The following is a 51,392-nucleotide window of genomic DNA, read 5'->3' on the forward strand; positions in this document are numbered from 1 at the left end:
TCTTTCGGAAAACCCCGACTCCTGAGCTTCGGCTCAGGGGCCGGGGTTTTTCTGTTTTCCGTTACCTGATGTTCACGTCTTCCCGGGAACCTGGCGGCACCGACAGCCGGAGGTGTGGAGACGTGCAGCAGATGACGACTGCCGGACGACGGCACAGGATCGCCGCGGAGGCGACCGCCGCCTCGTTCCGCGACGCGCTGGTGGAACTGGGAATCGGCACCGGTGACGAGGTCATCGTGCCCTCGTTCGGACCGAGCGCGCCCGCCGACGGCGTCCGACTGGCCGGCGCCCTCCCGGTGTTCGCGGACATCGATCCGCGGACCTTCTGCCTCGACCCGGTAGCGGTCGCGGCGAGCATCACCTCGCGCACCGCCGCGATCATCCCGGTCGGCGTCTTCGGACACCCCGCGCCTCTCGCCCGCCTGGGCGAGCTGGCCGACCGCCGGTCCCTGGCCCTGGTCGAAGAGGGCGTTGAGAGCGAGGACATCGGGGCCGTGGCGCGGCGCCGCGCTCATGCGCGCTTCCTCGACTCGGCACTCAAGAGCGTCGTCGTCCCCTTCGCCGAGCCGGGCGTGCACCACCTCTACCACCAGTACACCGTGCGGATACCCGGCAACGGCCGGCCCGACCGGGACGCCTTCGCGCTGGCCCTGGCGAGGCGGGGCGTGCGGGCCACGGTCAGCGTCCCCGTGCCGGTCCACCGGATGCCGGCCCACCGGTCCGGCGCCGTCCTCCCGGAGACCGAGCGGGCGGCTGCCGACAGCCTCACGCTGCCGGTCCACTCGGCGCTCACCCAGCGGGAGTTGACCCACGTCGCCGACGCCTGCAACGCGCTCGGCGGACTGCTCTGAAAGACCTTCCGAACCTGCTCGGACAGGGTTTCGCCGCACACCCGTTCATGGGCTAATATCGTCCCGTCGACAGCGCCCCAATAGCTCAGTCGGTAGAGCGTCTCCATGGTAAGGAGAAGGTCTACGGTTCGATTCCGTATTGGGGCTCCGATGGAAGAGGCCCCCGCCGCGCCGGCGGGGGCCTCTTCGTTGCCCCGGCCGGTGCGTTGTCTCCACCGGTTCGGTGGTCTCCGCCGGACGGCCCAAAGAATTGTGGGCGCGGATGTCGAGAACCCGGGACCGGCTCCGTCCCAGGGGTGAGCGCGACCACAATGGGCCGCATCGCACGGAGGAGAGTCACCATGGCCAAGTACCTGCTGCTGAAGCACTACCGAGGCGCTCCGGCCGCCGTCAACGACGTCCCCATGGACCGGTGGACGCCGGAGGAGGTCTCCGCGCACATCCAGTACATGCGGGACTTCGCCGACCGGCTGGAGAAGAGCGGGGAGTTCGTCGACGGCCAGGCCCTGTCACCTGAGGGGACGTTCGTCCGCTACGACGGCGAGGGCCGGCCGCCGGTCACCGACGGCCCGTTCGCCGAGACCAAGGACCTCATCGCCGGCTGGATGGTCATCGACGTCGACACCTACGAGCGGGCCGTGGAGCTGGCCGGTGAGCTCTCGGCCGCCCCCGGCGCGGGCGGCAGGCCGATCCACGAATGGCTCGAACTGCGCCCGTTCCTCGTCGAGACGCCCCCGACCATCACGGAGTGACCGTTCCCATGGACGAGGCCCTGCTGCGGAGCCTCACGCCGAGCGTGCTCACCGTCCTCGTCCGCCGCGGAGCAGACTTCGCGGCCGCCGAGGACGCGGTGCAGGACGCGCTCGTCGAGGCGGTGCGCGTCTGGCCGGCCGACCCGCCGCGCGATCCCAAGGGCTGGCTGATCACCGTCGCGTGGCGCCGCTTCCTCGACGCCACGCGGGCCGACGCGGCACGCCGTCGCCGGGAGGACGTCGTCGAGGTCGAGCCGGCGCCCGGGCCCGCGCCGGAGCACGACGACACGCTCCAGCTCTACTTCCTGTGCGCCCACCCCTCGTTGACACCGTCGTCCGCGGTCGCCCTCACCCTGCGCGCGGTGGGCGGGCTGACCACCCGGCAGATCGCCCAGGCCTACCTGGTCCCGGAGGCGACCATGGCCCAGCGCATCAGCCGGGCCAAGCGGACCGTCTCGGGTGTGCGGTTCGAGCAGCCCGGCGACGTCGCGACCGTGCTGCGGGTCCTCTACCTGGTCTTCAACGAGGGGTACTCCGGGGACGTCGACCTCGCCGCGGAGGCCATCCGGCTCACCCGGCAGCTCGCGGCCACGTTCGACCACCCCGAGGTGGCCGGGCTGCTCGCCCTCATGCTGCTGCACCACGCCCGCCGTGCGGGCAGGACGGCGCCCGACGGCGGCCTGGTGCCGCTCGCCGAGCAGGACCGCGGCAGATGGGACACCGCGGCGATCGCCGAGGGCGTCGTGATCCTGCAGGCCGCGCTGGCCCGGGACCGGCTCGGCGAGTTCCAGGCCCAGGCCGCGATCGCGGCGCTCCACGCCGACGCGCCCACCGCGGCGGAGACCGACTGGGTGCAGATCGTCGAGTGGTACGACGAGCTCGTACGCCTGACCGACAGCCCGGTCGTCCGGCTCAACCGTGCCGTCGCGGTCGGCGAGGCCGACGGCCCGCGCGCTGGGCTTTCGGCCCTCGCCGAACTGCACGACACGCTGCCCCGCCACGCCGCCGTCGCCGCCTACCTCCACGAGCGCGACGGCAACCTTGCCACGGCGGCGCGGCTGTACGCGGAAGCCGCCCGGCAGGCATCCCATGTCGCCGAGCGCGACTACCTGACCCGGCAGGCCGCGCGCCTCAACACCCTCGGCGCACGCTGACGTCGGTGCCGCGCCCGTCTCGCCTCAGGAGGCGGGCGGGCTCAGGCGGGCAGCCTCACGCGGGCGGGCTCAGGCGGGCAGCCTCACGCGGGCAGGCTCGGCACCCGCATGGCCAGGATCGCCATGTCGTCGGACGGCGCGTCGGAGGCGAAGCGTTCCACTGCCCGCTGGATGCGCGCGGCGACCGCGCCCGCGGTCAGCCCGGTGCAGGTGGCGAGCACGTCCGCGAGCCCGTCGTCGCCGAGCATGCGGGTGCCCTCGCGGCGCTCGGTCACGCCGTCGGTGACGCACAGCAGCACGTCGCCGGGGTCGAGGGTGACGGACTGCTCGACGAGTTCGAGGTCCTCCATCACACCCAGCAGCGGCTGCGGTTCCGCGGCCGGCTCCACCGAGCCGTCCGGGCGCAGCCGCAGCGGCAGCGGATGGCCGGCGCACACCATGCGGAGCACCGCGCTGCCGTCGTGCTGCGGCCACAGCTCGCCGTAGAGCAGCGTCAGGAAGCGGCTGCGGGCGCCCTCGTCGAGGATGGCGGCGTTCAGGCGTTCCAGTACGGCAGGACCGCCGAAGCCCTCACGGGCCAGCAGCCGCAGCGCGTGCCGGGCGAGGCCGGTGACGGCCGCGGCCTCCGGCCCGGTGCCGCACACGTCGCCGATGGCGAAGCCCCAGCAGCCGTCGCGGATCGGGAACAGGTCGTAGAAGTCGCCGCCGACCTCGTTGCCCTCGCCGGCCGCCCGGTAGACGACCTCGACCTCGACGCCGGGGACCCGCGGCAGCTCGGGCGGCAGCAGGCTGCGCTGCAGCGCCTGGCTGATCGCGGTGCGTTCGCTGTAGAGGCGGGCGTTGTCCAGGGCGAGTGCGGCCCGGCGGGAGAGGTCCTCCGCGAGTTCGAGGATCTCCTGGCGGAACCGCTCGTCTGTGGGCTTGCCGAGGGTCAGCATGCCGATGACGCGGTTGCGGGCGACCAGCGGCAGGACGACGGTCTCGCCGCCGACGGCCGCCGCGGTCGCCAGCGCGAGGCCCGGCGCGCTCGCCGGGCGGCCGCCGCCCGTGGGCGCGGCGCCCAGCCCCAGGCTGCGCAGGGACGCGCGCAGCGCGCCGGAGTGCGCCGCGTCGGAGGGGGCGGTCCAGAACCGGGCGCCGGGCGTCGGGTCGGGGTCCGGCGCCCGCAGCTGGGAGAGCAGCGCCTTGATGCCGTCGATGCGGTCCTCGTCCTCGTGGAGGACGAAGGCCAGTTCGGGCTCGGACTGGTCGGCGATCGTGTAGACCGCGCACCAGCTCGCCAGGGTGGGGACCGTCATCTGCGCCATGAGGGCCAGCGTCTGGTCACGCTCCAGCGTGCCGGCCAGCAGGTCGGACGCCTCGACGAGGAAGGACAGCGAACCGCGGCGCAGCCGCTCCAGCTCGGTGAGCCGGGCGCTCTCCACGGCCAGCGCGATGCGGTCGGCGGCGAACTGGAGCCGCAGCGCCTCCTGGTTGGAGTAGCGGCCCGGGGCCTCGGCGGCCACGCCGATCGACCCGGTGAGGCGGCCCTCGACCTTCAGCGGCACGGTGACCACCGAGCGCATGCCGGTGCCGGACAGCAGCGGGACGGCGCCGGGGACCGCGGTGAGGTCCTCGTGGACCGCGGGCATGCGGGCGCTGCCGTAGCGGCCGGTGCCGGCCTCGACGGGGACGCGGGCGAAGCGCTGGCGGGCCGAGGGCAGACCGGTGGAGGCGCGGACCTCCAGCTCGGTCTCGTCGTCGGTGGCGAGCAGCAGGTAGGCGGCGTCGCCGTCGAGCATGTCGCGGGCGCGCTCCACAGTGCGCTGCAGCAGCCCGTCCAGGTCGTCGGGCGCGGGCGAGCCGATGAAGACCTCGAAGGCGTCGGAGCTCTTGTCGCGCTGGCTGAGGCTGTTGTCGATCTGGACGGCGCCGCGGGTGGGGCTCTGCAGGACCGCGCGCTCCTCGGCCCGCACCAGCAGACACACGGTCGAGGGCTCGCCCGAGCTGTCACGGACCCGCAGGTGGGAGCCGTAGACGGGCAGGACGCGGCCGGAGGAGTCCCGCAGGCCGTAGGTGCCCTCCCAGCGGGAGAGCTGGAGGGCCTCGGCGAGGCCGATGCCGGTGCCCGGCGTCTGCGGCCAGGCGGTGATGTCGGCGAGCGACTTGCCGACGACGTCGGAGGCCGCGTGGCCGAACAGATCGGCGGCGTCGTCGTTCCACCGGGTGATGCCGCCCTGGCGGTCGACCTGGACGACGGCGACCCTGACCCGTTCGTCGGCGACCGGGAGCGAGGAGGGCGGCAGCAGCGGGCCGGCGGACCGGGTGCCGGCGGGCCGCTCGGGAAGGTCGAGCTGGAACCAGACGTGCTTGCCCGCGGCTGTGTACTCCACGCCCCAGCGGCTGGCCAGGGCGGCGCACAGCATCAGTCCGCGGCCGCCCTCGTTGTCGGTCTCCCGGAACTGCCGGCCGCGGCTCTGCAGCGGGATCTCGCGATCGGGGTAGTGGTCGGCGACCTCGACCCGGACCGCGGTCTCGTAGCGCAGGCACTGCACGTCGGCGGCGGTGCCGGCGTGGACGACCGCGTTGGTGACGAGTTCACTGGTGAGGACGACGGCGTCGTCGACCACGTCGGCGAAACCCCAGCCCTGCAGGGTGTCGCGGACGAAGGCGCGGGCGCCCGCGACGGACCGCCCCACCGGTTCGAAGGTGGCCGCTGCCCGCGCCGTGATCACCGGTCTCCTCGCTGCTCCTGACAAGGCGGGCGCGCACCTCACGTCCGCAGGCCTGCCGCCGCGCTGCTCGACTGCCACCGGCGGCTCCTCAGAGGTGTATGCCCACCGCACACGGGCGGGCACCCGATACCAAGGGCCAGGTTACTGATCCGTGAGGACCGTCCGTGCGCCGGTTGCGGGTGTTTCCACCCTGAAGATGCCCGCCGGTCATATGCGATGCTGCCGAACTGTTATGGCCGGGCGGGGCCGGAGTGAAACACTGGGCATGCACTGCAGTCGGCAACATTGCACATCTGCGGGTCGGTCGACCCCCCAGGAGGGACACGGTGGAGTCTGGCGCATCGGCGCGGACCACGGTCGCGCGTACGAAGAACGGACGATCCCGTGGCAGCGGGACCGTCGAGGTCGACTCGGCATCGCTGACCAAGCTGCTGGCGGCGCTGGCCGCGATGCGGGACGGAAATTTCCGCAAGCGGCTGACGGTGACCGGCGAGGGGCCGATGGCGGAGATCGCCGCGGTCTTCAACGAGGTGGCGGACCGCAACCAGCATCTCACCGGTGAGCTGGCCCGGGTGCGCCGCGTCGTCGGCCGGGACGGCAAGCTGACCGAGCGGCTGGAGACCGGGGCCTGCGAGGGCGCCTGGGCGTCGGCCATCGAGGCGTCGAACGCCCTGGTGGACGACCTGGTGCGGCCGGTGTCCGAGGTGGGCCGGGTGCTGTCGGCGGTCGCCGAGGGCGACCTGGAACAGCGCATGGACCTGCGCGCGCAGAACGCCGACGGCTCGGCGCATCCGCTGCGCGGCGAGTTCCTGAAGGTCGGCCGGACGGTGAACGGCCTGGTGGACCAGCTGTCCGCGTTCACCGACGAGGTGACCCGGGTGGCCAGCGAGGTCGGCACCGAGGGCAAGCTCGGCGGCCAGGCGAAGGTGCGGGGGGTGTCGGGTTCGTGGAAGGACCTGACGGATTCCGTGAACACCATGGCCTACCGGCTGACCGCGCAGGTGCGGGACATCGCGCTGGTGACGACGGCGGTGGCCAAGGGCGACCTGTCCCGCAAGGTCACCGTGCACGTGGCCGGCGAGATGCTGGAGCTGAAGAACACCGTCAACACGATGGTCGACCAGCTGTCGTCCTTCTCCTCCGAGGTGACCCGTGTCGCCCGCGAGGTGGGGACCGAGGGCGAGCTGGGCGGCCAGGCGCAGGTGCCGGGCGTGGCCGGCGTGTGGAAGGACCTGACGGACTCCGTCAACCTGATGGCCGGGAACCTCACCGCCCAGGTGCGGGACATCGCGCAGGTGACCACCGCGGTCGCCAACGGCGACCTGACCCAGAAGATCACCATCGGCGCGCGCGGCGAGGTCGCGCAGCTCGCCGAGACCATCAACGCCATGACCGAGACGCTGCGGACCTTCGCCGACGAGGTGACCCGCGTCGCCGGTGAGGTCGGCGCCGAGGGCCAGCTGGGCGGTCAGGCGCAGGTGCCGGGCGCGGCGGGGACGTGGAAGGACCTGACGGACTCCGTCAACACCGCGTTCCGCAACCTCACCGCGCAGGTGCGCGACATCGCCCAGGTGACGACGGCGGTCGCCAACGGCGACCTGTCGCAGAAGGTCACGGTCGACGTCTCCGGCGAGATGCTGGAGCTGAAGAACACCGTCAACACGATGGTCGACCAGCTCTCGGCGTTCGGCGCCGAGGTGACGCGGGTGGCCCGCGAGGTCGGCGTCGAGGGCCAGCTCGGCGGCCAGGCGGCCGTGCCGGGCGCGGCGGGGACGTGGAAGGACCTGACGGACTCCGTCAACACCGCGTTCCGCAACCTCACCGGCCAGGTCCGCAACATCGCCCAGGTGACCACCGCGGTCGCCAACGGCGACCTGACGCAGAAGGTCACGGTCGACGTCTCCGGCGAGATGCTGGAGCTGAAGAACACCGTGAACCGCATGGTGGACCAGCTCGGCTCGTTCTCGGCCCAGGTGACCCGGATGGCCACGGACGTGGGGACCGAGGGCCGCCTCGGCGGTCAGGCCCGGGTGGACGGCGTCAGCGGCACCTGGAAGGACCTGACGGACTCCGTCAACTTCATGGCCGGCAACCTGACGTCCCAGGTGCGGCAGATCGCCCAGGTGACGACGGCGGTCGCCCGCGGTGACCTGTCGCAGAAGATCGACGTCGACGCGCGCGGCGAGATCCTGGAGCTGAAGAACACCATCAACACGATGGTCGACCAGCTCTCGTCGTTCGCCGAGCAGGTGACCCGGGTGGCCCGCGAGGTGGGCACCGACGGCCGCCTCGGCGGCCAGGCGCAGGTGCCCGGCGTGGCCGGCGTGTGGCGCGACCTGACCGACTCGGTGAACTTCATGGCCGGGAACCTCACGGCCCAGGTCCGCAACATCGCCCAGGTCGCCACCGCGGTCGCCCGCGGTGACCTGTCGCAGAAGATCGACGTGGACGCCAAGGGCGAGATCCTCGAGCTGAAGAACACCCTGAACACCATGGTCGACCAGCTCTCGTCGTTCGCCGAGGAGGTCACCCGGGTGGCCCGCGAGGTGGGCACCGAGGGCATCCTGGGCGGTCAGGCCGAGGTCAAGGGTGTCTCCGGCACCTGGAAGGACCTCACCCAGTCCGTCAACTTCATGGCGAACAACCTCACCAGCCAGGTCCGCAACATCGCCGACGTCACCGGTGCGGTCGCCAACGGCGACCTGTCCCGCAAGATCACCGTCGACGCCAAGGGCGAGATCCTCGCCCTGGTGACGACCGTGAACACGATGGTGGACACGCTGTCGGCGTTCGGTGACGAGGTGACCCGGGTGGCCCGCGAGGTGGGCACCGAGGGCCAGCTGGGCGGTCAGGCGCGGGTGCGCGACGTCTCGGGCATCTGGAAGGACCTGACCGAGTCCGTCAACGGCATGGCCTCCAACCTGACCAGCCAGGTGCGGTCCATCTCCTCCGTGGCGACCGCGGTCGCCAACGGCGACCTGACGAAGAAGATCGACGTCGACGCCCGGGGCGAGATCCTGGAGCTGAAGAACACCATCAACACGATGGTGGACACGCTGTCGGCGTTCGGTGACGAGGTCACCCGCGTGGCCCGCGAGGTGGGCACCGAGGGCATCCTCGGCGGCCAGGCGCGGGTGCCGGGCGTGGCGGGCACCTGGAAGGACCTGACCGAGTCCGTCAACGGCATGGCCTCCAACCTCACCGGCCAGGTGCGGCAGATCGCCCAGGTGACGACGGCGGTCGCGCGCGGCGACCTGTCGAAGAAGATCGACGTCGACGCGCGCGGCGAGATCCTGGAGCTCAAGACCACCATCAACACCATGGTCGGGCAGCTGTCAGCCTTCGGTGACGAGGTGACCCGGGTGGCCCGCGAGGTGGGCACCGAGGGCCGGCTGGGCGGTCAGGCGCGGGTGCCCGGTGTCTCGGGCATCTGGAAGGACCTCACCGAGTCGGTGAACCTGATGGCCAACAACCTGACCAGCCAGGTGCGCAACATCGCCCAGGTCGCCACCGCGGTGACCCGCGGCGACCTCAACCTGCGGATCGACGTGGACGCCGCGGGCGAGATCCTGGAACTGCAGGACTACATCAACACGATGATCGTCCGCCTGCGCGAGACCACGCTCGCCAACAAGGAACAGGACTGGCTGAAGGGCAACCTGGCCCGCATCTCCGGTCTGATGCAGGGCCGGCGCGACCTGCGGGACGTCGCCGCGCTCATCATGAGCGAGCTGACGCCGGTGGTCTCCGCGCAGCACGGCGCCTTCTTCCTCGCCGAGGACACCACCGAGGCGGGCGAGGACTTCGAGCTGCGGATGATCGGCAGTTACGGCTTCTCCCGGCAGACGCTGCAGATCGTCTTCATGCCGGGCGAGGGGCTGATCGGGCAGGCCGCGGTGGAGAAGCGCTCGATCCTCGTCGAGCAGGTCCCGCCGGGCTATCTGAAGATCACCTCGGGGCTCGGCGAGGCGCCGCCGTCCCATCTGATCGTGCTGCCGGTGCTGTTCGAGGGCCGGGTGCTGGGCGTCATCGAGCTGGCCGCCTTCCAGCCGTTCACCCAGATCCAGAAGGACTTCCTCAACCAGATCACCGACATCATCGCGATCAGCGTCAACACCATCTCGGTCAACACCAAGACGGAGTACCTGCTCAAGCAGTCCCAGGAGCTGACCGAGCAACTCCAGGAGCGTTCCGCGGAGTTGGAGAACCGGCAGCGGGCGCTGGAGCTGTCCAACGCCGAACTGGAGGAGAAGGCCGAGCTGCTGGCCCGGCAGAACCGCGACATCGAGGTGAAGAACACCGAGATCGAGGAGGCGCGGCAGGTCCTGGAGGAGCGCGCGGAACAGCTCGCGGTGTCCATGCGCTACAAGTCCGAGTTCCTGGCGAACATGTCGCACGAGCTGCGCACGCCGCTCAACTCCCTGCTGATCCTCGCGAAGCTGCTGGCCGACAACGCCGACCGCAATCTGTCGCCGAAGCAGGTCGAGTTCGCCGAGACCATCCACGGCGCGGGCTCCGACCTGCTGCAGCTGATCAACGACATCCTGGACCTGTCGAAGGTCGAGGCCGGCAAGATGGACGTCTCGCCGACCCGGATCGCGCTGGTCCAGCTGGTCGACTACGTGGAGGCCACCTTCCGGCCGCTGACCGCGGAGAAGGGCCTGGACTTCTCGGTGCGGGTCTCGCCCGAACTGCCGGTCACGCTGCACACCGACGAGCAGCGGCTGCTGCAGGTGCTGCGCAACCTGCTGTCCAATGCGGTGAAGTTCACCGACAGCGGTTCGGTGGAGCTGGTGATCCGCCCGGCCGGTGCCGAGGTGCCGCAGTCGATCCGCGAGCAGCTGCTGGAGGCCGGCAGCCTGCGCGACCCGGACCAGCCGCTCATCGCCTTCTCGGTGACCGACACCGGCATCGGCATCGCCGCCAGCAAGATGCGGGTGATCTTCGAGGCGTTCAAGCAGGCCGACGGCACGACCAGCCGCAAGTACGGCGGCACCGGCCTGGGCCTGTCGATCAGCCGTGAGATCGCCCGCCTGCTGGGCGGCGAGATCCACGCCGACAGCCAGACCGGCCGCGGCTCGACCTTCACCCTGTACCTGCCGATGACGCTCGGTGACGTTCCGCCCGCGGCTCCGCAGCTGCCGGCCGGCACGCAGGGCGAGGAGGGCGAGCAGCAGGGCGGCCGGACCCGCAGCCCCGGCAGCAGCCTCGCCCGGCTGCGCCGCCGGTCCGCCCAGCCCGCGCCGCAGCCGGCCGCGCTGAGCAACGGCCAGGGCGGCGGTCACGGCAGCGGCCAGGGCAGCGGCCACGGCAACGGGCAGAGCAACGGCCGGGCGCAGTCCAACGGTCAGGCGCCCGCCTCCGAGTCGTGGATCGACGACGCCCACTCGGACGCCTACACGGGCTTCTCCGGCGGTTTCAGCGGCGAGAAGGTGCTCATCGTCGACGACGACATCCGCAACGTCTTCGCGCTCACCAGCGTCCTGGAGCAGCACGGCCTGACCGTGCTGTACGCCGAGAACGGGCGCGAGGGCATCGAGGTCCTGGAGCAGTACGACGACATCGCCGTGGTGCTGATGGACATCATGATGCCGGAGATGGACGGCTACGCGACGACCTCGGCGATCCGCAAGATGCCGCAGTTCGCCGGGCTGCCGATCATCGCCCTCACCGCGAAGGCCATGAAGGGCGACCGGGAGAAGGCCATCGAGTCGGGGGCGTCGGATTATGTGACGAAGCCGGTCGACACCGACCATCTGCTGACACTCATGGAGCAGTGGATGCATGCCCGCTGATCCCGGCGTGGCGGCTTTGACGCCGGGGGCGCGCCTGCGGTACGAACTTTTGCCGACTCGTGTGTCTGGTGAGGTGTGAGGGCGCCGGATGCGGGGAACCTTCTGGACTCCGCCTGCGTTTCCGGTATGTGTTGAGTGACCTGGCGGTGACAGGGTGTGGCGAACGGCGGGGTGCGGCTACCATGACCGGCACAAGGACGGGCGGCATGACGGAGCTGTCCCCGGGGGCGGCGACCGGCACAGGACCGGGGCGAGGAGGGCGGGCCATGGTGCAGAAGGCCAAGATCCTCCTGGTCGATGACCGGCCGGAGAATCTGCTGGCGCTGGAGGCGATCCTCTCGGCGCTCGATCAGACCCTGGTGCGGGCATCGTCCGGGGAGGAGGCGCTGAAGGCGCTGCTCACCGACGACTTCGCGGTGATCCTGCTCGACGTGCAGATGCCGGGCATGGACGGGTTCGAGACCGCGGCCCACATCAAGCGGCGGGAGCGGACGCGGGACATCCCGATCATCTTCCTGACCGCGATCAACCACGGCCCGCACCACACCTTCCGCGGCTACGCGGCCGGCGCGGTGGACTACATCTCCAAGCCGTTCGACCCGTGGGTGCTGCGGGCCAAGGTGTCGGTCTTCGTCGACCTGTACATGAAGAACTGTCAGCTGCGTGAGCAGGCGGCGCTGCTGCGGCTCCAGTTGGACCAGGGCGCTAACGGCTCGGGCTCCAACGGCAGCAAGGAGTCCGCGGGGCTGCTCGCCGAGCTGTCCGCGCGGCTCGCCGCGGTCGAGGAGCAGGCCGAGGCGCTGAGCAAGCAGCTCGACGAGTCTGCGGACGCCGCGGCGGTGGCCACCGCCGCGCACCTGGAGCGCAAACTCAGCGGGCTGCGGCGGGCGCTGGACGCCCTGGAGCCGCCCCGCTCGGGCAGCGACGGCATCGTCAAGCAGCAGGGCCCGGAGTAAGTCGGGTACCGGCCGGGGGAGTTCCTCCGGGGGCGGCGCCATCAGCGTGCCGGTGACCAGGGTTGACGCGATGTCAATCATCTGATCGGCACGCCCCGACACGAACGGGCGTATGCACGGCCAGGCGTGTTCCCCGATCACAAGGGCGGTAGTGTCGGCACCATGGCCCCCCGTACGTCTGGCACCGCCAAGAAAGCCCCGGCGAAGCCTGCGGCGAAGAAGACCGCGGCGAAGAAGCCCGCGGCCAAGAGGCCTGCTCCCAGGCCGCCCGCGAAGAAGGCGGCGGCCAGACCCGCGCCCAAGCCGGTCCCGTCACCCACCAGCGGCCTGTACCGCATGGTGCGTGCCCTGTGGCTGGGACTGGCCCACGCCGTCGGGGCGGTCTTCCGGGGCATAGGGCGCGGCGCACGCGGCCTGGACCCCGCCCACCGCAAGGACGGACTGGCGCTGCTGCTGCTCGGCCTGACCCTGGTCGTGGCCGCCGGCACCTGGTCCAACCTGCACGGACCGGTCGGCGACCTCGTGCAGATGCTGGTGACCGGATCCTTCGGCCGCCTGGACCTGCTGGTGCCCTTCCTGCTCGGCGCGGTCGCGATCCGGCTGATGCGGCACCCGGAACAGCCCGAGGCCAACGGCCGGATCGTGATCGGCCTGTCCGCGCTGGTGATCGGCGCGCTCGGCCTGGTCCACCTGGCCTGCGGGGCGCCGAGCCGCGCCGAGGGCTCCCAGGCGCTCCGCGACGCCGGCGGCCTCATCGGCTGGGCGGCGGCCTCCCCGCTCACGTACACCGTCGGCGCGCCGCTGGCCGTGCCGCTGCTGCTGCTCTTCACCGTGTTCGGGCTGCTGGTCGTCACCGCCACCCCGGTCAACGCCATCCCGCAGCGGCTGCGCCAGGCCGGTACCCGCCTCGGGCTGTACGCGACCCCGCCGGACCCCGAGGCGGTGCCGCTGGAGGAGTTCTTCGACGAGGACGCCGCGGACGACCCGGGGACCGAGGAAGAGTCCCCGGTGCGCCGGGTCCCGCTGCGCTTCACCAAGTCCCCGGCGGAATCCGGCGCGGGGCCGTACGACGTCGACCGCGACGGCCCGATGGACGGCGACGCCGAGCCCAAGCCGCGCCGCCGCCCCAAGCGGCGGCCCGCGAACGCCGACGCCGGCGACGGCCCTGACGCGGTGGACGTGGCCGCCGCCGCGGCCGCGGCGCTCGACGGCGCGGTGCTGCACGGCGTGCAGCCCTCACCGCTGGTGGCCGACCTCACCAGCCGGATGAAGAAGCAGGTGCCCGCCGCCCGCGGCGAGGACACCGGCGGCGCCGAGGGCTCCGTCCCCGACCTCACCAAGGCCGCGCCCGAACCCTCCGGCCAGCCGCTGCCGCCGCGCGCCGAACAGCTCCAGCTGTCCGGCGACATCACCTACGCCCTGCCCTCCCTGGACCTGCTGGAGCGCGGCGGCCCCGGCCGCACCCGCAGCGCGGCCAACGACGCGGTGGTCGCCTCGCTCAGCCAGGTGTTCAAGGAGTTCAAGGTCGACGCCAGCGTCACCGGCTTCACCCGCGGGCCGACGGTCACCCGCTACGAGGTGGAGCTGGGCGCCGCGGTCAAGGTCGAGCGGATCACCGCCCTGGCCAAGAACATCGCCTACTCCGTCGCCAGCCCCGACGTGCGGATCATCAGCCCGATCCCCGGCAAGTCCGCGGTCGGCATCGAGATCCCCAACAGCGACCGCGAGATGGTCAACCTCGGTGACGTGCTGCGCTCGGCCGAGGCCGCGGGCGAGGAGCACCCGATGACCGTCGCGCTCGGCAAGGACGTCGAGGGCGGCTACGTTCTGGCCAACATCGCCAAGATGCCGCACGTGCTGGTGGCCGGCGCCACCGGCTCCGGCAAGTCGTCCTGCATCAACTGCCTCATCACCTCGGTGATGGCCCGGGCCACCCCGGACGAGGTGCGGATGGTGCTGATCGACCCCAAGCGCGTCGAGCTCACCGCCTACGAGGGCATCCCGCACCTGATCACGCCCATCATCACCAACCCCAAGCGGGCCGCGGAGGCCCTGCAGTGGGTGGTGCGCGAGATGGACCTGCGCTACGACGACCTCGCGGCCTACGGCTTCCGGCACATCGACGACTTCAACGCCGCGGTGCGCTCGGGGAAGGCCAAGACGCCCGAGGGCAGCGAACGCGAGCTGTCGCCGTACCCGTACCTGCTGGTCATCGTGGACGAGCTGGCCGACCTGATGATGGTCGCGCCGCGCGACGTGGAGGACTCCATCGTCCGCATCACCCAGCTCGCCCGGGCCGCCGGCATCCACCTGGTGCTCGCCACCCAGCGGCCCAGCGTCGACGTCGTCACCGGCCTGATCAAGGCCAATGTGCCCTCCCGGCTCGCCTTCGCCACCTCCTCGCTCGCCGACAGCCGCGTCATCCTCGACCAGCCCGGCGCCGAGAAGCTGATCGGCAAGGGCGACGGGCTGTTCCTGCCGATGGGCGCGAACAAGCCGATCCGCATGCAGGGCGCGTTCGTCACCGAGTCCGAGGTCGCCAAGGTCGTCGAGCACTGCAAGACCCAGCTGACCCCGACCTACCGCTCGGACGTCACCGTCGGCAGCGGGCCGAAGAAGGAGATCGACGAGGAGATCGGCGACGACCTGGACCTGCTGTGCCAGGCCGCGGAGCTGGTCGTCTCCACGCAGTTCGGCTCCACCTCCATGCTCCAGCGCAAGCTGCGGGTGGGCTTCGCCAAGGCCGGCCGGCTGATGGACCTGATGGAGTCGCGCGGCATCGTCGGTCCCAGCGAGGGCTCCAAGGCCCGCGACGTGCTGGTCAAGGCGGACGAGATCGACGGGGTCCTGGCCGTCATCCGCGGCGGCGAAGCGCCCGCCTGACCGCGCGGTCCTGAAGGCGCCCTCCGACCACCCGGCCGATGGCCGGACTGATAGTCGGAGGATCTGTCAGCAGGTGTGCCGGACGGGTACGCGGGGCAAGTTCTGGGGCAACCGTTTCTCCGGCTCATACGTCAAGTTGTTACAGGGGACGATCCCGTCTCCGCCGCGTGGCAGAGCCTCAGCCCGTGTGGCGGACAAAAACGGTCGCCCGCTTGCTCCCGCGTTTTCTCCCGCCCCTAGACTGAACTTCCAGCAGGTGGCTGCACGCTCGAAAGGCGCCCTCGTGTCCATCGGCAACTCGCCCTCCGACGACCGGCCTTCGGTCGGTCGCGCCCTCGCGCAGGCCCGCATCGAATCCGGGCTCTCCGTCGACGAGGTCAGCACCGTCACCAGGGTGCGCGTCCCGATCGTCCAGGCGATCGAGCAGGACGACTTCTCCCGGTGCGGCGGTGACGTGTATGCGCGCGGGCATATCCGATCGCTCGCCCGCGCCGTCGGACTCGATCCCGAGGACCTCGTCGAGCAGTACGCCGCCGAGCACGGCACGGCCACCCCGACCGTGACGGTGCCGCCGGTCTACCAGGCCGAGCGCCGCATCAGGTCCGAACCGCGCCGGCCCAACTGGACGGCCGCGATGATCGCGGCGATCGTCGCCGTGATCGGCTTCGTCGGCTACACCGCCTTCAGCGGCGGAGGCAACAGCAAGCCCACGGCCGGAGCCACGTCCACCCCGACCGCCACCAAGGCCACCCCGAGCCGGACGCCGCAGAGCAACGGCGTGCCCAAGCCCCCGCCGGCGACCAACAGCGCCATCGCCGCGGCCCCGCCCGGGAAGGTGACGGTCAAGGTCACCGCCGCCGGCGGCACCAGCTGGATCCAGGCCACCGACAGCAACGGCAAGCAGCTCTACCAGGACTCGCTGCGCAAGGGGCAGTCGATGACCTGGACCGACGACAAGAAGATCAAGCTCATCGTCGGCAACGCGGGCGCCGTGCAGCTCTTCGTGAACGGCAAGGACCTCGGCGCGGCCGGTACCGACGGCCAGGTCGTCCGCCTCACCTACACCCCCGGCGACCCGATCCAGGGGTGAAAGCCCGGGAATGAGCGCTCACGGGTGAACCTCGCTGCGAGACCCGCCGAGGTCCGCGAGCGTGGCCGCCCGGGAGTGATCTACGGCACTCGTGCCGACGCAGGGAGCTGAGCTTCGCCTGAGCCCGCCTGGAGCCCCCGCGCTCCGGGCGGGCTCAGGCGTGCCGGGGGGTCCGCGGCGCCGGGGGCGGTGACCAGGCACCCGGTAGTCTGGGCACCATGCCAGAACCCCGTACCGTCGCTCTCGTCACGCTCGGCTGCGCTCGCAATGAGGTGGACTCCGAGGAACTCGCCGGCCGGCTGGCGGCGGACGGCTGGCAGCTCGTCGACGACGCCTCCGACGCCGACGTGGCCGTGGTCAATACCTGCGGCTTCGTCGAAGCGGCCAAGAAGGACTCCGTCGACGCGCTGCTGGAGGCCAACGACCTCAAGAACCAGGGCCGTACACAGGCCGTGGTGGCCGTCGGCTGCATGGCCGAGCGGTACGGCAAGGAGCTCGCCGAGGCGCTGCCCGAAGCCGACGGCGTCCTCGGCTTCGACGACTACGCCGACATCTCCGACCGCCTGCGGACGATCCTCAGCGGCGGCGTCCACGCCCCGCACACCCCGCGCGACCGGCGCAAGCTGCTGCCGATCAGCCCGGCCGAGCGGCAGGGCGCCGCAGGGGTGGCGCTGCCCGGGCACGGGCAGGGAGTCGCGGGCTCGGCCGACCCCGCGGGGCTCATCCCCGACGCGGACGGCGGCGCCGGCGCGACGGAGTTCGTGGCGGCGCCGGTGGATCTGCCGGAGGGCGTCGCCCCCGCCTCGGGCCCGCGCGCGCCGCTGCGCCGCCGGCTGGAGTCGGGGCCGGTCGCCTCGGTGAAGCTCGCCTCCGGCTGCGACCGCCGTTGCAGCTTCTGCGCGATCCCGTCCTTCCGCGGCTCCTTCATCTCCCGCCGCCCCTCCGACGTCCTCGGCGAGACCCGCTGGCTCGCCGAGCAGGGCGTCCGCGAGGTCATGCTGGTCAGCGAGAACAACACCTCCTACGGCAAGGACCTCGGCGACCTGCGGCTGCTGGAGACGCTGCTGCCCGAGCTGGCCGCGGTCGACGGCATCGAGCGCGTGCGGGTCAGCTACCTGCAGCCCGCAGAGATGCGCCCCGGCCTGATCGACGCGCTGACCTCGACGCCCGGGGTCGTGCCCTACTTCGACCTGTCCTTCCAGCACTCCGCGCCCGCCGTGCTGCGCGCGATGCGCCGGTTCGGCGACACCGACCGCTTCCTGGAACTGCTCGACACCATCCGCGGCAAGGCCCCCGAGGCGGGCGTCCGGTCCAACTTCATCGTCGGCTTCCCCGGCGAGACGGAGGAGGACCTCGCCGAGCTGGAGCGCTTCCTGACCTCCGCGCGGCTCGACGCCATCGGTGTGTTCGGCTACTCCGACGAGGACGGCACCGAGGCCGCGACCTACGAGAACAAGCTCGACGAGGACGTGGTCGCCGCCCGCCTGGCCCGGGTCTCGCGGCTGGCCGAGGAGCTGACCGCCCAGCGGGCCGAGGAGCGCGTCGGCAGCACCGTGCGGGTCCTGGTCGAGGCCGTGGACGAGGAGACCGGCGAGGTCATCGGCCGCGCCGACCACCAGGCGCCGGAGACCGACGGCCAGGTCGTGCTGACGGACGCGGGCGGCTGGTGGGAGCCGGCGCCCGGCGTGTTCGTCACCGCCCGGGTCACCGGGACCGAGGGCGTGGACCTGATCGCCGAGCCGCTGGCCGTCGAAGAGGGCGGCAGGGACGCCGGTGACGGCGCCGCGGACGCCGCGGTGCTCGCGGCGGTAGTGCCGGCCGAGCGCGGCGAGGCAGCGGATCTGCCGGCGGGCGTCGGCGTCCCGGCGGGACCCGATGTGCCCGCGGGCACTGATGCGCCCGAGGGCGCCGAGGCGGTGGCCAGATGACGGAAGCCCCGGCCTCGCCCCCCTCGGCCCCCGGCCAGGTCGGCCGGCCCGAGGGGTCCGAGCCCGGACTGTGGAACGTCGCCAACCTGCTGACGATGATCAGGCTGCTGCTGGTCCCCGGCTTCGTGCTGCTGCTGGTCCACGGCGACGGTCACGACCCCGCCTGGCGGTCCTTCGCCTGGGCGGCGTTCGCCGTCGCCATGATCACCGACCTCTTCGACGGTGAGCTGGCCCGCCGGTACGGCCTGGTCACCGACTTCGGCAAGATCGCCGACCCGATCGCGGACAAGGCGATCATGGGCGCGGCCCTCATCGGCCTGTCCGGGCTGGGCGACCTGCCGTGGTGGGTCACCATCGTCATCCTGGTGCGCGAGGTCGGCATCACCCTGATGCGGTTCTGGGTGATCCGGCACGGGGTGATTCCGGCCAGCCGCGGCGGCAAGCTCAAGACGCTCACGCAGGGCGTGGCCGTCGGCATGTACATCCTGGCGCTCACCGGCCCGCTGGCTTCGATCCGGGCTTGGCTGATGGGGATCGCGGTCGTGCTGACCGTGGCCACCGGCCTGGACTACGTGCGGCAGGCCGTCGTGCTGCGGCGCGCCGGGCTGGCGGCCCAGGCGCGGATGCGGGTGGAGGCTCCGGCAGCCGAGGCAGCCAAGGAAGCCAAGGAAGCCAACGACGGCAAGGAAGCCCGGGATGCCCGGGAAGCCCGGGATGCCCGGGAGGCCCGGGAGCGGGCCCAGGGGCACGGGGTATGACCGACGGCGGGGAGACGGCGCCCGCGGCGCCGGAAGCCGGCAGCGGCGCCGCGGAGGTCCTGCGGCTGCTGGAGGACGCCGGATGGACACTCGCCGTCGCGGAGTCGCTCACCGGGGGACTGGTGGCCGCGGAGATCGCCTCGGTGCCGGGCGCGTCGCGCAGCTTCCGCGGGTCGGTGACGGCCTACGCGACCGACGTCAAGCATCTGGTGCTCGGGGTCGACGCCGGCTTGCTGGCCGCTCGCGGCGCGGTGGACCCGGACGTCGCCCGAAACATGGCCGAAGGCGTGCGGGATCGTCTGGTGGCCGACTGGGGCGTCTCCACCACCGGGGTGGCCGGACCGGACCCGCAGGACGGAAAGCCGGTGGGCACCGTGTTCGTCGCCGTCGCAGGTCCGGCCGGGACCGAGGTGCGGGCACTCGAACTGAGTGGTGACCGTGCCGCGATCCGTACCGCTTCCGTGGCCGCCGTTCTGGATCTGCTCACGGCGGAGCTGAGAAGGAGTACGGTGGCGGGTCCGGGGTCCGCCGAGGCTCCCGGACAACGTTCCTGGTAGGAGTCCGGGGGCGAGGCATAGGGAAGAAGACGGGGGGTAGCGATGTTTGCAGCCCTGAGTGAACACGTCTTTGCTCCCCGCACGGCCGGTGCCCGAGGCGGTACGGTGGGGCGAGAAGGATGCGGTTTCGCGGTCCGAGGAGGGAGCCACCGATGATCCTGCTCCGTCGCCTGCTTGGTGACGTGCTGCGTCGGCAGCGCCAGCGCCAGGGCCGCACCTTGCGTGAGGTCTCCTCGTCGGCTCGGGTCTCGCTCGGGTACCTCTCGGAGGTCGAGCGGGGGCAGAAGGAGGCGTCCTCCGAACTGCTGTCGGCCATCTGCGACGCGCTGGACGTGCCGATGTCCGAGGTGATGCGCGAGGTCAGCGACGACCTGTCGCTCGCTGAGCTCTCGCAGTCGGCTGCCGCCGAGACCGCTGCCGCCCCGATGCGGCCGCTGCTGGGCGCGGTCACCTCCGTCACCTCTGTGACGTCCACGCCGGACGAACGCATCACGATCAAGGCGCCCAAGAAGTCCGCCGAGGCGGTCGACGTCGTCGCTGCCTGATCGGTACGCGGCCTGACCTGCATGTGCGTGACGGCCCCGAACCGGGATTGCTCCCGGTTCGGGGCCGTTCTGCTGGTCCGCGCATTGGTCCCTCCGATGGACGTCTCTCTGCGTGCATCCATGGCCTGAGCTTGCTTTTGCCATGTGTACGCGACGGGGGCAGGGTAGGCGATGAAGGTCAGCGAAGATCGAACCGCCGCAGAGCGGGACGAACCCCCGGACCGATCACCCCGGGCGCCGGATCCGTCCCGCCGGTCGGCGGCCGAGCGCGAGGAGTGAAGCGCATGACCGTCGTCAAGAGCCCCCTGCACGATGCCGCCCGGAAGACCGTCGGAGATGCCCTGCAGGGCGCCCTGGTCGATCTGATCGATCTGTCCCTGCTGGCCAAGCAGGTGCACTGGAACGTCATCGGTCCGCGCTTCCGGTCCATCCACCTCCAGCTCGACGAAGTGGTGGACACCGCCCGCCTCGCCTCGGACACCGTGGCCGAGCGGGCCTCGGCGATAGGCGTCAGCCCCGACGGCCGGGCCGGAACCGTCTCCAAGAGCAGCGGCATCGACGCCGTGACGGACGGCTGGGTCAAGGACGCCGAGGTCGTGGAGGTCATGGTCACGGCGCTCGACGCGGTCATCACCCGAATGAGGGAACGTATCGCCGCCACCGACGAACCCGACCCCGTCACCCAGGACATCCTCATCGGCATCACGGCGGACCTGGAGAAGTTCCACTGGATGTTCCAGGCCGAGAACGTCTGACGGCGGACCGACCCGCGACGACCCGCACCCCACACCGGGCCGAATCCGCCGGCCGACGAGCCGGACCGCGTGGTGCGACCTTCTCGGGGACCCATGGAGGCGGCGATGCGTGCACGCGGTGCGGTGCGGACGAGGCGGGTGATATGCCACGGTCTCGCGGTCGCCTGCGGTGCGGCGTGGTGGTGGGCGGCGCTGCGGTACGCGTTGGTGCCCGGGTCGCGGCACGGGCTGGGCGAGGCCGCGGCGCTCGCCGGCTGGAGCCTCGGACTCATACCCCTGCACGCCGTCCCCGCGTATGCGCGGCGCGACTCCGGGGACGGCGGAGGGTTTTCGGTCCTCCGGCGCCGCAGGGCCGCGCGGACTCGTGCTGCCGAGACCGCTCCCGGGAGGGCGGCCGCCGATCTGCCGTCGGCCCTCACCGGGCCAGGACCCGAGGCGACGTCCGAGATACCGGGGCCGCCCGGGCCGCCCGCGTCAGACGTCTGACGGCACCGGGCCGCGCTGACAGCGGGGGCACCAGTAGGCCACCCTCGCCTGTTCCTTCTCACCGTGCTCAGCCCGCCGCACAGGAGTGCCGCAGCGCAGGCACGGCTCGTGCTCCCGGCCGTAGACCCAGTGCGTGCGTCCCCGCCGGGTGTCCCCGGTGGTGATGTGACCCGGACGGGCCTTGTTGGCCTCCAGCAGACGCTTCGCCAGCACCACCATCTTCGCCGGCGCGGTGATCTCCCCGAACGGCGTCCAGGGCGTCACCCCGCGCAGGAAGCACAGCTCCGAGACGTAGACGTTGCCGATCCCGGCGAGATTGCGCTGGTCCAGCAGGGCCTCGCCCACCGGCCGCTCCGGCCGGTCCGCGAGCCTCGCCAGCGCGCGCGCCGGCTCCCAGTCCGGCCCCAGCAGATCCGGCCCGAGGTGGCCGACCACCCCGTCCTCCTCCGCGGTGGGCAGCAGCTCCAGGACCGGCAGCCGGTACCCCACGGCCGTCCTCGCCTCGTTCTCCAGCACCGCCCGCACCTGGTGGCTGGGCCCGCCCCGCCAGCGGTCACCGGGCGCGTAGAGGTGCCAGGAGCCTTCCATCTTCAGGTGCGAGTGGAGGGTGGCGCCGCCGTCCAGCCGGGTCATGATGTGCTTGCCCCGCGGAACGACCTCCAGCACCTCCCGGCCCGCCAGATCCACGGTGGCCAGCTGCGGCACCCGCAGATCCGCCCGCAGCAGGGGCCGTCCGGCCAGGGCGGCGTGCAACCGGTGGGCGGTCAGCCAGACCGTGTCTCCTTCAGGCACCCGTCCATCATGACCGCATCGCGCAGCGTGCGGGGCGGCGGGCCCGGGGGATGGGCCTGCCCGCGCCCTCGCCGGTGGCCTCAGGCATGCCGGCGGCCACCGATCGCGTCCCGCCCGACGGCGGCGTGTCCGGCCGGCCGCGGCTACCCCTCGCGCAGGCGGAGGCCGCGCGGCGTCGCGTGGAAGCCGGCCGCCTCCAGCGCCTGGCCCAGCGGCGAGGTCAGGGCCGACTCACCGTTGGTGCGCTCCACCGTGAGCCGTCCCAGAGCGCCTTCCCTGACGGCCAGGGCGAGGGCGTCCGCCGCGGCCTGGATGCGTATGGGGTCGCCGGGCCAGGCCAGCACCGTCTTCCCGCCCCGCTCCACGTACAGGACGAGCTCCCCGTCGCTCAGGACGACCAGCGCCCCCGCCTTCCGCCCGGGCTTGTGCGTGACGCCGTCCGGCTGCTGGGGCCAGGGCAGGGCGGCCCCGTAGGGATTGGCCGGATCCGCCGCGGCCAGGACGACCGTACGGGACTTGCCGTGGTGGTCCTCCTCCGCGCTGCGCTCCCGCGAGGTGCTCAGGGCGCGCAGCCGGTCCACGGCGCCGTCCATCGCGAACTGGGCGGCGCCCAGCCCCTCGACGACGTAGCCGCGTCGCGCCTGCCCGGTCTCCTCGAAGGCCGACAGGACCCGGTAGGCGGCCGAGAAACCGCCCGCCACGCCCTCGGCCGCGACCGCACCGCGGGTGACCACGCCGTGCCGGTCGAGCAGGGTGTGCGTCAGAGCGTGGGCGCGCAGGGTCGGATCGGGCTCCGCGGCCGGCACCAGCGACCAGCGGCCCGCGGTCGTCGGCGGTCCGCTCCGGGACGCGGAGGCCCGCGGCGCCCGGGCGGCCAGCGAGCTGTACCGCCCGCGGGGGACGGACCTCGGCGCCCGGTGCGCAGTGGACCCTGCCGTCCGGCCCGATCCGAGCAGGGCCCGCAGCGGCGCGAGCGTGTCGTTGGTGAGCCGCCCGGACCAGGCGAGGTCCCACACCGCGTCGGCAAGTTGTGGATCGGTCGCCTCCGTCCCCGACGCCCGTACCTGTTCGGCCATCTGCCGGAAGAAGAGGCCGTACCCTCCCTCCAGCGTTGCCAGCACCGCCTGGTGGAGGGGCGTCAACTCCATGGGCTGCGACTCGGGGATCAACAGCGGTGCGCTGTCGGCCAGATAGAGCGAGACCCAGCCGTCCTTCCCGGGCAGCCCGCCGGCGCCCGCCCACACCACCTCCCCGGAGGAGGTCAGTTCGTCGAGCATCGCCGGGGTGTAGCCGATCACCCGGGACGGCAGCACGAGCTTCTCCAGCGCGGAGGCGGGCACCGCCGCACCCTGGAGCTGCTCGATCGCCCTGGCCAGACCGTCCATCCCGCGCAGGCTGTGGGTACCCACGTGCTGCCACTGCGGGAGGAACACCCCCAGCGTCGCGGGCGGCACCGGCTCCAGCTCCTGCCGGAGGGCGGCGAGGCTGCGGCGCCGCAGCCTGCGCAGCACCGCCGCGTCGCACCACTCCTGACCTGCCGCACCCGGGCGGAACTCGCCCTGCACCAGGCGCCCGGCCGCGGTCAGCCGGTGCAGGGCGCCGTCGGCGACCGCCGCCCCGAGCCCGAACCGCTCGGCCACGTCGCCGGTGGTGAACGGACCGTGCGTGCGGGCGTACCGGGCCAGCAGGTCGCCGAGCGGGTCTTTCACCGGCTCGGTGAACGCGACCGGCACACCGACCGGCAGAGCCGTGCCCAGAGCGTCCCGCAGCCGTCCGGCGTCCTCGACCGCCGCCCAGTGCTCCACGCCCGCGATCCGCACCCGGATCGTCCGCCGCGCCGACTCCAACTCCGCGGCCCAGGCCTCCTCGCCTCCCCGCTCGACCAGCTCCGCCATCGTCACCGGGCCGAGCACGCGCAGCAGGTCCGCGACCCCTTCGGCGTCCTTGACGTGCCGGTCCTCGGTGAGCCACTGCAACTCCCGGTCCAGCTCGGCGAGTACGTCGGCGTCCAGCAATTCCCGCAGCTCCGCCTGGCCCAGTAGCTCGGCGAGCAGCCGGGAGTCCAGCGACAGCGCGGCCGCCCGCCGTTCGGCCAGCGGCGAATCCCCCTCGTAGAGGAACTGCGCCACGTAGCCGAAGAGCAGCGACCGGGCGAAGGGGGACGCCTCGTGCGTGGTCACCTCCACCAGCCGCACCCGGCGGGCCTCGATGTCTCCCATCAGTTCCACCAGGCCGGGCACGTCGAACACGTCCTGCAGGCACTCGCGCACCGCCTCCAGGACGATCGGGAACGACCCGAACTCCGAGGCCACCTGGAGCAACTGCGAGGCGCGCTGCCGCTGTTGCCACAGCGGGGTGCGCTTCCCGGGGTTGCGGCGGGGCAGCAGCAGCGCCCGGGCCGCGCACTCGCGGAACCGTGAGGCGAACAGTGCCGAGCCGCCGACCTGATCGGTGACCAGCTGCTCGATCTCGCCCTTGTCGAACGCCACGTCGGCGGCGCCCACCGGTGACTGCTCGGGGTCGTACTCCGCGCCGTGGGACAGCGGGTCGGTGTCCAGCAGGTCCAGCCCCATGAGGTCGGCGTCGGGCAGCCGCAGCACGATCCCGTCGTCGGCGTGCATGGCCTGCGCGTCGAGCCCGTAGCGCTCCTGGAGCCGGGCGCCCAGCGCCAGCGCCCACGGGGCGTGGACCTGGGCACCGAAGGGGGAGTGGATGATCACCCGCCAGTCGCCGAGCTCGTCCCGGAACCGCTCCACGACGATGGTGCGGTCGTCCGGCACATGGCCGCACGCCTGCCGCTGCTCGGCGAGGTACGCCAGCACGTTGTCGGCAGCCCAGGTGTCGAGTCCCGCCGCCGAGAGCCGCTCCCGCGCGGCCTCGGGTGTCATTGCGCCGATCTCCCGCAGCCAGGCACCGAGCGCCCGGCCGAGTTCCAGCGGCCGGCCCAGCTGGTCGCCCTTCCAGAAGGGCAGGCGCCCCGGTACTCCCGGCGCGGGGGAGACCAGGACCCGGTCCCGGGTGATGTCCTCGATCCGCCACGAGGTCGTGCCCAGAGTGAAGACGTCCCCGACCCGCGACTCGTAGACCATCTCCTCGTCGAGCTCGCCGACCCGGCCGCCGCCCTTCTTGGGGTCCGAGCCGGCCAGGAAGACACCGAACAGCCCGCGGTCCGGGATGGTCCCGCCCGAGGTGACCGCCAGCCGCTGGGCCCCCGGCCGGCCCGTCAGGGTGTTGGCCACCCGGTCCCACACCAGCCGGGGCCGCAGCTCGGCGAAGGCGTCCGACGGGTAGCGGCCGGCCAGCATGTCCAGGACCGCGACATAGGCGGAGTGCGGCAGGGAGGCGAAAGGCGCGGCCCGCCGGATGACGCCGAGCAGCTCGTCCACGTCCCAGGTGTCCAGCGCCGTCATCGCGACGATCTGCTGGGCCAGGACGTCCAGCGGGTTGGCCGGCACGCGCAGCGCCTCGATGGCGCCTTCCCTCATGCGCTCGGTGACCACCGCTGACTGCACGAGGTCACCCCGGTACTTCGGGAAGACCACACCGGTCGACACCGCGCCGACCTGGTGCCCGGCCCGGCCCACGCGCTGCAGGCCGGAGGCCACCGACGGCGGTGACTCGACCTGGACGACGAGGTCGAGCGCGCCCATGTCGATGCCCAGCTCCAGGCTGGAGGTGGCGACCACCGCGGGCAGGCGGCCCGCTTTGAGGTCCTCCTCGACCAGCGCCCGCTGCTCCTTGGACACCGAGCCGTGGTGCGCCCGGGCCAGCACCGGCGGGGCGCCGCGGGCGGCACCCGACTGGGCCATGAGCTGCGCAGGCGTGTGGGCCTCGGGGAGCGGCTCTCCCTCGGCCCGTTCCTGGCCGATCTCGTTGAGCCGGTTGCACAGCCGCTCGGCGAGCCTGCGGGAGTTGGCGAAGACGATCGTCGAGCGGTGGGACTGCACCAGATCGGCGATCCGCTCCTCCACATGCGGCCAGATGGACGGCCGCTCCGCCGCCCCGGCCGCGGGACCCGTGTGCTCGGCCGCGTCCATCACCGGGGAGCCGCCCAGCTCGCCCAGATCCTCCACCGGTACGACGACCGAGAGGTCGAACGACTTCTCCGACGGCGGCTGCACGATCGTCACCCGCCGCTGAGGCGAGAGGTAGCGGGCGATCTCGTCGACCGGGCGGACCGTCGCGGACAGGCCGATCCGGCGGGCGGGCCGGTCCAGCAGCTGGTCCAGCCGCTCCAGGGAGAGCGCCAGGTGGGCGCCCCGCTTGGTGCCCGCCACCGCGTGCACCTCGTCCAGGATCACCGTCTCCACGCCGCTCAGAGCGTCCCGCGCGGCCGAGGTGAGCATGAGGAACAGCGACTCGGGTGTGGTGATGAGGATGTCCGGGGGCCGGCTGATCAGGGCGCGCCGCTCGGCGGGCGGCGTGTCGCCCGAACGGATGCCCACCCGGACCTCGGGCTCGGGCAGGCCGAGCCGCACCGACTCCTGCCGCAGACCCGCGAGCGGACTGCGCAGGTTCCGCTCGACGTCCACGGCGAGGGCCTTCAGGGGCGACACGTACAGCACCCGGCAGCGCCTGCGGGTCTCGGCCGGGGGCGGGACGCTGGCCAGCCGGTCCAAGGCGGCCAGGAACGCCGCGAGCGTCTTGCCCGAACCGGTCGGCGCCACGACCAGCACGTCGGAGCCCTCCGCGATGGCCGTCCACGCGCCCGACTGGGCGGCGGTGGGCTCGCGGAACGCCCCGGTGAACCACGCGCGGGTGGCCGGGGAGAAAGCCTCGAGGCTGCGATGACTGGACTGTTCGGACATGGCTCCCATCCTGCCTCGCCGCACCGACATGCCGCTGGCCCGAACGTCCAGCCTGTGGATAACCCCTGGCGCGAGCACACCGTCGTGTCGTCAGATGGTCGTCATGGCCGCGGGCGAGCAGGCACGACACTGGGAGCACCCGGGCCTGCCCGGCGTCGACCTGCTGCGCGCCCGCTACATCCGCCACACCTTCGCGCGCCACGCCCACGACGGCTACGTGATCGCCGCGGTGACGGGCGGGGTCGAGGGCATCGGGCTGCCGGGCGGCGCCGAGCGCGCCGGAGCCGGCGGCGTGGTGCTCATCAACCCCGGGACGCCCCACACGGCCTACGCCGGTACCGAGGGCGGCTGGAGCTACCGCGTCCTGTATCCCGAGCCCGGGGTCGTCGCCTCGGTCGCGGCCGAGACCTCCTCGCTGCGCGGCACCCCCGCCTTCACCACGACGGTGCTTCACGACCCCGCCACGGCGGGCATGATCGCCGACGTGCACCGGGCCGCCGAGCACGACAACCCGCTGGCCGCCGACACCGTCCTCCGCCTGGTCGTGGCCCGGCTGCTCGCCCGGCACGGCTCCGCTCCCACCGGCCCGGCAGTCACTCCGTCAGGCGGACCGGTCGCGGCGGCCCGTGCCCGCGACCTGCTCGCCGCCTCCCTCGCCGGGCCGCCCAGCCTGGAGCGGCTCGCCGCCGAGACCGGAGTGAGTCCCTTCGCCCTCCTTCGCGCCTTCAAGAAGGCCTACGGCCTGCCGCCGCACGCGTGGCTGACCGGAGAGAGGATCAGGGCCGCCCGACGGCTGCTGGAGGCCGGCGCCAGCCCGGCGGACACCGCGGCGGCCGTCGGGTTCTCCGACCAGCCGCACCTGAACCGGCACTTCACCCGCATCGTCGGCGTCCCGCCGGGGGCGTACCAGCGCGAGCGCAAGAACATACAAGACCGGACCGGTGGCCTGCTCCTACCGTCGGCCGTGTGACCGCACCACCCGTACCCGCACCCAGCTCCGCTCCCGACGTCCCCGACACGAGCCGGGCCGCGGTCGTCCGCGACGCCCTCGGCGTCGGGGTCGCCGTCGGCCTGTCCGGATTCGCCTTCGGCGTCACCTCGGCGGGGGCCGGGCTCTCGCTCGTCCAGACGTGCGCCCTGTCGCTCCTGGTCTTCACCGGCGCCTCGCAGTTCGCCCTGGTCGGGGCCCTCGGAGCGGGCGGCGGCCCCTTCACCGCGGCCGCCGGCGCGTTCTTCCTCGGAACGCGCAACGCCTTCTACGGCCTCAGGCTCTCCCAGCTCCTCAAGCTGCCGAGGCTGGTGCGCCCGCTGGCCGCGCAATGGGTGATCGACGAGACCTCCGCCATCGCCCTGGCCCAGCGCGGACGGGACGCCGCCCGGCTCGGTTTCACGGTCACCGGTGCGAGCCTGTACGCGCTGTGGAACCTGACCACGTTCGTCGGCGCGGTGGGCGCCTCGGCCCTGGGCGATCCCGCCGCCTGGGGCCTGGACGCCGCAGGTCCCGCGGTCTTCCTGGCGCTGCTGGCACCGATGGTGAAGGGGCGCACCGAGCGGACGGCGGCCGGCCTGGCCGTGGTGCTCGCCCTGCTCTTCCTGCCCCTGCTCCCTGCGGGAGTGCCGGTCCTGATGTCGGCGCTGGCCGCACCCGTCGCCCTGGCGTTCGCCCGCCGGCCTCGCACCTCCGGGCAGCAGGCGCCCGACGCACACACCGCACCGGACGGCCCGGCCGCCCGCACACCCGCGGACCGGGCGGCACGAGAGGAAGGAACGGCCGATGACCGGCACGGCTGACACCTGGATCGCCATCGGCATCACCGCCGCGGGCTGCTACGCGGTGAAACTGCTCGGCCTGGCCGTGCCCGCCGGTCTGCTGGAGCGCCCGGTCGTCAAACGCCTGGCGGCCCTGGTGCCCATCGCGCTGCTGGCGGCCCTGACCGCCCTGCAGACCTTCGGGACGGGCCGGCACCTCGCCTTCGACGCCCGGGCCGCCGGCCTCGCCGCCGCGGCCGTCGCACTGCTGCTGCGGGCGCCCTTCCTCCTCGTGGTCGCCGCGGCAGTGCTGGTCACCGCGGCGGTCCGGGCGGTGGCCGGGGGGTAGAGCCTCGGACAAGCGGCGGCGCCCTGGGCGGTCCGCCCGGCCCTCGACCGGTAAGGACCGCTCACCATGGCGAGCGGGGATGACATCGCCGGGCGCGCGATACTGGCACCCATGCGGTTGACGATTTTCTGGGAGCGCATGCGCGCCCACTTCGGCGAGACCTACGCCGACTCCTTCGCACGCGACCATGTGATGTCGGAACTGGGCGGCCGTACGGTCATCCAGGCGCTGGACGACGGCTGGGAGGCCAAGGACGTCTGGCGAGCGGTGTGCGCGGCCATGGACGTGCCCGCCTCCCACCGCTGAGCCGGGCGCTTCCCCGATCCGGGCAGTCCGTCGTGGCCGATAGTGCAAATGAGGTGAAATCAGGCCTTAGGGTGGCGTGCGCTCCAGACTGACTCTGTGGCCGCCCGCGAGGAGAACCCGGAACCGGGTGCCGCCGCGTCCGGTGGCGGGGGTTACGACGAGGGACGCAGTCGCCGGGACGGCATGCCGCCCTGGCTGCCGCGCGCGGTCCTCATCGTGCTGGCGCTCCTCGCCTGCTACCAGTTCGCGCACTGGGTGTTCTCGCGGCTCGTCGGGCTCCTGGTCAACATCCTGATCTCGTTCTTCTGCGCTGTCGCGATCGAGCCCGCGGTGGACTGGATGGCCCGCCGCCATGTCCGCCGCGGACTCGCCACCGGAATCGTCCTGCTCGTCGTCTTCGTCGCCGCGGCCGGGTTCGTCCTGGCCCTCGGCACGCTGCTCGTCGACCAGATCAGGATGATCGTCGAGAACCTCCCGCGCTACGCGGACGACGTGATCCGGTGGGTCAACCGCACCTTCCACACGCACTTCAAGACGGGCAACCTCCAGAACAAGGTCCTGCACTCCAACTGGGTGCGCACCTATCTGTCGCACGGTGCGAGCAACGTGTGGGGCATCTCGACCACCATCTTCGGCACGGTCTTCCAGCTCTTCACGGTGCTGCTCTTCACCTACTACCTGGCAGCGGACGGCCCGCGGCTGCGGCGCACCCTGTGCTCCATGCTTCCGCCGGCCCGCCAGGCGGAGGTGCTCCGGGCCTGGGACCTCGCCGTGGCCAAGACCGGCGGCTACCTGTACTCCCGCGCCCTCATGGCCGTCATCTCAGGAGTCGCGCACTACATCATCCTCCAGGTGCTGGGCGTGCCCTACGCGCCCGCCCTGGCCGTCTGGGTCGGTGTGGTCTCGCAGTTCGTGCCCACGGTGGGCACCTACCTCGCCGGTGCCCTGCCCGTCCTGATCGCCTTCACCAGGGATCCCTGGGACGCACTCTGGGTGCTGTGCTTCGTCGTGATCTACCAGCAGTTCGAGAACTACATCCTGCAGCCGCGGATCACCGCCCGGACGGTGGACATCCATCCGGCCGTCGCGTTCGGCTCGGTGGTGGCGGGCACGGCGCTGCTGGGGGCGGTCGGCGCACTCGTCGCGATCCCGGCCACCGCCACGCTGCAGGGGTTCTTCGCCACCTATGTGCGACGGTACGAGGTCAGCGACGAGCGGCCGTGATCTCTTCCAGCCGCGTCAGCGCCAGCGCGTGGGCGCGGTCCAGGGCGTCCTCCGCCGGGACGGCGACGTCCGGCAGCACCCCGGTGCCCTCCCAGTTGGTGCCGGAGACCGGGTTGACCGCGCGGCCCACCGGGATGGTCGCCTCGAGGTGCGGGTGCACCGTCCAGCCTTCCCTGGGATGCGCGCCGCCGCCCGTGGTCTCGCCCACGACGACCGCACGGCCCAGCTGCTGGAGGTCGTACGTCAGCTCCTCGCCGCCGGAGAACGTGCCCGCGCCGGTCAGCACGTACAGCGGCTTGGTGCCGCCGAACCTGGCGCCGGGCACGTGGGTCTGGCTCCACGACTGCTCCTGGGTCTCCTCGCCCCGCCAGACCTGTGTGTTCAGATGTGTGCGCCGGTCCAGGAGGTAGCTGCACACCAGGGCGACCGTCTCCGGGTCTCCGCCCCTGCAACGGCGCAGGTCGAGAAGCAGTGCGGGAGCGGGTGCCACCAGGGTGAGCGCCGCCGCCAGCGGCTCGGCGGCCCATTCGACCGGGAACAGCACGGGGGCGAGTTCCAGCACGGCCACCTTGCCGCCCAGGAGCTCGACGCGGGGCGCGCCGCCCAGGGAGGCGTCGAAGTCGCGGCGCAGGCTGGTCAGGGCGGCCTCGCCCTTCCCGGACGGAACCTCGTCGGGGTGGAAGACGAGCCGCAGGTGCCTGTCGCCGTTGACCGACTGCAGGTCATCGGTGACCAGCCGGGCGAGTTCCTCGGCGCTGTCGACGGCGTAGGCGCCGGCGTCGCGCCGCCGCCGGAGCACGGCGGCTATCTGCTCGGCGACGTCGGGGAAGACGTAGTGCTCGGCGAGGAGACCGATCGTCTCGTCGAGAGCGGCGGCCAGGGCGGGCTGTGTGGTGGTCGTCATGGCAGTGGAGTAGAGCACCGCGCTTGCGAAAGCGTCAAGAGAATTAGACACTTGATTCATGGCCGACGAGACGCAGCGCCCGCACCCGCCCGAGGACGTCCAGGAGGTCGGCTCGCCCCAGCAGTTCGCGGCGCTGGCCCATCCGCTGCGCCAGCGGATCCTGTTCGCCCTGGGCCACCGCCCGGCCACCATCAGCGGGCTGGCCGTCCAGCTGGACACCCGCAAGGGCAACGTCGCTCACCACCTGAAGGTCCTCCGCGAGGCCGGGCTGGTGTACGTCGCCGAGACGCGGCAGGTGCGCGGCGGGACCGAGCAGTACTACCAGCGGACCGCCCGCAGGATGCTGGTCGCAGAGCCGCAGGGCGCCGGCACGGCCGCGATGTTCGGTGCGTTCGCGCAGGAACTGGACCGGTCGCAGGCCGAGAGCGTCGTGACGCTGCGGCACCTGCGGCTGACCGCGGAGCAGGCCCGCCGACTCGGCGAGACCCTGGCCCGGCTGGTCGACGAGGCCGAGGAGGCGCCCGCGGGCGAGCCGGTGCACGGCGTGCTGGTCGCGCTGTACGAGCGGGCCCGGCCGGAGGCGGACGGCCCGGCGTGACGCCGCGGCGCCCGCTGCGGCGGGTCGCTTGACACGAAAATCGAACAGCCATTCTCATGGAAGAGCCGTGCGGTTTTTCCGCGGCGGCGACAGTGCGCGGCCTGGCCGCATCACGGCTTTCCGGTCGCGGGAGGCCGGAGTTATCCACAGGCCAGGCGGGACGTCCGGGCGCATTGTCAGTGGCAGGCGCTAGCGTCGTGGACGTGAAGCGATCGAACCAGACATCCCGGGTGGAACCCATGGCAGGAAACGACCGCGAGAAGGCGCTCGACGCCGCGCTCGCACAGATTGAACGGCAGTTCGGCAAGGGTGCGGTCATGCGCCTCGGCGACCGGCCGAATGAGCCCATCGAGGTCATTCCCACCGGGTCGACCGCCCTGGACGTGGCCCTCGGCGTCGGCGGCCTGCCGCGCGGCCGTGTGGTGGAGGTGTACGGTCCGGAGTCCTCCGGCAAGACGACCCTCACCCTGCACGCGGTGGCCAACGCCCAGCGGGCCGGCGGCACCGTGGCCTTCGTGGACGCCGAGCACGCTCTGGACCCCGAGTACGCCAAGGCCCTCGGCGTCGACACGGACAACCTGATCCTGTCCCAGCCGGACACCGGCGAGCAGGCTCTGGAGATCGTGGACATGCTGGTCCGCTCCGGCGCACTCGACCTCATCGTGATCGACTCCGTGGCAGCCCTCGTGCCGCGGGCCGAGATCGAGGGCGAGATGGGTGACTCGCACGTGGGTCTGCAGGCCCGGCTGATGAGCCAGGCCCTGCGCAAGATCACCAGTGCGCTCAACCAGTCGAAGACCACCGCCATCTTCATCAACCAGCTCCGCGAGAAGATCGGCGTGATGTTCGGCTCGCCGGAGACCACGACCGGTGGCCGCGCGCTGAAGTTCTACGCCTCCGTCCGGATCGACATCCGCCGGATCGAGACCCTCAAGGACGGCACGGAGGCGGTCGGCAACCGCACCCGCGTGAAGGTCGTCAAGAACAAGGTCGCGCCGCCCTTCAAGCAGGCCGAGTTCGACATCCTCTACGGTCAGGGCATCAGCCGTGAGGGCGGCCTGATCGACATGGGCGTGGAGCACGGTTTCGTCCGCAAGTCCGGTGCCTGGTACACCTATGAGGGCGACCAGCTCGGCCAGGGCAAGGAGAACGTCCGTAACTTCCTGAAGGACAACCCGGACCTGGCGGACGAGATCGAGAAGCGCATCAAGGAGAAGCTGGGCGTGGGCGTGCCGAAGGCCGAGACCCCCGCGGCGCAGCCCGAGACGGATGCGGCCGCCGCCCCGGCCGACGCCGTCAAGGCGGAGGTCCCCGCCCCCAAGAAGGCGACCAAGGCCACCGCCGCCAAGGGCTGAGGCCATGGCGCGCGGTTCCCAAGGACGCGGCGGCTCTTCCGAGTCGAGGGCCTCGCAAGAGCCGCCGCTCGATCCGGAGGAGCAGGCGCGGGCCCTGTGCCTGCGTCTGCTCACCGGAACCCCCCGCACCCGCAGGCAGCTGGCCGACGCCATGCGGAAGCGGGAGATCCCCGACGACGTCGCGGAACACGTCCTCGAGCGCTTCGAGGACGTGGGTCTGATCGACGACCAGGCCTTCGCCAACGCCTGGGTGGAGTCCCGCCATCGCGGACGCGGGCTTGCCCGCCGGGCCCTCGCCCGGGAACTCCACCACCGCGGTGTGGACGCCGAGATGGTGACGGAGGCGGTCGGCCTGCTCGACTCCGAGCAGGAGGAGGAGACGGCCCGCGAACTGGTGAGCCGCCGGCTTCGGTCGACGCGCGGGCTCGATCGCGACAAACGCATCAGGCGCCTTGCGGGCATGCTCGCCCGCAAGGGGTACTCGGAGGGCCTGGCCCTCAAAGTGGTCCGCGACGCCCTCGCGCAGGAGGGTGCCGCTGAGGAAGAGGGGGAGGACGAGCCATGGCTGTGGGAGTAGCGAACGCCGCGGCGCGCGACGCGATGGCCGTGTGGCACGCCGCCGCGACGACCGCCACCCGCATACCCGGCGTGGCTCGTCCGCCAGCTAGCGAGCCCGGCCGCTGACCCGCCGCCCGCCGGTGCCCCCGGCTCTGCCGGAGTCCTCGGTACCGGTGTCGCCATCGGTCGCGGCGTCGCTCGCCTCCGACGGTCCGTCCGCCACGTCGTCTCCGCCCCCGATCGCCGAGGGCGGGCCGCCGCGGGCCAGATCGGCGTAGGAGTACAGCTCCGCCGGCCGGCAGCCGGTCATCACCGTCACCAGGTGTCCGTCGGGCCGGACGAGCAGCACGCTGTGGGCGGTCGCGCCCGGGTAGGTCTCCGCGACGACCAGTTCGGCCGGAGTGGGCAGCGCGGCCACCGCCGAGGCCAACCGGGGCATCAGGCCGGCCGTCAGCCAGTGCCGGGACTCCCACACCCCGCTGCCCGGAGCCACCAGCACCACGACGAGACCTCGCCCGAGTCGGTCGCGCAGGCGCCCGGTCGTGCCGTCGAGGGTGATCACGGGCACGTCGTCGACGATGCCCCCGGGCGGGGTGTCGCACGCGGCCACCAGGGGCGAGGCGCCGGTCTTGCCCCCTGAACGCGGAGCGGGCAGCGACAGCGGCGACCGTGCGTACACCGAGGTCGCGGCGACCGCCCCCCGGCCGAGGTGGCTGTCGGTCAGCAGCTCGGCCTGTCCGCGCGCCGATCCGGACAGCAGCGACTGGCGCACCGCCTGCCAGGCGCCGCTCGCCCTCACCAGGGGGAGCGCCTGGTCGGTGGCCCGCAGCCGGGCGCCGACCGCACCACGGCGCTCGGCCTCGTAACTGTTCAGCAGAAGGGGGGAGGCTCCGTCATGCCAGGCGAGGGACAACTTCCAGGACAGGTTCTCCGCGTCCCGGATCCCTTCCTCGACGCCCTGCGCCCCCAGAGCGCCCATCAGGTGAGCGGCGTCCCCGGCGAGAAACACCCGCCCGACCCGCCAGCGCCGGGCGAGCCGCTGGTGCACGGGGTGATCGGCGGAGCCGACGAGCTCGTAGGGGACCACCTGGCCGCACCAGGCGGTGAGCGTCGAGCGGAGGCGTTCCACCAGGGCGTCCGAGGTCAACTGCCGCACCTGGGCGGGTAGCAGCCAGTCCAGCCGCCACAGCCCGTCCGGCAGCGGCCGCGCGGTGATCTCCTGTCCGGCGGGTGCGCCCGGTGGGTCCCGGTGCAGCAACGCCACACCCGGCTCGGGAAGTTCGGTGCGGACCACCACGACCGCCTGGCGGTCGACCGCGGTACGGCCCGGGAAACGCACACCGAGCAGTTTGCGGACGGTGGAACGCGAGCCGTCGGCGCCGGCCAGGAAGCTGCCGCGCCACCAGGTCTCCTCGGTGCCGCGGGTGTGCACGCTCACCCCGTGCCCGTCCTGCTCCAGGGCGTCGATGCGGCACCCCGGAACCAGGCGCACCGAGCCGCACCGCAGCAGTTCCCGGCGCAGCCCCTGCTCCAGTACGTGCTGAGCGATGTGGACGGGTGCATCGCCGGGCTCGGGGCCGAAGTCGATCCGCAGCACCTCGGTGCGCCGCCGCAGGGTCCGCCAGGCGGCCCATGTCGCGCCGTCGCGACGCAGCCCCTCGTACCCCAGGCGGTCCAGCAGGGCGGCGGTGTCAGGGCCGAGTACGGCAGTGCGCGGAAGCTGCAGTCCTTCGGGTCCGTGCGGCGCCTCCGCCCCGTCGAACACGATGACGGGGACGTCACGGCGGGCCAGCGCGAGAGCGAGGGTCAGGCCCACTGGGCCCGCCCCCGCGACGATCACCGGGTCCACGCAGCGGCCCCCGGAAGGATTGCGGTCACAAAGCGTATGCAACTCACTGCGACTGCCCACGTCAAGCGACGGTCTCCCCTCGGCGCGGTGCGCGGGGACCACGCCTCGGCGCACCGGGCGGACGGTGCGGGCGCCTGCGATGCGTACCGGCTCGGTAACGGTCCGGCGCGTGAGCCGGTACCCCCTTGACGCAACCCGCCCCGATCGGGGTGGATTCGGTCGGAGAAGACCATGACCCGGTCGCCAGGGAACAGTTCCGTGAACACGCGGCAGCGTCCGGGTGGCCAGGACCGGCCAGAGCCGACCCTGATGAGGAGGAGGTGACGCATGCGACTGCTGCTCGTGGAGGACGACGACCGGGTCGCCGCCGCCCTTTCCGCCGTACTCGGACGGCACGGTTTCGAGGTCAGGCACGCCCGCAGCGGCGAGGAGGCGATCCAGGCCCTGCTGCCCGCCGAAGGCCCCGGCTTCGACTGTGTGCTGCTGGACCTGGGCCTGCCCGACCAGGACGGCTTCGAGGTGTGCAGCCGCATCAGGCGCCGCACGGCCACCCCGGTGATCATGGTGACCGCCCGCGCCGACATCCGCTCGCGCATCCACGGCCTGAACCTGGGCGCCGACGACTACGTGGTCAAGCCGTACGACACCGGTGAGCTGCTGGCCCGCATACACGCCGTCAGCCGCCGCCCCCCGCTGCGCCCATCCACGCCCGCGGGCCAGGCCGCCGGCGCGGCGGCCGCACCCGCGGGGACCCTCGCCGCGGCCGAGCCGGCCGGTCAGGAGCGGGACACCGCGCTGCTGCTCGGCAGTGTCGCCATCGACCTGACGACCCGTCAGGTCACCGTGGGCGGCGACCCGGTGGCCCTCACCCGCAAGGAGTTCGACCTGCTGGCCCTGCTGGCGCAGCGGCCGGGCGTCGTCTTCCGCCGCGAACAGATCATCAGCGAGGTCTGGCGGACCGCCTGGGAGGGCACCGGCCGCACCCTGGAGGTGCATGTGGCGTCGCTGCGGTCCAAGCTCCGGACCCCGGCCATGATCGAGACGGTCCGGGGCGTCGGCTACCGGCTCGTCGTGCCGGTCGGCTGACCCGGGCACGCCCCGGACCCCGCCGTGCGCACTCGACTGCTGCCGCTGCTCCTGGTGCTGATGGCCGGCGTCCTGCTGGCCCTGGGCTTCCCGCTGGCCGCCAGCCAGGCGGCGGCGCAGCAGCAGCGGGTCGTCGTCGACCGCATCGACGACACGACGCGTTTCGCCGCGCTCGCCCAGTTCGTCACCGCGCGCGGGGAGGGCACCCCGATCGACAGCGCGGACGCCGAGCGGCTGCACACCCTGCGCACCGAGCTCGACCGCTACCAGCAGCTGTACGGCATCAAGGCCGGGGTCTTCTACCGGGACCGCACGGCCATGGCGGCGGCACCGGCCGGGTGGCGGGTACCGGCGCGCGGCGAGCTGTACGACGCCTACTACTCGGCGCTGCTCGGCCGCCGCGCCCACGACCCGGAGCAGATCTGGCCCTGGCAGCGGCGCGACCTGGCGATCGCCTCGCCGATCGTGCGGGACGGTGATGTGGTGGCCGTGGTCGTCACGGAATCGCCCACCGGTGCGCTGCGCTCCCGGATCCTGCACGGCTGGCTGCTGCTGGCGGCCGGCGAACTCGCCGCGATGGCCATCGCGGTCCTCTTCGCCGTCCGCCTGACCGCCTGGGTGCTGCTGCCGGTCGCCACTCTGGACCGGGTCACCCACGACATCGCCACCGGCCGCATGACCTCCAGGGTGCGGGCGTGGAGCGGGCCGCCCGAGCTGCGCCGGCTGGCCAAGTCCTTCAACGAGATGGCCGACAACGTCGAGGCCGTCCTGGAACAGCAGCGCGCCTTCGTGGCCGACGCCTCCCACCAGCTGCGCAACCCGCTGTCGGCCCTGCTGCTGCGCATCGAGCTCCTCGGCCTGGAGCTGCCGGAAGGCCACACCGAGGCGGAGTCGGTGAAGGAGGAGGGCCACCGGCTGGCGCAGGTGCTGGACGATCTGCTCGGTCTGGCCGTCGCGGAGCGCTCGGGGAGCCATCTGGCGGTCACCGACATCGCCTGCCTGACCCGGATCCGCACCCAGGCATGGGAGGCCACGGCGCGGCGCGCGGACGTGTGCCTGCTCTTCGAGGGCCCGGACGACGACGGCGCGGTCCGCGGCTGGGCGGACAAGGTCGCGCTGTCCAGCGCGCTGGACGCGGTCCTCGACAACGCGATCAAGTTCACGCCGGCGGGGGAGTCGGTGGTCGTGCGGGTCGAGGGCGGCCCGGATCAGGTGGCGGTGCGGGTCGCCGACAGCGGCCCGGGTCTGACCGACGACGAACTCGACCGGATCGGCGACCGGTTCTGGCGCAGCGCCCGTCACCAGAACGTGCACGGCTCGGGTCTGGGCCTGTCCATCGCCCGCGCCCTGCTCAGCCAGGGTGGCGGCGCCATCACCTACGCCAAGCGCGATCCGCACGGCCTCGAGGTCGTCCTCAGTGTGCCGCGCACCGCGCCCGTCCCCACGGGCTGAGCGCCACTCGCAGTGCGGGCCGCGGCACCGTCCGCCGCGCGGGGGCACCACGCCTGAGCGGGACCTTCGGGCAGAGCCGCGTCGTACGCCCGGTAAGGACCGCCGACGTCGTGCAGCGCCCCTTACGGTTTGACCGATTACGGCTCGACGATTACGGCTTGACCGAGCGGTAGTAGCGTTCCGCCCCCACGTGCAACGGCAGCGGATCGGTGAAGACAGCGGTCCGCAGGTCCACCAGCTGCGCGGCGTGCACTTCCTTGCCGATGGCGTCCCGGCTGTCGATCACGGCCCGGGTCAGCCGCTGCACCAGTCCGGTGTCGGCGCGATCGGTGGTGACCAGCAGGTTCGCCACGGCGATGGTGGCGACGGCCTGCCCGTCCTGCGCCTTGGGGTAGGCGTCGGCCGGCATGACGGCCTGCCGGTAGTACTGCATCTGGCTGCCCATGGTGTGCAGCTTCGCGACCAGGTCCCCGAGCTGCACCAGCTTGATGCGCGCCACCGGATTGGCCATCGCGGAGATGGTGGCCGTCGGCAGACCGCCGGACCAGAAGAACGCGTCGAGCTTCCCGCTCAGCAGCATCGCCGGCGCCTGGTCGATGCCAACGGGCACCGCTTTGACGTCCTTGGCGACGTTCAGGCCGGCGGCGGTCAGCAGTCGCCGGGCGATCAGGCTGACGCCCGAGTTCGCCTGGCCGATGCCGACCCTCTTGCCGCGCAGGTCACGGGCCGAGGTCACCGTGGAGTCCCGCGGCACCACCAGTTGCATGTAGTCGTCGTAGAGCCGCGCACAGGCCCGCAGATCCTTCTTGCCGGGGCCGTCGTAGCTGGCCACGGCGTCGGCGGCGGCAATGGTGAAGTCGGCCTTCCCCGAGACCACGCGCTTGATGTTGTCGACGGACCCCTCGGTCTGGACGAGGTTCACCCGGACCCCGGGCAGCGCCGTCCGCAGGTCGGTCTTGAGGAGCTTCCCGTAGGTCTCGTACACGCCGTTGGCCACGCCGGTGGCCAGGAAGATGGGGCGGTGCGGGTACGAGGGCCCGTCCGACGGCAGGAGCCACCACAGCAGCAGCGCGAGCGCGGACGCCGCCGCGAGCACCGCCTGCAGGGCACGCCTGCGGCCACCGGTCCCGCGCAGGAAGGCACGGAACCGGCCGCGTATGCGCCCGCGCAGGCCGGAGAGGTTCATGCAGCGGGATCCTGCCAGGCAGAACCGGTCCGCGGAAGGCCGTCCCGAGTGATGCTGGAAGGGGGGCACACAGGAGGAGGCGGACATGCCGAATCTGGGAGTCGCCGTCGTGCGGCAGTACGAGCGCGGTGTGGTGTTCCGGCTGGGGCGGCTGCACGGAGTCCGCAAGCCAGGCTTCCACCTCATGATTCCTCTCACCGACCGCATGTGGAAGGTCAGCCTGCGCACGGTCACCATGCCGGTGCCGTCGCAGCAGGTGATCACGCAGGACAACGTCTCCATCGGGGTGGCGGCGGTGGCCTACTACCGGCGGGTCGACGCGGTGAAGTCCATCGTGGAGATCGAGAACGTCTCCGCGGCGGTCGGGCAGATCGCCCAGACGACCGTCCGCAACATCGTGGGCCGTTCGATGCTGGACCAGGTGCTCACCGACACGCAGACGCTCAACCTGGCCATCCGGGAGATCCTCGACCGCACCACGCAGCAGTGGGGCGTGTACGTCTCCCTGGTCGAGCTGAAGGACATCGAGCTGCCGGTGACCATGCAGCGGGCCATGGCCCGCCAGGCCGAGGCGGAGCGGGAGAAGCGCGCCAAGATCATCGCGGCCGAGGGCGAGGCGCTGAGCGCCGACCGGCTGGCCGAGGCGGCCGACGTCATCGCCGACCACCCGGTGGCCCTGCAACTGAGGAACCTGCAGATCCTCGCCGAGATCGCGGTCGAGAAGAACAGCACCATCGTCTTCCCCGCCCAGCTGCTGGACAGCGCCCGCGCGGTGACCGACTTCGTCGCCAAGGAGAACCGGGACCGGCAGCGCGGCAACGGACACTCCCCGCAGCAGGCCGTCGAGACGTCCGCACCCGCGGCGCTGCTGTCCAGGGACAGGCCGTCCGTGGAACGGCCGTCCACGGACGGTTCACCGGCGGAGGGCCGGGGCGACGGCGCACCCGAGTGACGCGCCGGCCGGACGTTCGGGCACCCGGGTGACGGTGACGCCCGCCGTACCGCCGAACGGGTGCCGGGACAGTCCTGGGGACCACCTACCCTGGAGGGCATGACCGCGCAGGACGCACCCATTCGCAGCTACGAGATCCGCACCTATGGGTGCCAGATGAACGTGCACGACTCCGAACGCCTCTCCGGCCTGCTGGAGGCCGCGGGGTACGTGCGCGCGCCCGAAGGGGCGGACGGCGCCGACGTCGTCGTGTTCAACACCTGCGCGGTGCGCGAGAACGCCGACAACCGGCTCTACGGGAACCTCGGCCAGCTCGTGCCCAAGAAGGCGGCGCGCCCCGGGATGCAGATCGCCGTCGGCGGCTGCCTGGCGCAGAAGGACCGCGACACGATCGTCAAGCGCGCGCCGTGGGTCGACGTCGTCTTCGGCACGCACAACATCGGCCAGCTCCCCGTCCTGCTGGAGCGTGCCCGGATCGCGGAAGAGGCGCAGGTCGAGATCGTCGAGTCGCTGGAGACCTTCCCCTCCACGCTCCCCTCGCGCCGCGAGTCCGCGTACGCCGCCTGGGTGGCGATCTCCGTGGGCTGCAACAACACCTGCACCTTCTGCATCGTGCCCGCCCTTCGCGGCAAGGAGAAGGACCGCAGGCCGGGCGACGTGCTCGCCGAGGTCGAGGCACTGGTCTCCGAGGGCGTCATCGAGGTCACCCTGCTCGGCCAGAACGTCAACGCGTACGGGTCGGACATCGGCGACCGCGAGGCGTTCGGCAAGCTGCTGCGCGCCACCGGCGCGATCGACGGGCTGGAGCGCATCCGCTTCACCTCCCCGCACCCGCGCGACTTCACCGACGACGTGATCGCCGCCATGGCCGAGACGCCGACCGTGATGCACCAGCTCCACATGCCTCTGCAGTCCGGCTCGGACCGCGTGCTGAAGGCCATGCGCCGCTCGTACCGGCAGGACCGCTACCTCGGCATCATCGAGAAGGTGCGCGCCGCCATGCCGGACGCCGCCATCACCACCGACATCATCGTGGGCTTCCCCGGCGAGACCGAGGAGGACTTCCAGGAGACCCTGCACGTGGTCCGGGAGGCCCGGTTCGCCCAGGCGTTCACCTTCCAGTACAGCAAGCGCCCCGGGACGCCCGCCGCCGAGATGGCGGACCAGATCCCCAAGGCCGTCGTTCAGGAGCGGTACGAGCGGCTGGTGGCGCTGCAGGAGGAGATCTCCTGGGAGGAGAACAAGAAGCAGGTCGGCCGCACCCTGGAGGTGCTGGTCGCCGAGGGCGAGGGCCGCAAGGACGACGCGACCCGGCGACTGTCCGGCCGCGCGCCCGACAACCGCCTGGTCCACTTCGAGCGGCCCGACGAGCCCGTCCGCCCCGGCGACATGGTGACCGTGGAGATCACCTACGCCGCCCCGCACCACCTGCTCGCCGAGAAGCCGGCTCTCGCCGTGCGGCGTACCCGGGCGGGCGACGCCTGGGAGCGGCGGACGGCCGCGCCGCCGAAGGCCGCCGGCGTGATGCTGGGCCTGCCCACGATCGGCGCCCCGGCGCCTGCCCCGGCTCCCGTCGCGGGCTGCTCGCTGGACTGACCCAGTCAGAGGCCGTCGCCCGGCGCGGGTAGGGTTCCGCCATGCTCGTCGCCGCCGCTGTCTGCCCGTGCCCGCCCCTGCTCGTCCCCGACGTCGCGGCGGGCGCAGCGCCCGAACTCGACGTGCTGCGGGCGGCGTGCCAGGACGCGATCGGGGTGCTGGCCGCCTCGCGCTCAGAGCGTCTCGTCGTCATCGGACCGGCGGAGCGGCCCAGCCGCGGTGTCTTCCCGCCCGGGGCGGCCGGCTCGTTCCGGCCGTTCGGCGTCGCGCTGGACGTCACGCTGGGCAGCGCGGGGCAGGACGCGCCCGAGGACGAGGAGGTCCCCCCGCTGCCGCCGTCCCTGGCCGTGGCCGCCTGGTTGCTGCGCGGATGGAACGCGGCCCCCGTGGAGGGGCTCGGCGTGGGGGAGCAGTTGGAGCCGGAGCGGTGTCTCGCCGCCGGCCGGGCCGTCGCGGGTTCGGCCGAACGGGTGGCGCTGCTGGTGATGGGTGACGGCAGTGCCTGCCGCAGCCTCAAGGCGCCGGGCTACCTCGACGAGCGGGCCGAGCCCTTCGACCAGAAGATCGCGGCGGCCCTCGCGGGAGCGGACATCCGTGCCCTGGCCGCGCTCGACCCGGAGCTGGCCCAGGAGCTCAAGGTCGCCGGCCGGGCGCCGTGGCAGGTGCTGGCGGGCGCCGCCGAGGACGCCCACCTCACGGGCGAACTCCTCCAGGACACCGCGCCGTACGGCGTTGGTTACTTCGTGGCGGCCTGGACGTAAGACCGTCCGGCGCGGGCTCTCAGGTCCGGCCCGGGAACGCCCGTGAGGTGTGCTTGAGCTGAGGCACTCAGGGCTGCGGGCCGGGCAGTCCGCACGGTGGGCCGTGCGTTCGGGAACCGAGCCGGATGGTGAGAACTCCCGCGGGGCGCTCAGGACATGGACGGGCCGCGGATGGTGGAAATCCGCGGCCGTCCGGTATCGGGAGGTGCCTGCCTTGCGGTGGCAGGCACGGTTCAGGACTGGCCGCCGCCCTGCTCTCCGTAGTTGCGCGCGGCGTCCTTGGCCTTGTCCTGGCCGGTGTCGACCTGGCTGCTGTACTTGCTGCCGGTCTTGGAGTCGACGGCGTCGCCCGCCTTGTCGATTCCCTGGTCGACCTTGTCGCCGTGCTGGCGCATGGCGTCGGAGGCCTTGCCCTTCGACATGCCGAGCTTGTCCTTGAGCGTGTCCATGAAGCTCATCTGGCACCTTCCCTCGGAGATGACGGCCCGGAAAGGGACGGGGTGCGCCGTCGCACCGGTGGCCAGGCCGTCTGAGCAGGCCGAACCGCCACAAAACGCCCTTCCCTTCCTCTGACCATACTCGTGACCGGCTCATTTCGCGTCGGCACGTCCGGCGACCCCGCCGCCTGGGCCGATTGCGTTCCGGGGCGGTCGTCCGCACCCCGGGGGAGTGGCGGGTCCGACTGATCATCCGGGCGCGGAGGAGTCCGGATCTTTGGGAGACTGGCTGCGTGAAGAAGCGTGTCATCGCCGTCGTCGGGCCCACCGCGGCCGGGAAGTCCGATCTGGGTGTGGACCTGGCCCTGGCGCTGGACGGCGAGGTGATCAACGCCGACTCGATGCAGCTCTACCGCGGGATGGACATCGGCACCGCCAAGCTCACCCAGGACGAGCGCCGCGGCGTCCCGCACCACCTGCTGGACATCTGGGACGTCACCGAGGCCGCCAACGTCGCCGACTACCAGCGCCTGGCCCGCGCCGAGATCGAGCACCTGCACGACGCCGGCAAGGTGCCGATCCTGGTCGGGGGCTCCGGTCTGTACGTGCGAGCGGCGATCGACCAACTCGACTTCCCCGGCACGGATGCGGCCGTGCGCGCCCGCCTGGAGGAGGAACTCGACCTGCGCGGTCCGGGCGCCCTGCACGCGCGCCTCGCCGCCGTCGATCCGCAGGCGGCTCTCGCCATCCTGCCGAGCAACGGCCGCCGTATCGTCCGGGCGCTGGAGGTCATCGAGATCACCGGACGCCCTTTCACCGCCAACCTCCCCGGCCACGAATCGGTGTACGACACCGTGCAGATCGGCGTGGACGTGCCGCGGCCCGTGCTCGACGAACGCATCATCCTGCGGGTGGACCGCATGTGGGAGGCCGGCCTCGTCGCCGAGGTCCGGACGCTGGAGGAACGCGGCCTGAGGGAGGGCCGGACCGCCTCACGCGCGCTCGGCTACCAGCAGGTGCTGGCCGCGTTCGCCGGTGAGTGCACCGAGGACCAGGCGCGGGCGGAGACCGTCCGCGCCACCAAGCGCTTCGCCCGCCGCCAGGATTCGTGGTTCCGGCGTGATCCGCGCGTCCACTGGCTCAGCGGCGGGGGTACGGAACTCACCGAACGGGTGCTGGCGTTGCTCCAAGAAGCGGTTACAGCCTGATCAAGTGGTGGCTCCAACGCGGGGAGAGGCCCCTGACCTGCATGTTCCTCACCAGGCAGGGGCCGTAGAAACCCGTCTGGGCCGTCTGTGGGCCGTCAGCGCGCTGAAGTGCGCTGCTGGAACACCGCGTCGATGGCCTTTCGGGTCCGTTCCCTGCTGCTCGGCATGAGGTGCGCGTACACCCGCAGAGTCATCGCGGGGTCAGCGTGCCCCAGGTACTCGCTGACCGCTTTGACGTTCTCGCCCGCCTCCAGCAGAACCGAGGCGTAGAAGTGCCTGAGGGCGTGCATGCCGTGCTCGCGTGCGGCTGCCGGGTCCTCGCCCTTCTCGGGCTCCGGAAGGACGCCAGCGGCCACGAGAGCGGGTTTCCAGTAGCGGTCGTTGAAGTCCGACCGGCGCATGACCGCCTCCCGGGTACCCGTGAAGATCAGGCTGTGCGTCACCAGGGGCCCGTTCAGGGATTTCCAGGGAAGCGTCACTTTGGCCGGCGCGTACGCCTTCATGTGGGCCCGCAGCGCGTCGGCCACGGATTCAGGCAGTGGTGTGTCGCGTTCCTTGTCGCACTTCGGCGGCGCGAATACCGGCCGTCCCCGGATGAGCTTCACCTGCCGGACGACGTGAAGTGTTCCGGAATCGAAGCTCAAGGCGTCCTCCGCAAGTCCCAGCACTTCGCCTTGCCGAAGCCCGCACCCGCTGGCCGCGTCCACGGTTGCCCGGAGGCGCGCCGGCAGCGCAGCCCGCACGGCGAATACGCGCTCGGGAAGCCAAGGCGTCACGCGCTTCGCCTCCCGGGTCGGCGGCCGGACGGAGCGCGCGGCGCACGGATTGCGCGCCAGGTAGCCGTCATCGACAGCGGCAGAGAGAACGGCCCGCACGGTGCCGTAGATGTGCACGGCGTACGACCCCGGCACGCCTTCGGTCTCCAACTCATGCAGCCAGGCGCGAACATGCTCGGGCTTGAAGGATCCGAGTGGACGCGAGCCCAGATAGGGCAAGGCGTGAAGTCGCAGATACCGTTCCGCGCTGTCCTGCGTGGACACGTCCGTCGTCTGGGCGGAGAGCCACCGTTGGGCGTACTGCTGGAAAGTCGTACGAGAGGTCTTGGGGTCGATGTACTGGCCGCGCGACATGTCCGCCTCGACGTGCGCGAGCCACTGTTCGGCGAGGCGTCGTTGACGGTCGGGGAAGCTCTTGGACTTCTCGGTTCCGTCCGGGCCGATGTACCGGGCCCGGTAGCGCATGCCCAAGCCGTTGCGGTCGGTCTTGACCTTGACGGGCTTGCCGTCCGGGCCGGGTTCGGTCTTGTACCAGCGGTCTTGGATGTGGCCTGCCATGGTGGGCAGCTCCTTTGCGGATGCGTCCTGATAGCGGCTGCCGGGACGCGTGCCGAGGTGGTCTCGTCGCGTCCTGGCCGTCTGCGGCTCAGGGGTGCTACTCGCTAGTGGGCTGCTCAGGGGCGGTTTGCGTTGCTAGCGGGGGTGCTACCGGTAGCACCCTCTGCTGCTACCGGTAGCAACGCCAGTCGCCGGTCGCGGAGCGTGCAGGGAGGGAGGCGAGGGGAGTCCACAGGATCGTGCTTTTGAGGGGCGTGGCTGGTCGTGGGCGGCTGCCTCCCTGCCTCCCTGGCGGATCGTTGGTGCTGGTCGGATCAGGGAGGCGGGTTCAGGGAGGCGGTCAGGGAGTTCTCCCTGCCTCCCTCGACCCCTCCCTTCACTCTGCGTAGCGATGGCCGTTGGGGAGGGGGAACCGTGCGCCCCCTCAAAAGCGCTTTTGAGGGCGGGTGGGCCGGGGTCGGATGGTGCCTCCCCAACCTCCCCAAGAGGGTGTTGACGCTGGTTGGCCCCGGGGAGATGGCCGGGGAGGCGCTTGGGGAGAACTCCCCAGGATTCCCGCGCCTCCCCAGCACGGTTGGTGATGTGGTGGGGGTTCTAGCGGTTGCCGGCGCGGGCCCGGGAGGCGGGTTCGGCGGGTTTTCGGGGTTGTGGGCGGGGCGGTGCTAGGTGCTAGGCGGCTGGTCGGAGACGGGGTGTGCCGCTAGAGGTGGTGCTAGACCTAGCAGGGGTGGGTGCTAGGTCTAGCACCGGATCGCGGGTCATGCGGCGGTGTCGCTGGCCATCTGCTGGGCGGTCCAGTCGCGGACGGCTGCGGGGTCGTAGCGCAGGTGCTTGCCGATGCGGAATGCCGGGGGCCCCGTGTGTTTCTTACGCCAGGCGTAGACGGTCTCGATCGGGACGGCGAACAGGGCTGCGATATCGGTGGGGGTCAGGTAGCGGTCGGGAAGGCCCGCGCGGAGGGTGGCGCGGGGGTCGTCGGGTGCGGTGGCCATGGTGGCGGCTCCTTGGCGTTCGCGGGCGGGCTTGTCGCTTGTCTTGTCGCTTGTCGTGGTGCAGTTCACGGCCGGTCTGGTGGGGCATGGCGTGCGGATCGCGATGGATGGGCGACTAGCGACAGGACAAGCGACAAGCGATCGGGTGGGCCGGGGCAGGATCGGAGTCTGCCCCGGGGCGGGTGTACCGGGCAGCGAGATGGCTGCCGGGTCCGGGAGCTCCCGGCGGTGGGTCAGTTCTTGGTGCAGCTTGGGTGCGTGGTCTGGCCGGATCGCAGGGGTGCCAATGGCTGGCCGCACACGTCGCAGATGGTCAGTTGCCCTTGAGGGGGGAACTTTTCGAAATATCGCGGCTCAAGCGGATCAGCCCGTCTCAGTGCAGGTGAGAGGCTTGCGACTGAGCCGGACGCGTGCGGCTCAGTCCGGCTCACGTCCGGCTCATCGCGGCTCAGAGCGATGCCGACGTAAACCGGGACTTGCCTGCCATCCGGGCTTCGAGGCTTGGAGCGTTGGAGTTGCGGCACGATCGAGAGCAGGTTTCGGCCAAGGAGCTGCTTGGAGCCCGGGCGATGCCCGGAGTCTTCCGCCCAGTCCTTCCACGCCTGCCACAAGTCGTCCACAACGACGTGGTGGTCGGGCCCGGTCTCACAGCATTCACGGACGAACGCGGAGACGGGAGAGGCGGTGTCCTGCATGGTGGTAACCGCTTCGCGGGACGACGCGGGTTCGGTGAGGCGTCCGGTGGCCAGTAGCCGGTCAAGGCCGTCCAGGGCCCAGTTCAGGATGCCGGGCAGTTCCGCGCTGAGCTTGTCAGTCAGGTCGGTGTCCTCCCTGCCGAGCCACGAGACGGTCATGTTCAGCACGACGAACCGCCGCGCGATGACTCCAGAGGAGTCGCCAAAGTTCGGCAGCTCGTTGGACAGGATCATCAACCGGGTAGGGAGCTTGCCGGTCCACGGGTCCTTGAACTTGCGGTCGACGTCGATGGTGTCTTCACCGGAGATGGTCAGCAGGCGTTCCACCACCTGGTGGCCGTCGCGTCCGGCGAGCCGTGCGTCGGAGATGACCGCGAGGGACCTGCCCAGCAGGGGCGACAGTCCGAAGTTGCTGCCGAGGGAGGCCAGGGTCGGGCCCGCAATGTTCCCCGAGCCGACCAGGGAGGCGAGGATGCGGGCGATGGTGCCCTTGCCGGATCGGGTGGGGCCGACGATGAGCAGGATCTTCTGCTGGTCGGTGCGGCCGGACAGCACGTATCCGAACCACTCCTGGAGTGCTGCGATGGATGCTGGGTCGTCGGGCCAGGCCCGGTCAAGGAACCTCCGCCAGGTCGGGGCGGTGGCGGTCGGGTCGTAGTCGAACGGCACCGACACCAGGTTGAAGAACCCCGGGGTCAGGTCAGTCAGGGCCCGGTCGGCGACGCGCAGCAGGCCGTTAGTGCAGGCGACGATTGGTTCTCGGATGGCGGTCGCGTCCGGCCGTGCGGTTCCCGTGGTGAGCGGGTCGGCCGGCGGGCGGATCCACGCGGGCGGGTCGATGCGGGGCGGCAGGTGGGTCACCGCGGAGATGGCTTGCATGAGGTCGGACACCTTGCGCGCGGTTGGTGCCCACTCGCGTTCCTCGCTCGCGCCGTTGGGGGCGGTGTGGAGGTAGTGCGCGTGTTCCAGCAGCCGGTACAGGCTTGTGCGGGTCTGCTGGTCGTCCAGCTCCTCCCAGTGCGAGCCTGCCCACGCCATCCACATGCCGCGCCAGTGGCGCAGCGTCAGGACCCCGTCACGCGACCATTGCGGGGTCAGGTACCGGGCGACCGCCATGGGGTTGGTGGGCGCGGGAACGAGATCCCCGGCGGTGGGCTGGTCCAGGTGACGTGCGGCGTCACGCTCGTCACGCGGTTGCTCGGGAGTTCCCGGCCGCAGCCGAGTCGGGGCGATTCCGTGGCCGTTCACGCGGTCCGGCGGGGCGTTCACGGGAGCCGGTTGGGTGTTCACGCTGCCTCCCCAAGCACTTCGGGTCGGGTGGTCGGGTCGGGCCGACTCGTGCGCACCGCGAGCGCTCGCACGGTGCCCGTGAACGCGCGGTCGGTCGGGTGTTCACGCGGGTCCGACCGGGCGACTGGCGGGCGGTGTCCGTGCAGTTCAGACCGCGACTGGTCGTGCGCCTGGTCGGCCGACTCGGCAGCGGAGGCAAGACGCGCCAGCCGCAGCCACACGCCGACCGTGAACGCCGACTCGTGCGCACCGTGGACACCCGACTCGATGTGTTCACGGTCGGCCGACGCGTCGGCGGTCGTGAGCTGGAGCGCGATGAGCAGGGGCAGCCGATCGGCCTTGCGGTCGTTGCACGATAGGCAGGCCAGCACGGTGTCTTCGGCGCGCCAGGTGCGGTACAGGGACAGTGGCACCACGTGGTCGATGGTGGCGTGCCGCAGGTCGGCGAACAGCCGCCCGCAGTAGGTGCACCACGAGCCATCGCGGGCTGCCAGTCCTCGCTTGCGGGCCCGGGTGCGGGGCCCGTTCAGGGGCGAGCGGGCATGGCGAGCGCTCATGGCGGTTACCACCCTTCCCGTAGCAGCCGTGCCCACCGCCCCGCCGACCCGGAAGGTTCGGCGGGCACGGTGGACGGCTTAGAACACGCGGGAGCGGCGACGCTCATGCGGCATCACCGAACGGACCGGTACGGCGCGCAGAGGTGCTGAACAGGTGCGGGACCGGGGTGGGGTCGTCGGCCAGGCCGAACACCCGGGTCACGGCAGCCGCAGCCACTCGCATGTAGGCCATGGACGGGGCGTTCGGGCCCGGCAGGCGGCCGTGCAGGGCGGCCAGCGCCTGCCGGGCCCGGTCGCTGGTGCCGCTGCCGACACCTTCGGAGATCACGGCGAAGCGGAAGCTGTCGCGCACGTCGTCATCGTCGGCCAGTTCCTCCGGGGTCAGGATCACGCCGGGGGCGAAGGTCAAGGCGCCCAGCGCCTCGGCGAACGACACGCACATCGAGACCTGCACCTCGACGCGCGCCGGTTCGTAGGTGTCGTCCTCGCCCCAGGTGCTCACGTGCGGGAGTACACGGCCGATGGTGAGAAGTGCACGACGTAAGGCAGAAACCTGCATCATGGGAGCGCCCCTTTGCGGGTGAGGGGAGCGGCTGGCTGCTTGGCGGTAGGTAGCCGCTCCCTGCTTGGTTCCTGGTCTTTGACCAGGGCTTTCGTGCAATAGCGCCTGCACTCGCCGGAGCTGTGTCGTCCGGTGAGTACATCCCTAGGGTTCCCTAGGGCACCCTAGGGTGTCAAGCGGTACAGTAGGGAACTGACCGCCGAGACAAGGGAGCTGACGAGATGTCGGATCAGGCCGACAATCGAGCGCCGTACGCGCAGATTGCCGCCCACTATGCGGAGCTGATCGCATCCGGCGCGCTGGAGCCGGGCTCACTGTTGCCCAGCATCAAGGCTCTTTCGCAGGAGTGGTCCGTGAGCACCGCGACCGCTGAGAAGGCGCTGCGGAAGCTTAGGAATGAAGGGCTTGTCCGGGGCATCCACGGAATCGGAACCGAGGTACTGGACCGACCCGCCCCGATGTCGTCGGGATCCCAGCGCCAGGACCGGGGCCGTCGCACGGGGTCCAGTTGGGGATCCGGTGAGCGGTCCGACTCTCATCAGGCGTCGGTGGTTCCGGCGCCGGCCGATGTGGCTCAGGCGCTGGACATAAAGCTGGGTGCAGACGTCATCCGGCGTAGTCGGGTGTATCGCGACCGGCACGGCATCGTCGCTCACTCGACCTCATGGATTCCGGCTCGGTTTGGACAGCTCATCCCGCAGCTCAGCCGGAGTGAGCGGCTGACGGGGGGCACCTCCCTGGAACTCATCGCTGGGGCCACAGGACGACCGGTCACCCATCGGATCGACACGGCGTCAGCCCGGCTGCTCAGGTCCGAGGATGCGGAGCTGCTGGAGCTGGATCCGGCGAATCCGCCGAGTCAACCGGTCGTCGTCATGACTGCGAAGTTCGTTGACAGCGAAGGCAGCGTGGTGGAGTACGGCGTTGACCTCGGGGGCCCCGGACGCACGTGGCGAACGGAATCGGAAGTCACCCGCTGATGACCGGTGACGAGAAGCGTGGACCGTTCTGCGTGCTGATGGTGGGACTCCCCGGCTCGGGCAAGACGACGCTCGCCCGAGTCCTCGCCGACCATGGGTTCGTCAGGCTGTGCCCTGATGAAGAGATGTGGCGCCGGCACGGCGTCTACGGCGTCGATTTCCCACGCGGCACCTTTCCCGCCCTTGAGCGTCCGATCCTGGAAGAGATCGCAGGAGAGCTCTCGGGCCAACTTCGTGCCGGGCGCGATGTGGTGGTGGACCACGGGTTCTGGACGCCGGGGGAGCGCGATCGGTGGCGGACGGTTGCTACCGACGCGGGCGCGAGTGCGCTGCTCGTCTACCTTGAGGTGAGTCACGAGGAACTGTGGGCGCGTGTGAGCAGGCGCAACGCGCAGCATGAGGCCGACCCTAACGCGATCTTCTTCTCCGAGAGCGACCTGCTCCGGTATCGGGGCAGGTTCGTACCCCCAGAACCGACCGAACCCCACCTGCTCTACAACGGCGACCCGGATGCGGTCCTGAGGGAACTTGGCAGGGACGTTACTCCCATCCAGGACGTCGGCTTCTGAGAGTCGCCCCGAGATTCCT

The 51,392-nt window shown here is 71.9% G+C and carries 39 protein-coding genes, 1 tRNA gene and 1 pseudogene; 29 read left to right on the top strand and 12 right to left on the bottom strand.

Going from position 1 to position 51,392, the window contains the following annotated elements:
• Positions 1 to 131 precede the first annotated feature (131 nt).
• The 4 genes from K7862_RS30540 to K7862_RS30555 all read left to right on the top strand — a co-directional run bounded on the left by K7862_RS30540 (position 132) and on the right by K7862_RS30555 (position 2,757).
• On the top strand, positions 132 to 851 hold the full coding sequence (locus tag K7862_RS30540; RefSeq protein WP_222968058.1) for a DegT/DnrJ/EryC1/StrS family aminotransferase: 720 nt from the start codon (positions 132 to 134) through the stop codon (positions 849 to 851).
• A gap of 74 nt (positions 852 to 925) precedes the next feature.
• A tRNA-Thr gene (locus K7862_RS30545) sits at positions 926 to 998 on the top strand.
• A gap of 194 nt (positions 999 to 1,192) precedes the next feature.
• Positions 1,193 to 1,603, top strand: coding sequence for a YciI family protein (locus K7862_RS30550; RefSeq protein WP_222968059.1), 411 nt, complete (start codon positions 1,193 to 1,195; stop codon positions 1,601 to 1,603).
• An 8-nt stretch (positions 1,604 to 1,611) separates the two neighbouring features.
• Entirely contained in the window at positions 1,612 to 2,757 is a 1,146-nt protein-coding gene (locus K7862_RS30555; protein WP_222968101.1) for an RNA polymerase sigma factor, read from the top strand.
• A gap of 83 nt (positions 2,758 to 2,840) precedes the next feature.
• Here the strand turns inward: K7862_RS30555 and K7862_RS30560 are convergent, their stop codons facing one another.
• The gene (locus tag K7862_RS30560; RefSeq protein ID WP_222968060.1) at positions 2,841 to 5,471 is read right to left on the bottom strand and encodes a SpoIIE family protein phosphatase; all 2,631 of its coding nucleotides are present in this window, start codon (positions 5,469 to 5,471) and stop codon (positions 2,841 to 2,843) included.
• A 326-nt stretch (positions 5,472 to 5,797) separates the two neighbouring features.
• On the opposite strand from K7862_RS30560, the gene K7862_RS30565 reads away from it, so the two are divergent.
• The 9 genes and pseudogenes from K7862_RS30565 (at position 5,798) to K7862_RS30605 (ending at position 20,738) form a co-directional block, all read left to right on the top strand.
• Positions 5,798 to 11,266, top strand: coding sequence for a HAMP domain-containing hybrid sensor histidine kinase/response regulator (locus K7862_RS30565; protein WP_222968061.1), 5,469 nt, complete (start codon positions 5,798 to 5,800; stop codon positions 11,264 to 11,266).
• A gap of 266 nt (positions 11,267 to 11,532) precedes the next feature.
• Positions 11,533 to 12,222 carry a response regulator gene (locus K7862_RS30570; RefSeq protein WP_222968102.1) on the top strand — a complete coding sequence of 230 codons (690 nt, stop codon included), beginning with the start codon at positions 11,533 to 11,535 and terminating at the stop codon, positions 12,220 to 12,222.
• Between the two features lie 162 nt (positions 12,223 to 12,384).
• Complete coding sequence (locus tag K7862_RS30575) at positions 12,385 to 15,105, top strand: DNA translocase FtsK (protein WP_222968062.1); 2,721 nt, start codon at positions 12,385 to 12,387, stop codon at positions 15,103 to 15,105.
• 283 nt (positions 15,106 to 15,388) lie between these two features.
• Complete coding sequence (locus tag K7862_RS30580) at positions 15,389 to 16,195, top strand: helix-turn-helix domain-containing protein (protein ID WP_222968103.1); 807 nt, start codon at positions 15,389 to 15,391, stop codon at positions 16,193 to 16,195.
• A 218-nt stretch (positions 16,196 to 16,413) separates the two neighbouring features.
• Positions 16,414 to 17,961, top strand: a pseudogene (gene rimO, locus K7862_RS30585) (30S ribosomal protein S12 methylthiotransferase RimO); the annotation flags it as partial.
• A gap of 158 nt (positions 17,962 to 18,119) precedes the next feature.
• Positions 18,120 to 18,881, top strand: coding sequence for a CDP-diacylglycerol--glycerol-3-phosphate 3-phosphatidyltransferase (gene pgsA, locus K7862_RS30590; RefSeq protein WP_222968064.1), 762 nt, complete (start codon positions 18,120 to 18,122; stop codon positions 18,879 to 18,881).
• Positions 18,878 to 19,438 carry a CinA family protein gene (locus K7862_RS30595; RefSeq protein ID WP_222968066.1) on the top strand — a complete coding sequence of 187 codons (561 nt, stop codon included), beginning with the start codon at positions 18,878 to 18,880 and terminating at the stop codon, positions 19,436 to 19,438. The genes pgsA and K7862_RS30595 overlap by 4 nt, the downstream gene beginning before the upstream one ends.
• Positions 19,439 to 19,590: 152 nt before the next feature.
• Entirely contained in the window at positions 19,591 to 19,983 is a 393-nt protein-coding gene (locus tag K7862_RS30600) for a helix-turn-helix domain-containing protein (protein WP_222968067.1), read from the top strand.
• Between the two features lie 284 nt (positions 19,984 to 20,267).
• Positions 20,268 to 20,738 (top strand): Dps family protein, encoded by a 471-nt coding sequence (locus K7862_RS30605; protein WP_222968069.1) that lies wholly within the window; start codon positions 20,268 to 20,270, stop codon positions 20,736 to 20,738.
• 474 nt (positions 20,739 to 21,212) lie between these two features.
• Here K7862_RS30605 and K7862_RS30610 read toward each other — a convergent pair whose 3' ends face one another.
• Together K7862_RS30610 and K7862_RS30615 are read right to left on the bottom strand one after the other, a co-directional pair.
• Positions 21,213 to 22,016, bottom strand: coding sequence for a DNA-formamidopyrimidine glycosylase family protein (locus K7862_RS30610; RefSeq protein WP_222968071.1), 804 nt, complete (start codon positions 22,014 to 22,016; stop codon positions 21,213 to 21,215).
• 143 nt (positions 22,017 to 22,159) lie between these two features.
• Positions 22,160 to 26,824, bottom strand: coding sequence for an ATP-dependent helicase (locus tag K7862_RS30615; protein WP_222968072.1), 4,665 nt, complete (start codon positions 26,822 to 26,824; stop codon positions 22,160 to 22,162).
• Between K7862_RS30615 and K7862_RS30620 the strand changes: the two genes are divergently transcribed.
• From K7862_RS30620 to K7862_RS30640, 5 genes are all read left to right on the top strand, one after another.
• Entirely contained in the window at positions 26,823 to 27,794 is a 972-nt protein-coding gene (locus tag K7862_RS30620) for an AraC family transcriptional regulator (RefSeq protein WP_308012279.1), read from the top strand. The two genes, K7862_RS30615 and K7862_RS30620, sit on opposite strands and share 2 nt — an antisense overlap.
• Entirely contained in the window at positions 27,791 to 28,615 is an 825-nt protein-coding gene (locus tag K7862_RS30625; protein ID WP_222968074.1) for an AzlC family ABC transporter permease, read from the top strand. Before K7862_RS30620 ends, K7862_RS30625 begins: the two co-directional genes overlap by 4 nt.
• Positions 28,599 to 28,922: an AzlD domain-containing protein gene (locus K7862_RS30630; protein WP_222968076.1), complete on the top strand. Its 324-nt coding sequence runs from the start codon at positions 28,599 to 28,601 to the stop codon at positions 28,920 to 28,922. Before K7862_RS30625 ends, K7862_RS30630 begins: the two co-directional genes overlap by 17 nt.
• A gap of 111 nt (positions 28,923 to 29,033) precedes the next feature.
• Positions 29,034 to 29,228, top strand: coding sequence for a DUF3046 domain-containing protein (locus K7862_RS30635; protein ID WP_222968105.1), 195 nt, complete (start codon positions 29,034 to 29,036; stop codon positions 29,226 to 29,228).
• A 96-nt stretch (positions 29,229 to 29,324) separates the two neighbouring features.
• Positions 29,325 to 30,452, top strand: a complete 1,128-nt coding sequence (locus tag K7862_RS30640; RefSeq protein ID WP_308012280.1) for an AI-2E family transporter — start codon at positions 29,325 to 29,327, stop codon at positions 30,450 to 30,452.
• Here the strand turns inward: K7862_RS30640 and K7862_RS30645 are convergent.
• Complete coding sequence (locus K7862_RS30645; protein ID WP_222968078.1) at positions 30,433 to 31,356, bottom strand: S41 family peptidase; 924 nt, start codon at positions 31,354 to 31,356, stop codon at positions 30,433 to 30,435. The two genes, K7862_RS30640 and K7862_RS30645, sit on opposite strands and share 20 nt — an antisense overlap.
• A gap of 58 nt (positions 31,357 to 31,414) precedes the next feature.
• On the opposite strand from K7862_RS30645, the gene K7862_RS30650 reads away from it, so the two are divergent.
• From K7862_RS30650 to recX, 3 genes are all read left to right on the top strand, one after another.
• A complete protein-coding gene (locus tag K7862_RS30650) occupies positions 31,415 to 31,954 on the top strand; it encodes an ArsR/SmtB family transcription factor (protein WP_222968080.1) in 540 nt (179 codons plus the stop codon).
• Positions 31,955 to 32,193: 239 nt separating this feature from the next.
• Positions 32,194 to 33,309 carry a recombinase RecA gene (recA, locus tag K7862_RS30655; protein ID WP_262414081.1) on the top strand — a complete coding sequence of 372 codons (1,116 nt, stop codon included), beginning with the start codon at positions 32,194 to 32,196 and terminating at the stop codon, positions 33,307 to 33,309.
• Positions 33,310 to 33,313: 4 nt separating this feature from the next.
• The gene (gene recX, locus K7862_RS30660; RefSeq protein ID WP_262414082.1) at positions 33,314 to 33,886 is read left to right on the top strand and encodes a recombination regulator RecX; all 573 of its coding nucleotides are present in this window, start codon (positions 33,314 to 33,316) and stop codon (positions 33,884 to 33,886) included.
• Between the two features lie 87 nt (positions 33,887 to 33,973).
• Here recX and K7862_RS30665 read toward each other — a convergent pair whose 3' ends face one another.
• Complete coding sequence (locus K7862_RS30665) at positions 33,974 to 35,716, bottom strand: FAD-dependent monooxygenase (RefSeq protein ID WP_222968083.1); 1,743 nt, start codon at positions 35,714 to 35,716, stop codon at positions 33,974 to 33,976.
• Positions 35,717 to 36,043: 327 nt separating this feature from the next.
• Between K7862_RS30665 and K7862_RS30670 the strand changes: the two genes are divergently transcribed.
• Both K7862_RS30670 and K7862_RS30675 read left to right on the top strand, forming a co-directional pair.
• Complete coding sequence (locus tag K7862_RS30670) at positions 36,044 to 36,802, top strand: response regulator transcription factor (RefSeq protein ID WP_222968084.1); 759 nt, start codon at positions 36,044 to 36,046, stop codon at positions 36,800 to 36,802.
• Positions 36,803 to 36,826: 24 nt separating this feature from the next.
• Positions 36,827 to 38,254, top strand: a complete 1,428-nt coding sequence (locus tag K7862_RS30675) for a sensor histidine kinase (protein ID WP_222968085.1) — start codon at positions 36,827 to 36,829, stop codon at positions 38,252 to 38,254.
• A 151-nt stretch (positions 38,255 to 38,405) separates the two neighbouring features.
• On the opposite strand, the gene K7862_RS30680 is transcribed toward K7862_RS30675, so the two are convergent.
• Positions 38,406 to 39,440: a TAXI family TRAP transporter solute-binding subunit gene (locus K7862_RS30680; protein ID WP_222968086.1), complete on the bottom strand. Its 1,035-nt coding sequence runs from the start codon at positions 39,438 to 39,440 to the stop codon at positions 38,406 to 38,408.
• A gap of 85 nt (positions 39,441 to 39,525) precedes the next feature.
• Between K7862_RS30680 and K7862_RS30685 the strand changes: the two genes are divergently transcribed.
• The 3 genes from K7862_RS30685 (at position 39,526) to K7862_RS30695 (ending at position 42,749) form a co-directional block, all read left to right on the top strand.
• Positions 39,526 to 40,392, top strand: a complete 867-nt coding sequence (locus K7862_RS30685) for a slipin family protein (protein ID WP_222968087.1) — start codon at positions 39,526 to 39,528, stop codon at positions 40,390 to 40,392.
• 99 nt (positions 40,393 to 40,491) lie between these two features.
• The gene (miaB, locus tag K7862_RS30690) at positions 40,492 to 41,988 is read left to right on the top strand and encodes a tRNA (N6-isopentenyl adenosine(37)-C2)-methylthiotransferase MiaB (RefSeq protein ID WP_222968088.1); all 1,497 of its coding nucleotides are present in this window, start codon (positions 40,492 to 40,494) and stop codon (positions 41,986 to 41,988) included.
• Positions 41,989 to 42,029: 41 nt separating this feature from the next.
• Positions 42,030 to 42,749, top strand: a complete 720-nt coding sequence (locus K7862_RS30695) for a class III extradiol dioxygenase subunit B-like domain-containing protein (RefSeq protein WP_222968089.1) — start codon at positions 42,030 to 42,032, stop codon at positions 42,747 to 42,749.
• A gap of 233 nt (positions 42,750 to 42,982) precedes the next feature.
• Here K7862_RS30695 and K7862_RS30700 read toward each other — a convergent pair whose 3' ends face one another.
• On the bottom strand, positions 42,983 to 43,207 hold the full coding sequence (locus tag K7862_RS30700; RefSeq protein ID WP_222968090.1) for an antitoxin: 225 nt from the start codon (positions 43,205 to 43,207) through the stop codon (positions 42,983 to 42,985).
• A gap of 272 nt (positions 43,208 to 43,479) precedes the next feature.
• Here K7862_RS30700 and miaA point away from each other — a divergent pair, with 272 nt between their 5' ends.
• A complete protein-coding gene (gene miaA, locus K7862_RS30705; RefSeq protein WP_222968091.1) occupies positions 43,480 to 44,394 on the top strand; it encodes a tRNA (adenosine(37)-N6)-dimethylallyltransferase MiaA in 915 nt (304 codons plus the stop codon).
• 95 nt (positions 44,395 to 44,489) lie between these two features.
• Here miaA and K7862_RS30710 read toward each other — a convergent pair whose 3' ends face one another.
• The 5 genes from K7862_RS30710 to K7862_RS30730 form a co-directional block, all read right to left on the bottom strand.
• Positions 44,490 to 45,728 carry a tyrosine-type recombinase/integrase gene (locus tag K7862_RS30710; protein WP_222968092.1) on the bottom strand — a complete coding sequence of 413 codons (1,239 nt, stop codon included), beginning with the start codon at positions 45,726 to 45,728 and terminating at the stop codon, positions 44,490 to 44,492.
• 758 nt (positions 45,729 to 46,486) lie between these two features.
• Positions 46,487 to 46,720, bottom strand: coding sequence for a helix-turn-helix domain-containing protein (locus K7862_RS30715; protein WP_222968093.1), 234 nt, complete (start codon positions 46,718 to 46,720; stop codon positions 46,487 to 46,489).
• 233 nt (positions 46,721 to 46,953) lie between these two features.
• Entirely contained in the window at positions 46,954 to 48,705 is a 1,752-nt protein-coding gene (locus K7862_RS30720; RefSeq protein ID WP_308012281.1) for a DNA primase family protein, read from the bottom strand.
• Positions 48,702 to 49,262, bottom strand: coding sequence for an HNH endonuclease (locus K7862_RS30725; RefSeq protein ID WP_222968095.1), 561 nt, complete (start codon positions 49,260 to 49,262; stop codon positions 48,702 to 48,704). The genes K7862_RS30720 and K7862_RS30725 overlap by 4 nt, the downstream gene beginning before the upstream one ends.
• Positions 49,263 to 49,365: 103 nt before the next feature.
• Positions 49,366 to 49,764, bottom strand: a complete 399-nt coding sequence (locus tag K7862_RS30730; protein WP_222968097.1) for a hypothetical protein — start codon at positions 49,762 to 49,764, stop codon at positions 49,366 to 49,368.
• 281 nt (positions 49,765 to 50,045) lie between these two features.
• Between K7862_RS30730 and K7862_RS30735 the strand changes: the two genes are divergently transcribed.
• Together K7862_RS30735 and K7862_RS30740 are read left to right on the top strand one after the other, a co-directional pair.
• Positions 50,046 to 50,804, top strand: coding sequence for a GntR family transcriptional regulator (locus tag K7862_RS30735; protein WP_222968099.1), 759 nt, complete (start codon positions 50,046 to 50,048; stop codon positions 50,802 to 50,804).
• The gene (locus K7862_RS30740) at positions 50,804 to 51,373 is read left to right on the top strand and encodes a P-loop nucleotide/nucleoside kinase family protein (RefSeq protein ID WP_222968100.1); all 570 of its coding nucleotides are present in this window, start codon (positions 50,804 to 50,806) and stop codon (positions 51,371 to 51,373) included. The genes K7862_RS30735 and K7862_RS30740 overlap by 1 nt, the downstream gene beginning before the upstream one ends.
• Positions 51,374 to 51,392 lie beyond the last annotated feature (19 nt).

This window comes from Actinacidiphila acidipaludis (assembly GCF_019890725.1).
Taxonomy (GTDB): domain Bacteria; phylum Actinomycetota; class Actinomycetes; order Streptomycetales; family Streptomycetaceae; genus Actinacidiphila; species Actinacidiphila acidipaludis.

Bases quoted from the DNA above. Each gene is read 5' to 3' on its own strand.
- K7862_RS30540 (WP_222968058.1), top strand. From the start codon at position 132: ATGACGACTGCCGGACGACGGCACAGGATCGCCGCGGAGGCGACCGCC.
- K7862_RS30550 (WP_222968059.1), top strand. From the start codon at position 1,193: ATGGCCAAGTACCTGCTGCTGAAGCACTACCGAGGCGCTCCGGCCGCC.
- K7862_RS30555 (WP_222968101.1), top strand. From the start codon at position 1,612: ATGGACGAGGCCCTGCTGCGGAGCCTCACGCCGAGCGTGCTCACCGTC.
- K7862_RS30570 (WP_222968102.1), top strand. From the start codon at position 11,533: ATGGTGCAGAAGGCCAAGATCCTCCTGGTCGATGACCGGCCGGAGAAT.
- K7862_RS30575 (WP_222968062.1), top strand. From the start codon at position 12,385: ATGGCCCCCCGTACGTCTGGCACCGCCAAGAAAGCCCCGGCGAAGCCT.
- pgsA (WP_222968064.1), top strand. From the start codon at position 18,120: ATGACGGAAGCCCCGGCCTCGCCCCCCTCGGCCCCCGGCCAGGTCGGC.
- K7862_RS30595 (WP_222968066.1), top strand. From the start codon at position 18,878: ATGACCGACGGCGGGGAGACGGCGCCCGCGGCGCCGGAAGCCGGCAGC.
- K7862_RS30600 (WP_222968067.1), top strand. From the start codon at position 19,591: ATGATCCTGCTCCGTCGCCTGCTTGGTGACGTGCTGCGTCGGCAGCGC.
- K7862_RS30605 (WP_222968069.1), top strand. From the start codon at position 20,268: ATGACCGTCGTCAAGAGCCCCCTGCACGATGCCGCCCGGAAGACCGTC.
- K7862_RS30620 (WP_308012279.1), top strand. From the start codon at position 26,823: ATGGCTCCCATCCTGCCTCGCCGCACCGACATGCCGCTGGCCCGAACG.
- K7862_RS30615 (WP_222968072.1), bottom strand. From the start codon at position 26,824: ATGTCCGAACAGTCCAGTCATCGCAGCCTCGAGGCTTTCTCCCCGGCC.
- K7862_RS30630 (WP_222968076.1), top strand. From the start codon at position 28,599: ATGACCGGCACGGCTGACACCTGGATCGCCATCGGCATCACCGCCGCG.
- K7862_RS30635 (WP_222968105.1), top strand. From the start codon at position 29,034: ATGCGGTTGACGATTTTCTGGGAGCGCATGCGCGCCCACTTCGGCGAG.
- K7862_RS30645 (WP_222968078.1), bottom strand. From the start codon at position 31,356: ATGACGACCACCACACAGCCCGCCCTGGCCGCCGCTCTCGACGAGACG.
- K7862_RS30650 (WP_222968080.1), top strand. From the start codon at position 31,415: ATGGCCGACGAGACGCAGCGCCCGCACCCGCCCGAGGACGTCCAGGAG.
- recA (WP_262414081.1), top strand. From the start codon at position 32,194: ATGGCAGGAAACGACCGCGAGAAGGCGCTCGACGCCGCGCTCGCACAG.
- recX (WP_262414082.1), top strand. From the start codon at position 33,314: ATGGCGCGCGGTTCCCAAGGACGCGGCGGCTCTTCCGAGTCGAGGGCC.
- K7862_RS30670 (WP_222968084.1), top strand. From the start codon at position 36,044: ATGCGACTGCTGCTCGTGGAGGACGACGACCGGGTCGCCGCCGCCCTT.
- K7862_RS30680 (WP_222968086.1), bottom strand. From the start codon at position 39,440: ATGAACCTCTCCGGCCTGCGCGGGCGCATACGCGGCCGGTTCCGTGCC.
- K7862_RS30685 (WP_222968087.1), top strand. From the start codon at position 39,526: ATGCCGAATCTGGGAGTCGCCGTCGTGCGGCAGTACGAGCGCGGTGTG.
- miaB (WP_222968088.1), top strand. From the start codon at position 40,492: ATGACCGCGCAGGACGCACCCATTCGCAGCTACGAGATCCGCACCTAT.
- K7862_RS30695 (WP_222968089.1), top strand. From the start codon at position 42,030: ATGCTCGTCGCCGCCGCTGTCTGCCCGTGCCCGCCCCTGCTCGTCCCC.
- K7862_RS30700 (WP_222968090.1), bottom strand. From the start codon at position 43,207: ATGAGCTTCATGGACACGCTCAAGGACAAGCTCGGCATGTCGAAGGGC.
- K7862_RS30710 (WP_222968092.1), bottom strand. From the start codon at position 45,728: ATGGCAGGCCACATCCAAGACCGCTGGTACAAGACCGAACCCGGCCCG.
- K7862_RS30715 (WP_222968093.1), bottom strand. From the start codon at position 46,720: ATGGCCACCGCACCCGACGACCCCCGCGCCACCCTCCGCGCGGGCCTT.
- K7862_RS30725 (WP_222968095.1), bottom strand. From the start codon at position 49,262: ATGAGCGCTCGCCATGCCCGCTCGCCCCTGAACGGGCCCCGCACCCGG.
- K7862_RS30735 (WP_222968099.1), top strand. From the start codon at position 50,046: ATGTCGGATCAGGCCGACAATCGAGCGCCGTACGCGCAGATTGCCGCC.
- K7862_RS30740 (WP_222968100.1), top strand. From the start codon at position 50,804: ATGACCGGTGACGAGAAGCGTGGACCGTTCTGCGTGCTGATGGTGGGA.